The organism is Legionella fallonii LLAP-10, from assembly GCF_000953135.1.
Classification (GTDB): Bacteria; Pseudomonadota; Gammaproteobacteria; order Legionellales; family Legionellaceae; genus Legionella; species Legionella fallonii.
This window is the reverse complement of sequence record NZ_LN614827.1, coordinates 2,658,849-2,714,941: the sequence shown is the minus strand read 5'-3', so window position 1 is coordinate 2,714,941 and position 56,093 is coordinate 2,658,849. Positions and strand designations below refer to the sequence as shown.

Here is a 56,093-nt window from a genome sequence, read left to right as displayed (position 1 = left end):
GGAAGCCGAGTAGGTTCCCTTAAGCACAAAATAACTCTTATTTTTACATGATAAATAAAGTAAAGTGCCGTTTTTATTTTTCAATAGCATTTAAAATGCTTGATACATGTTCTTCGATAGCTCCATCATCCGAACTGAGCGAAAAACTGGCTACTTGTTCATATAAATCATCACGTTCCTGGCGAAGTTTATTTAGAAATGCTTTGTAATCGGCCATAGGTAGTAGTGGACGATTATGAGCAATTCTATCCAATTGCACATCGAGACTTACTTTCAAATTGACCACAAATTCAGAAGATAACAATTCACGGTTTTTTTTATGACAGATGATACTATCATCGGTCGTTACCACTATATTTTCTTTGGTTTTTTGATAAGACAAAATATCTGATAAGCATTGATGGAAGGCGTCTTCACCTTGTTTTCCAATGATTTCCGTTACAGGTCGACCTATTGAAGGAGCCAAGGCAAAATCAGCATCAATGAATTGCCACCCCATTTTTTTTGCAAGTGCTTGGGCTAGAACGCCTTTACCTGCTCCTGAATGACCAACGATAAAAATGCGCTTGTATTTATTCATTTTTAATCTTCTCCAGATGTTGTGTTGCTATTATGATACATAAAATTCTTTCCTCTATAAGCCAGTGTAACTTTTAGTTTAGACCTTAGTTTCTCTATCAGGGTTGATCATGATATAAAGCTATTAACTCTTTGCTCGAGGTGCATCCCAGTAGTTCCATTGTTTTAGCAAGATAATCCTCTACTGTTCTATACGAAATATTCATTGTACGTGCAATTTCTTTTGCGGCTTTTCCTTGAGCCAGTAATTTAAGACAGGCAGCTTGTTGATCGGTTAGCTGTACTGGAAAATGCTCGGTTTTATGAAAAATGGTCAAATCTTTTTTATTTAATTTTAATGGATTAATAGCCGACTCCCTGTCTTTAACGTCTAATACTGAGTTCAGAATACGGAGCACATGCTTGTCAAGGGCATTGTCGTCACTATTAATAGTTATACGGGCCACTTGGTCATACAAGCCATCGCGTTCCTGATGTAGTCTTTCTAGAAATGACAGGAGTTCAGTATTCAGTAACAGTGGGGCAGGTTGACGAGCATTACGCTCGATCTGGACTGGTGTACTCACTTTCAAATTCACAACACATTCTGTTGATAGTAATTGGCGATTCTTTTCGCTGCAAACAATGCTGGCATCAGTAGCCACAACAATGTGCTCTTGATTCATTAGAGTAGCTAATAGTTCAGATTGGCAAGCAGAGAAGCTATTTTCACCTTGTTTTCCTAAAATTTCAGTTAAGGTGCGCCCCATACGAAACTCTAGTCCTAAATCAGCATCGATAAACTGCCAACCCAGTTTTTCTGCCACAGTTTTTGCGACTAAGGCTTTTCCAGCACCTGGATGACCTATAATGAAAATACGTTTATATTGACTCATGATGTTTGCCTCTGGACTCGTTTAGGATTTTAGATGTCATTTAGAAAATGATATCACCATTAAGGTCATAAATAATACAGTATTTCTACGGTAATCCTTTATACAAGAGGGCCGGGTTTCTATTTTGCATCTTATAATGTATCCTATGAAAATGGAGTTAAAGCTCTAATCATAACAATATAGTCTGGGTCTTGGCTGAACGTTGATGTTACAAACCCTGCTTTTTCATAGCATCGAATTGCGTGAATATTATTACTATTTGGATCAACGAGAACAGCCCGGAACTGAGTTAAATATTCTGAGATAAAGCTGTTTATTATTGATTCCCCTATGCCCTTGCCACGATCTTTTGCGTGTGCAATAAAAAGATCTACTCCAGCAAGTTGATTTGGAGTGTATTCTTTAAACAAAGGGTTTTTATAACCTTCTATGCCCTCAGGTAAAGACCCTGTCAGGCAATAATATTGTATAAACCCTATAGCTTTATCATTTTTGATAATGATAAAGCTGGGTACATTTTCTTGGCCTAAAATTCTGGGTAGGTATTTCTTTTGAATATCTTTAAGAGACCAAGCTTGGTTTCTAGCATACAATTGGTTAATCGTTGGTTCTTTGAACCAAGTGTAGAGAAGCACCAGGTCATTTTCGCATAGGTTTTTGAATTGGAGAGAGTTCATTCTGTAGGCCAATTCACGTTTAGATTGGGTAGATTATCAAGATCATATTTTGCGTAGACAAGGGTATCGCTGATTTCACCTGTAATTGGTTTTTTTCTATTTGATTTTAGGGTTGCCTCTAAGGTGTAATTCAGTCGCTCGGGAATCATTCGACTTCTGCTATTATCAAGGTCACAGGTAATGGCCATTCGTTTTACGCCTAATTGTTTGAACGCATATTGTGTAATGGCATTAATCGCTTCGGTCATCAAACCTTCTTTTGCACGAGAGCTGCGTATCCAATATCCTGTCTCAACAGAGGGTACTTCCCAAATAATATGATGAAAGCCAGTTCCGCCAATAAATTCTCCGGTGGTTTTGTCATAAATAAATAGTTGAAGCCACGGTTCTTCATTTCTCTTTAGAATCCAGTTGGCAGCAGCGAGTCGAGCCTGTTCTTCTGAGTCTTCTACAGAGGGCTTTGTTTTAGCCCAATCCATAAATCGATGGAGTTCTTCATAGGATTCTAAAATAGCGGCATTCACTGCCTTACCGTCATTTACTTGGGTGGGTCTTATTAATAACCTGGGGGTTATTATCGGCATGGGTAGGTTTATCAAAATCGGTTTCATTAATTATCCTTGGACTCATCCTTAACAGGTCATAATTTAATAAATCTATTTAGACTTATAACCGACCCAACTAATTCACAGCTGGTATCGGGATCGACTCGAACACTTGCCCAATCTTCATTAAGCGCAATTAATTCAAATGCTGGAGATGTTTTAGAAGCAGAAAGCTGCTTATATTTGCGAATAATCACTTCATTTTCAGAATCAAGCTTAGCCACCACAAAATCTCCTGGATTTGGAGTAGTATCAGGATCAATGATGAGCACATCATTCACTCTGAATTCTGGAGTCATACTGTCATCCCTCACTTCCATCGCAAAGGCATTTGGACCGATACGCTCAGTCAGTCCTGAACTAACTGGGATTAATGCAACCTTTTCAGAGTAGTGCTCCTCTTTGATTTGTTGAATAAATAGCGCAGGATTTGCAGCCTGCTTGTAATCCAGCACTGGAATTAGAGCACCCAAGCCAGGAGTTTTATTTAATCTTCCTTGTTTGTCATCGGACAAACACATTAAAAAGGATGGTGAAACCTCTAGTGCTTTAGCTAGTTGTTTGATTTCTTCGGGGCCAGGGGTTCTTTCGCCGCGTTCGTAATTGTTGATGCGAGAGACTTTTAAATCCTCTGTTAGCTCTGCCAGAGCCTTTCTCGTTAGGCCTTTGGTGGTTCGTTCATGCCTAATTCGTTGTCCTATTTTCTCTTTGATGTTCATTCCATGTTACGTCCATAAAAATACTTAATAAATATGATACCAGATATTGACACATTCTCAATATGTGTTAAGTTCTAATTATAGTTGCTCGATTTGAGTAATTATGCTCATTAAGAGCATTAATATGGGTCGTTAATTTTCAAAATATAACATACAGCAAAATTGATGATTAATTAAGTCAACGGAAGAAGAGGGAGCAATGGAGTTCACTGTTAATGACAACGAGATGGTTGCATTGTGTGGCTTACCGCACATTCAGCAATTAGCTTATTTTAGAGGGATTAGGCCTTATATGAATGTGAAAACCGGGATAGTGGGAATTGATAGGGGGATAAGCTATCAATCAATTGCTGAACAACTGTATATCGAACCACATCAAGGCATCAAAAGTGTTAGCTTTTCTCGTGCACAAACACGCCGTGCAATCGCTGGTCTTGAAAGAGCGGGTCTTATTAAATTCCAATCCAGAGATCATCAATTAATTTTAAAATGCCTTTTAGCGACAAGGGATTATTATGTCCAGAAAAAAGCCGTCACAAAGCCGTCACAGCAAGGCATCAGTCCTGAATTTCAAGAAGTCCTTGATAATAATAGCCAATCGAACTTTAAACCAGTTAAAGCCGACATAGCTAAATGTGCAAAAGCCGACATACCTCATAAAGAGAATAATTATTTATATTTATTTACGCAATTTGAAAAATTTTGGTCGCATTACCCAAGCAAAAAATCCAAACAAAAAGCGTGGCAGGAGTTTAAACAAATCAATCCCGATGATTTTCTAGTGGACAAAATAATCAGCGCTTTGATTGCACAAGTGAAGAATTGGGATGAGCAAGCATTTGCAGGTGATTGGGTTCCTCCATGGAAGTACCCTGCCAACTGGTTAGCCCAACACTGCTGGGATGATGAAATTTCCTCTGTCAGAAAACAGGAGCGTAGCAATGCAAAACATACAACAACTCATGCAAAAAAATCTGCAATCGAAATTTTCTGGGACTCATGTGGAGACACGGACTTCGATTTCAACGAAGAAGAATCCGGGCAATCAAACACAAGCAACGTCGTCCAGTTCAGCAACCCCAGAAGTTCATGACAAGCGGATTGATACCCTGTTTAGCAGGCTTGGAGCGATTTATGGCCATATCTGGTGGAGTAATTTCCAAAACGAACGTGGGTTGGCTGGTGCTAAAAAAGAGTGGTTTGACGCTTTATTGCGTTTTGATAATCAAATTTTGAAAGAAGTTTTGCTCATGCTTCGTGAGGGGAGAGGGTATCCACCAACACTGCCTCAGTTTATTGAAGATTGTAAAGCAATCCAGGGTCGCAGAATTCCTCGCCCTATGAATCAAGATTCCAACAAACCAGCGAGCCGTGAAGTCGCTGAGATGCATATCAAAGCCATGTTAAAAAAATTAAACAGTTAATCAAAACAGGAGTGTTGCCATGCTAGTACTTACCCGCCGTGTTGGAGAGGAAATCCTCATAGACAAAGGCCAGATTCAAATCAAAATTTTATACGTTCGTAGAGGTCACATTGCGGTAGGGATTCATGCGCCGTCAAATGTGGATGTTGATCGCAAAGAAATCTATTTAAGGAAGAAGGCTAATCCTGAGATTGTCACACAGCAAGAAATTGTTTCAGAAACCAATTAATTATCAACTCAGGGCATGAAGCCCTGATGGAGTTTGTTATGTTCAAATTGTTACTTGCTACTTCACTAAGCATCTTAACTTTTACGACCCACGCGCTGGCAGATGTTACTCAGATTAATCGTTATGCAACAGTCGCTAATAAACCTTTAGCTGCTCAAGTTAATCCTTTATTGGCAGTGCAACAAATTCATTTCCCCCAAGAAGTTAAAACTGTTGGTCAGGCAATAAAATGGTGGTTGCAATACTCTGGTTATTCCTTAGCTGTAAAAGAAAAGCAACCCCAAAGTTTGCAGGCAGTAATGCTGCAGACCTTACCTCAAATCGATAGAAATTTAGGCCCTTTAAGCGTTAAAGATGGACTTGAAGTACTTGCGGGACAGCAAGTCTTTTTGCTGGTTGTTAATCCGTTGCTACGGGAAGTGAATTTCAAATTGAAACCTGGCTATCAATCTGTTGTTAAAAAAATAGTAAGGAGTAAATCATGATTTCATTTAATAAACCTGTGAATAAATGGGTATTTATTGCATTAGTTAATGTAGCGATTGTTAGTGGCATTGTCCTTGGAGCAATGCATTCGAATGACAGTACAACAGACAATGATGTCATTAGTTCTCGTTTAAACGACATTCAATCTCAACTCATTACTCTTCAAACAGAAATTAAAAAGCCAGTAGAAAAAATTGATTTAAGTTCCATCAATCAGGATTTTAATAAACTGGCCGGATTAATTGAACAATTGAAATCTACAGATGAAAGCAAATTAAATCAGTTGGTACTTGAAAGCAGATCAGAATTAACCCAGAAGCTCGATACTATCCATAAGGTCGTTAACACTCTGGATAAGAAAGAACACCCCATCAAATATCTACCCGTTACTGTTTTGCCCTTTAAAGTTCTGAGCATAGACAGCATTCAACAAGTCAGTGTAGCTAGTGTTATCTATGATTTTAAAACTGTCCCAATGGAAAGAGGAGATACCCTGGCTGGATGGTCTGTTTTAGAAATTGATTTTGGGAGGCAACACCTTGTATTTGAAAACAGTAATAAAGATCGTGTTCCAGTGAATATGGAACAAGGTGAGCAACATGTTTAAACAAACAGTACTCACTCTCACTTTGTTATCAACTCATACAGTACACGCTGAATTGAATATCCCTGGCATTAATACTCAACCATTGAATACTCAACCATTGAATACTCAAAGTGCACAAGATCAAACTTTAGCGAGAGCTGGGTTAACAGTAAATAATGACGATCTAACTTTGGAGCAAGACGTAAACAAATTAAAGCTCAATGAACAACAACTTCATGAAGCCAAAGTTTGGGAGTTAACCCTTGAGGAAGAAAAGCGTTATGTATTCCTCATGAAGAATCGCAGCAAGATCTATTATCAGGGATTAAGACAAACCCCACTGGATATACTGGGGCTTAATGCCAGAAATGAAGACGAACGCAATCATTTTGCAGAACTTGCAGCAGCTCAGGAAGCCCAGAAAGTCTCTAAAAATATTGCCTGGAATAATGCATTTTATAAAGCCTATAACAAGCTCTTTGCCAATGTACCTGTTGTTGGTGATTTTGATCCATCTCCTTACTCACCCTATGCCCATAAGTCTGTTCAACTAAATCAGGGAGACATCCTTTATCTGTTCATGAAACCAGATGAAGCAGTCAAAACTATTTTGATGATTTTAACTGAAGCAATTGAAAATACTCCTGATACTCGCTTACACCTCATGCTGTTAGATAGTGATGATTTATCAATTCAATTATGGGCTAACAAACATCAAATCCCACAACATCTGATAAACAGTGGTCGTCTTACGCTCAATCATGGCGACCTGAATTATCAATCTCTAAAGGCTAATAAAAAAACCACCCCATTGTTATTACTTTCTAAAAACGGCAGTTCTAGCGTTGTTGATCTGGGGAGGTTTTAAGATGAGAAAGATATCACTAATTGCAGGTTTATTGATGATTACTTCCTGCTATGCCTATCAAGTCATCGATATGGAACACTACATCAAAGAATCGCAAGAGCAACTCACAGAAGAATCACTGAAACTTCAGGCAAAACTGGATGCGCGATTACCTGCGACCAGCAAAGCAACAGTGGGCAAAGTATTAAAACGCAAATTAGAATTAATTAACTTTTCTTATTCTATTTTTATCATTGGCGATGATGCTGTATCTCGTCAATGGTTAAAGGATCATGCACAAGAGTTAGAAAAGATAAATGCTCTGGGTTTTATTACTAATATAGACAGCAGTTCCAGTCTGCTGGAACTTCAGGAATTAATCAAAGCACCATTATTGCCTGCTGATGTAGATGACCTCTTAGCCATCTTCAAAGAAAGCCATTACCCACTGATTTTTAATAAAGGTGAGATATGGCAATAAAAACTCAAACCCAAAAGAAATCCAAAAGAATCATCATGAGCTTGCTGTTACTTGTCTTTATCGGTTGGTTGATTTTATTGGGTTGGGCATTGAGTCTATGGGGAATGAATGGCTTTGATTCAGCCTGGCAAACCATCTATGAACTATCCAAACAACAAACGAGTGCAGTCGCAGAATTTAATGATGCTTCAGTGGCTGAGCACTTCAAGTCATGGGTTACCGCAATACCAACTGAAAAAATGACCGACAAAGTAGGAAAAGTTACTACCGTTATTAAAAGTGAATTGAATACCGTCTTACCAGAAAACAACTCTGAATTAGATCAGATAGTAGATGACTTATTTACCACTACAAAACAAGTTGGGTTACTTATCAGCCTGACTGCTCATGTGATGTTTATCAAGCTGATGATTCTTCTGGCAAGCATTCCATTATTTGCTTTAGCTATGACAGCAGGTTTGGTCGATGGTTTGAATCAACGAGCCATTCGCACCGCCTCGTTGGGACGTGAGTCCTCATATGTATTTCATCAATTAAATCGCTACTTCAAACGTGGTTTGCTGATGTTATTGGCCTTATGGCTAGCAGTTCCTTTGTGTATTACCCCAGCACTAATGTTCGTACCCGTCAGTATCTTATTAAGTGTGATGGTTTCCATTACAGCCAGTCGCTTTAAGAAATATTTGTAAGGAGAAAAAATGAAAAGATTGTTTTTGATTTTAATGCTGAGTATGACTTGCTTTGCGACACAGGCCAGTGAAGAAGCTCTTAATCAAACGTTGGTCAGAGTTATTAACCAAATCAACGCCATCATGCCCTTGCTGGATGAAGCCCAAACGGAAATTGAACCTAATACTCGAATCCAATTACATATTGAATCTTTTGAAGGATCTGATGGCAAGTCGCATCCTGGGTTGCGTAATGATTTATTGGTTATCCGCAATTCACTAATTGATTACATCAATAAGCCCGCCATCGAACCTAAAACTATCAAGCCTTTAGCGCTTGATTTCATTGGTAAGTAGCCATGGGCAAAGTGGATATCGCTAAAACATTTGCCGCCAGCTTCAAGCAAGCGGCAGGTAATACAGCTGCTGGGGTGTACTCAAGTTGCATTCGGTTCATCGCGATCATGATGGTCATTATCGCAGTGATCTGGTGCATCAATCACTTTATGGGCAATGAAGAAAGAGAACAGGATGGTTTTCTCATTCGTCTTGGCTCTCGTTCAATTCGCATTGTAATGGGACTTTGCCTATTCATTCTAATTTTAATCGTAAAGGGGAATTAACCATGAAAAATAAAAACGTCCAGTTGAATCAATGGTGGCAAAAAATCGGTACGGGTTTTATCACTTTAAACTACGCACCAGCCCTGTTTGCTGATAACTGGTTCCCCAAAATTTCTAATGCCGATGATATTAGTGACGGCAATAAAAGCATGATGACGGTGACAGGAAATTACGTTAGACAAGGATTGGGATTATTACTCTTTATTGCTGCGGTAATGAGTTTTATCAAGTTCATCACAACAGTTCAGCACGGTATAGAGGAATCCAAGAAAAATGACGGTTCGATGGTGGCCTTTGGTACTTTTGCGGTGATGGGTATTACTTATCTGGCAATCAGTATTGTTGCAGGTTATGTGGGTTACACCATGATTACCAAATTCAAGATTTAGGTGGCTGCCATGAACCGACCTTCATCACGCCATCTGTCTCATGATTACGAAGCCTACAAAGGGTTAAGTCTGCGTGAACTATTCTGGATTGTCATTGTAGCAACACTAGGTACTAGCTTGCTTTTTACCTTAAGCGGTATACCTGCAGGCTACCCATTGGCTTTTGGTTGCGTTGGTTTTTTGGTGGGTTTTGTTTTGTCCATTACGGTTTGTCCAAAGCGTGTTGCCCGATTAAAAGCGGGCAAACCTTATGGTTATCTAATGAAGAAAACCATTTTAGGGTTTGCACGTTGGGGCATAAGAACTTCGCCTTATCTTTCTCATAAAGGCATCTGGCAAAAATCCAAATTAGTAGGTGAACCTCATGTTTAATTACTGGAAGAAAATCGATAGCTTAAATCATCTCAACCGCCTGTTATTGGCCTTTATCTCAGTGCTTGTATTCATTGTATCTGGACTGATTATCACTCTGGCTAAATCCCCTAATCGTTATGAATTTTGGCTAACCCCTTCAATGGCAACAAATGGTGGATTAATTAAAGCAGAGCAAATTCCTGCTGAGTATGTGCAAGGGTTTGTTGCAACGTTAATGCCTGCTTTAAATACCTGGTCCAAATCAGGTAAAAGTGAGTTCACTAATAACCTCGCCAGTTTCCACTATTACTTCACCCCACGTCATAGACATTTAATGGAGCAAACACTGGCAGCGTATAAAGATGCTCAACTCTTCAATAGAGTTCAAGTGGCTAGTCTTTATCGCTTTATGGAAGACAGTGATGTGAAAGACATAGGCAATAACATGTGGGAAGTACATCTGGTTTTACGCATCACGCAAAGACTTAAAGACAATAGCCCTATGGTCATTGCTGACAAGGTAGTTGATTACCATCTTCGAGTAGTCAAAGTGACCTTATCTCGCCTGCAAAATCCCTTTCAATTAGCTCTCGATGGTTATACCCAACCAGAAGCCCTGGTCAAAGATTTGTTAGCTACACCTTTGGAGGAAAAACAACATGACAAAGTATAAATGGTTGTTCGTATTAATCAGTGTTTTGGTCAGTATGGAGGTTTTCGCACTCGATGCCGAGCATGTGTTATGGGATAAAACGCCTATTCATTTGAGTATTTCTTTAAATGAGGAACGATTAGTTCATTTCCCCCAAGCCATTAGCATTATCGACAACGAAGCTGGCGAAAAAATCGCAGTATTAAAAATTCAGGATGCTCTTTATCTTAAAGGAAAGGAATCTTTTGATAACAAACGCCTGCTCGTTCAGCTTATGCCCCAAGGCGAAGTGATTATTCTTAACTTATCTGCCAATGAGAAAATCACCGCCAATAAACCTGTAGAAATCTTGTTGGAAAATAAAGAAGAATCTAACAACAATCAACCGGAAACGGCTAACAGTTTTGATATCAACTCAATCACATTGACCCGTTTCGCTATCCAATCCCTATATGCCCCACAAAGACTATTAGTCATTCCTGAAGGGGTTGGTCGTATTCCCATGCAAACTAGAAAACAAATAAGTCTGATTTATGGTGCCAGTATGGAGTCTCGTCCTTTGATTTCATGGCATGGAGGTGCCTTTTATGTCACAGCGATCGAATTAAAAAATCTGTTGAATAAAGAGGTAGTTGTTGATCCTCGTCGCATGGTGGGAAATTGGCAAACCGCTACCTTCTATCCCACCAATACATTAGCACCACGAGGTAAAGAAGACACAACCACCGTATTTCTGGTTTCGGATAGACCATTTAATGAGGCCTTGGTTACTGGTAGGGAGTTTGTACGATGAAGAAAAATGCCGGATTAAAAGTATTAACTGGTGCTGTAGTAGGAGTCGCTGCTTTGATACTAATGAATAGTGGTCATCATTCATCTGTACTTGATAAACAACAAAGCGATCCTAATAACTTAAATGAAGCCATAGCCAGTCAATTCAATGACAATATTCGTGATGTTGCGGCCAGACAGCAAGAGACTGAAAAGAAACTGGCGAGTCTTGAGGCGCAGAATAAAATGCTTAAGGAGCAAAACACTCAAGGAAACATTAATGCACCACAAACCAACAATCCAGAGTTAACCAAAGAGCTTGATGCCCTAAAAGAACAAATCGCAGAACTTAAATCCTCACAGGTACAACAACCTCAGGATCAACCTTATTCAATTAATGGTGAGCCTGCAAAAAAACCAATTAAAAAAAGCACTATTAAAGACATAGATCAGTTACTGATGAAAAATGAAAACAATCAAACCGAACTTGCTTATTGGGACAGACTCAATGCCAAGCGTAAATCTTTAACCGAAAAAACTAAAATCAATCTGAAAAAAACAGAAGTAAAAAAATCTATTCCTTTCTACACCATTCCAGCTGGATCGGATCTTGGTCACACCACTTTATTATCCGCATTAATTGGTGAAGTTCCAGTGGAAGGAAAATTAATGCAACCACTTTTTCCCTTTTCAGCAGTTATTAATCGAGGGGATTTAATGGCTGCAAATGGCATCCCTTTACCGCCTAATATTTCAGGGATGAAGGTCAATGGCTATGCCATAGGAGTAGGCTCATTTCTCGATAACATCAGTTGTGCACGAGCTTATGTCACCTCTGCTTTATTTGTCTTTGATGACGGCCATTTTGTAACCGTCGGCAAGGAGCAAATGAATGGAACCGCTGAGATGATTAATAACGAAAGTCTGGGTTATCTGACTACTGCCTTCGGCAACCCATGCATCAAAGGCCAATATTTTACCAATGCTCCGCGTGTATTAACCGCCATGATTGCAGCAGATGGGGTTAAGGGTTTTGGTAATGCATTGTCTCAATGGCAAATGACCTACACGGCCAATGACAATGGCGGAACTGCTACACCAACAGGTTCTATGGGTAAGTACGCTTTAGGCGGTGCGTTATCCCAAGGATCAGTCAAAGCAGCTGATTGGCTGGAAAAAAGGATTCAGGGTAGTTTTGACATGGTATTTGTTCCTGCCAGTGTTGCTTATAAATCAGGGTATAGACCCAATCAATTTTCATTTCATTTAACACAAACCATCAAACTCGATAAAGAAGCGAACGGGAGAGTATTAGATTATGGCCATTCACAACAAACTACGCATGATTTTAGCCTTAGGTAGCACATTGACTTTGAGTGCGTGTGCTTCTTCGATAGTAGCCTCCAAAGCAATACCAGAAGGAGGTTTGACTGTCAGTCAGCTCTATCAGCAAAGCATTAGCGAACCAACACAAAGCTGGTCTGTAAAACGAACACTAAACAAGCCTGTCAATTATGAAGGGTATACACGTGATGCTTCTAATGAAATTCAGAATTTATTTAAGCCCTTAGATAACCCTCAAATTCCAATTTATGTGTTTCCCTATGTGGCTTTAATTGGTGATGAGCAATTGATTAAACCTGGCTACACCACAGGATTTTTTCTCTACAAACAAAACCAGTTTGCTTTGGCATCTGAACAATATTGAGGGGATGGTATGAAGCTATTATTGAATGAAGCCAGCGATTGGTTGTTAGGTTCTAAATCCAGGAGTGCTATTACAGAAAAGGAAGTTAAGAAAGGGTATAACAATCCCCATCCTTCATTACCTGATCAACTCGCTATAGTCGATTTTTGTGATAAACAAAATCTTTTTTTGTTAAATGATGGGATCAGTATCGGCTCAGGATTTGAATTAGCCAGCATACCTGCAGAAGCCGCATCTCCTGCTCATCTAGAGTCAGTTTTTAATAAAATTCGTGACACTTTTGCAGCAGTAGTTCCCTTACATAAAGACGATCCTTGGGTAATGCAAATGTATGTCAATGATGAGTACAGCTTAAAACCTGTTTTGAATCACATCACAAATAATCTTGATCCCAAAATCGCTCAAATGTCCTTTACTCAGGATTATCTGGCCAGACTCGATGATCTATTCGCCAAGATGGTAAGACCAGAGGGTTTATTCTTAGATCCTAAAACTGATATGCCTTATCGCGGTAGAAGAAGACGCGTTCGTGTTTTGTTTTATCGTTTATATAAACAAATTCAAACAACACGAGATAAGGCACTGCTGGAACATCAAGAAGTGATGGCGCAGATTGAAAGCAAACTGAAATCACCTGGCTTACAACTCAAAAGACTAACAGGTAAGGACTATTACCAATGGTGGGTACGCTGGTTTAATCCTGAACCTGCAATGACTAATGGCAATATTGAGGAACTACTTAGTCGCTTTCCTTACCCCAAAGAAAAACAACCCGCTGGATATAATTTAAGTCAGGCTATATTTTTTACCCCACCTGAAAGTAATGAAAAGGGTTTTGTATTTGATGATTATCAGCATCGAATATTATATGTAGATGGTTTAAGAGAAGCGCCTGAAACAGGTTTGTTGTCTCGTGAGAAACCTCAAGCAAATCCCAAACATCGTTATGCATTATTAGACAAATTACCAGAGGGAGCAATCTATACCATTCAGGTTACTTTTAGTAATGATGAAGCTCTTGATGCTCATTTAATGCGACTTGAAAAAGGTATCATTGGTACCAGTTTAAAACCGCAACAGGTCAGAGATGATATTAAAACTGCCCGAGATGAATTATCAATGGGCAACAGATTATTTTGGGTTAATCAGGCGATATTTTATCGTGCAAAAACTGAAGAACAGGCAATTCAAATTGAAAAAGACCTAAAGGACTTGTTCATTGATGCCAAAATGCCTTTAATACCTTCCAGTTATGATCTTCATCCAATCAACAGTTACCTTAATGCATTACCCTTTAATTTTGTGCCAACTTTTGCACGTCAGTATTTACGATTTGACCGTTTAATCTATGCCTCAGAATTAGCGGCGTTACTTCCAGTTTATGGTCGTAATCAAGGTGCGCGACATCTACCTTGTCTTACTTTCTTTAATCGTCTGGGTGAGCCTGTATTATTTGATCCACTACACACTGACTTCATTAGCCAAAATTCCCATATGGCGCTTTTCGCTAATTCAGGTGGTGGGAAATCCGTAGCTGCGGGATGGATAATTAATACATTAATGGCTACCAAAAACGCGCGTATTGTACTGTTTGAAATGGGTAATTCTTTTGACCGTTTTCTCACCCATTGTCGAGCCAAGGGAAAAAGTGTCAAACAATTATTATTAAGTAATCAAAAAAGCAAAGCTGTTCCTTTAAACCCATTTTGTGAAGCCTACAAAGCGCTTGATGAAATCAGCAGTAATTTAAGTGATGAAAAGGCCAAACACTTAGCTGAAAAAATAATGCAGATGAAAGAAGGTTTACATGAGGCTGCAAATTCTGTTGAGCAGGCGTGTAACGAAGAATCACGTAACTATTTGGCTGAGTTGTCACTTGCTTTGCGTACCATGATTACAGAGGCTAATGATTTAGAAGAAAAAAGCTTCACTCTAGCTGATGAAACCATACTAATTGAAGTCTTAAGTGATGCCATATTAACCTCCTTCAATGCCAATATTCCGCAGATGCTAACGGAACATGTATTGGCTGCCTTTGCCAGAAGAATGGAAAAAGAGACAGTTCCTCGCAAAAAAGATCGTATTTTAGATATGCATGACCGATTAAAAAGTTATGTAATTAATAGTAATAAATCACGCTTTTTTAATGTACCAACAGAACCTTTAGGTGATTTTGATATTTTCCATGTCGATGTATCAGCTATTAAAGATGATAAAGGGAAATTGGCTCTGGTTATGGTATCGCTCTTACCACGTATTCTTGCTATGGCTGAAGAAAACCAAAATAACAATCGCCCAACTTTTCTCTTTTTTGACGAAGCCCATATCCAGTTTCAAATTCCATCTGTGGTCACATGCGCACTGCTTGTAGCTAAAGTTGCACGTAAACTGGGCTTGTGGCTCGTTCCCAGTACCCAAAATGTCGCAGACATGAATTCTGAAATGGCCACCAAGATTTTATCACTGATTGAAACATGGATTTTATTAGGCATTGATGAAAAGGAACTGGTTGATGTCCAAAAATTCAAACAATTAACTCCTGAGCAAATAGCGCTTATTCGTGACATTGATTCGCAAAAAGGACTTTACGCTGAGGCAGTCTTACTCGGCTCACGTTATCAAGGATTATTTCGCGTCATTCCAACACGCTACATCTTGGCGTTATTACTCAATGAAAAAGCAGAAAAAGCCGAACGTCATGCACTAGAAGAACAATACGATGTTCTTAAAGCAGCTGAGATTGTGGCTAGCAGATTGGAGAACAAAGTACGCAATCAAAATGATGGAGGTTATTTTTATGAGGATTAACCATTCTATATTATTTGCATTGTTCTTTGGTTCCACAGTTCTGCATGCACAGGAAAGTATTAAACCACCCAATCCTATTAGTAGTTTTGGTATTGCAACCAAAGTTATTAGTAAAATATTTACCAATAGCCATTATAAAGTGATAGGCAGTTGCACTTGGGCGGTTGGCAAGTTGCCACCCAAACTGGTTCCTGTACCAGCAGTGGAGCAGTTTCTTCCTGATTTAATTGTCACCGTTGCCAATAGACCTGAAACCAATCCATGGATAGAGGCTAAAGCTTTGTTTGAAAATCCTGCCAGTCAGGCGTTGTATAAACAAACTTATAAGTTGGCGACAGGTTCAGATTTGGGTTTTGGTGAAGATGCAGGACAGATTAATTCAATGCACATTAATGATGAGCGAACCAGAATCGTTGATGTGATAGGTAGTCCTGCTGGATTATATCGTTTTCCTTACCTTTCACACCGTCCCGAAACACGATTCGGATTTCCCTATTACATTAGTGTAGCTGATGCTGTATCTGATAGAACTGAAATAGCTGAAATTGCTTATATGGCTACTCATCCTCAATTACTGTTTAACCACGATATTGGCAGTCAGACTGATATTTGGGGACATGAAATTCCACGATTAATGAGGGTAACGCAACCTTCACGGTTTCGAGCCTCAATAGTTGCTGCCATGCATGCTGCCGATATCGTTACCAACAAAAACAGTCTGCATGTCACCCAAAGTACCAGCAATTCTTGTGGCCCAAATTGTGTTGTTTCCAATGTGATTTTTGACCCAAAACGTAAGCAGGTAATTTGGCAGGAAGTTTATCCCAAGCATCGTAATATAGACCCAACTGACTCAAGTGATATGGGCATAGAAGATGATAAAGCAGGAAATGGAAATTATGTCTTTGTTGTTTGGCGTAAATATCGTGGCTGCGTTCAGCATGAAGGAAAATACATCCTTGCTCTGTCATTTCCCAAAGTAGGTCAACCTCAAAAACGATAGGAAGAAATTATGAATAAAACAACAATTGCACTAATTATTTGTTTCCTGCCATCAATCTTGTTTGCTAGTTCATTTATGCCCAATGAATCAGATTATTATTATAAATTGGGAGGTTCATCCAATTTATATATACCTCCTGTCAATAACGATCAAACTATAACAATAGGTGGAAATTTTGATGGTCGTCTGGGTTTTACCTGTAGTGGTTTTAATCCGGTCGTCTCGATCACCAATACTTTTCAGGATATGAAATCTTCGGCAATGAATATTCCTGGTGGAGTTATTGATAATTTAAAAGGCTCAGTTGTTGGATACCCCATGTATAAACTACAGCAATCCATGCCAGCACTTTATAACGTCCTGCAAAATACTGCTTCTGGTGCGTTAAATGAATTTGCCGTCAAAGTGAAGGATTGTCAGGACGTTAAAAAGACTTTGGAAGAAGGTCAATCGCCCATGGAAAGCATGTTATCAGTTTCAGACAGTCAAGGCTGGTTGGATGCTGCCAAACGTGCAAAAACAGAAAATGTGGATGTTACTGCAACTGCCAAAAATATTGCGAAGAAAAGAGACGAATATGGTTTGCCCTGGATAGGACATGAAGCAGGTAATGCAGGTGGTAAGTATCAAAGACCAATTAAAGTCATTAATGATGTGGTGATAGCTGGTTACAACATTCTACTAAACCGAAAACCTTTAAATAACGATAAAAAACCAGATGTAATCACACCAATGACTCAGAACTGGAAAACTCCAATGGAGGCGGCTGACTGGGCAGTAAAAATTTTAGGAGATATTCATGTCAGCGCCAGTGAAGATAAAAACGATAAAACCAAACATGATGCCAAAGCAGGTATAGGATTATCTGCTTTATTACAAAGCTGCGATAGTAGCAACACATGCACCTCTAATGTAGCCAAAGCACTGTGGAAATTGGTTGATAAACAATGGCCTTTGACTGAAGAAAAGCTCAGATTAGTGAGCGCATCTAATTTGATGATTACCGATGAAATCATCATCACTATTCAACGTCTGCCTCGTGAAGAACAAATTCTCACAGTGTCCAAACTAGCCGAACAAATTGCCGTACAAAACATGCTGGATAAGGCATTGATGATGCGCAAAATTCTCCAAGCTGGATTACAAGTACAAGAAGTACAAAACCTGAAACCTGCCTTGGATATGGTGCGGTTTGCATTAAAAAAGCTGGATGACGATATTCATTCACTGGCATTTGAAAGTGAAGTACGCAAAAAAATGATGACAGAAACTCTAACTATGTTAATGGACATGCGCTCCAATGAAATAGCCAAAGGTTTACCCGGTGATGATCATGAGCAATCAAGTGTGAAAAATGGAGCAGTGTATGTGAAACCCCAAACCAACTTCAAAGGAGATTGATATGGTAGTCTTTAGTCCATTATCCCTCTACACCACCTATTTAGGTTGGCAGCAATATGAGGTGTTGTTCAATGCCCTGTGGCAAACAGGGCTACTTTATCTTGGCTTTCTTATGGTGGGCTATCGGTTTTTGAAAAATGTCCTGGCTCCAGCGGGATCTACCCATCATGCAGCCGAACATGCCTTAAATAATTTTCTTTATGAATTGGCAATGACATTCTTAATTTGCGGGATATTCGTTTATCCCTGTGTCCCTCTGGAAGAAAAAGCTCTAAGTTTTAAACCCATGTGTGGAATTAAAAAGGGTTCTGATGCCAAGACTTCTACATTAAAAGATACCGGAACTACTTACGATGAAGCCTTCGCAGATGTTTTGACCCCCAGTGTCAAAATGCCTATAGGATTTGCTATTTTGCAAAACTATATGTCTGGGATCACTTATGGCCTAATGAAAGTAACAGGGTGTACTGATAGCTTACAAGCCATCGAAGGCGATTTAATTTCCACATATCTACCAACAGAAGTTCGGGAACAAGCCCTAAAATTTCATAGGCAATGTTTTTTGGAGGCCAGAAATAGTTATCACAATGAACCATATGACAAGGCCAAGGTAAAAGAAATCCTGAAAAAATATGGTGGTGAAGAAGATCTGAAATGGATAGGTTCAAAAGTCTATCAAACTCTGTATTACGGCAAAATTCATGCACGACAACCTGTACCAGGATTTAGTTTTAAAGAAGCTCCCAATAGCAATTTGGAAAAGGCTGCTCAACGAGGTGATATTGATTCAAAACACTTGCCAGAGGAAGGTTATCCAACATGTAATCAATGGTGGGGTAAACTAAAAACAGATTTGGTGAAAGTCGCCAATGAAGCTAGTGTTTTTGATAGCCATCTGAATTATTTCGCTGTATTAGACAGAGTTCGTACTTTTAAAACTAACCATCCCAAAGCGTGGGGTTCGCAATTAAGTTCAGAAGATTACATCGCCAAAATGCTGCTTAACGATAGTCGTGATATGCAAGCTAACAGTGTTAAAAATCTTATGGATAATACTAATGGTGCATTCGGTGGTGCCATATCCCATGGACTGGTTAACATGGGGCAATGGACAAAATCATGGACTTCAACACCATTGAAACGGGAAGCTATTATGCAAACACTACCTGTAATGCAAGCCTTCCTATATTTTTTCTTGATTATTATGACTCCAGTTATTTTGGCTTTAAGCGGCTATAACCCTAAAGCATTAGGCAGCATCTGTGGATTATTCATCATGGCTATTTTTCTGCAATACCTCTGGCATTTGGTTGGTTTTGTTGAACGGAGTGTACTTGATCCTTTGGGCCAAAATGATGCCGTTTCAGCCATGCGTAATATGGCTGTGATGTTTTATTTCATTGCACCTATGTTGTTGTTGAAACTGTCCAGTCATTTTGGTGGAGAGGCAGGGGCAGGGTTATCTAGTTTGATAAATGAAGCGGGCCAACAAAGTGATAAAGTTGCTAACTCAGCATCAGACACTATAAGACAAGGAGCAAAAATAGCCAGTGCGGGGAAAATGCTATGAGTCAAATAACTTCATTCACCATGAATGCTTTTGGCATATTCAGATCCACTGATTGCATCTTCCTCATAAAGCTGTTGTGCTTTTCCGGCAGTATAGCGTGTTTTAGATCGATCATCCGAGGCAAAGGACGCTATTGCTTGCAAAGTTAAAAATGCAAATTTCCAAAGGATTTTCAATGCCATAAAGGCCATGGATTTACGACTTTTGATATTCCTAATCATAAGGAGATTTTCCATGTTAAATAAATATATTCGTTCAACTATTATAGTCATGATTCAGGTTATTCTGCCAGTAGTGCTTCTTTTACTGTTGGCACCACAACTGTTGCAATTTAATCATGAGTTTAATCAAGCCAGTCACTTTTTTCTAACTCATAAAATCGGTTTTCTAGTTACTCATATAACGTTTTATCTGGCATTGCTTGGGTTATGGCCAAGAGTCATCTCTTGCTATGTTCAGCGAAGTAATACCGAAATTCCTACTGAACACATTCAATCTGCTTTAAAAGCTAAATGGTACTTATTGGTTGCAATGGCCTTTTTTGAATTACTAGTTTGGTGGAGATAATAATGGCTGATCATCCCGTTGAAAACTTATTACGTGAACCAACAGAAATCTATACCAGTATTACTTGTACTGCATTAGCTTTACTTGCTGTGACTAAACCTCATTTATTTTTATTAACTCAAGGCATGGGATATTACGCTGGAGTAAGTCTAGGTTGTTTAAGTTTAGTTAGAGGATGGCAAGCACTGAAAATCAAACGCTATCATCGCCGATTAATTACTATGCCGTACTATGCAGTATCAACTACTCAAGTACCTTTATCCCAAAAATGGCTATTCGTTGGAAAGGGCTTTCGTTGGCTACCTCATCATACCCAACGTTTGCATCAGATTAAGCAAATAAAAAATGAATCGTTTATGCAAAGAGGAAAATGCTACAGAACAGTAAGAGAATTTTGCCAAAACCATGAAAAAACAGTATTGGCAAAATTGTTAAGTAGTTCATCTAAACTAAATCCTTTCAGACCAGATCCGCCTGTAGGTGGTAGTCCTTATCTGCATGGATTAGGTGAAAAGGATAGTTCAGTTTATATACCTCAAGACGTGCGTGTAGGTCATACCTTTGTTGTAGGTACAACACGAGTCGGAAAAACAAGGTTGGCCAGTATTCTAATCAATCAGGATATCCGAAATGGTGATGCAGTGATTGTGGTAGATCCCAAGGGGGATCTAGATTTAGTACGTGACATGTATTCAGCCTGTGAGGCATCAGGACGTTTAGATGATTTTCGTATAGTGCATTTAGGCTTTCCCGAATTATCCGCCCATTACAATCCATTAAAAAATTATGATCAGGTTAGTGAGGTTGCAACCCGAATAACTGATGCAATTGCTGCAGAAGGAGAAGGCAAACAATTTGCTGCTTTTGCATGGAAATACGTTAACATAGTCGCAATTTGCTTGGAGGAAATGCAACAGTCTATAACCTATAAATCAATAGCATTCTACATCAGTCGACTAGATCAACTGCTTATGGCCTATTCAGACACAATTATGCCAAATCTTTATCCTGATTATAATGAGCACATAGAAGCTATACTAACTCATCATGAAGAACGTAACAGTCGTAAAAATAAAAATACGGCTCCTATGGATAGACCCAAAGCAGTCGCAGAGTACTTAAAAAATTATATAAATAAAACTATCGCTGCAGGAAATGTTGAAAGCCTTCATGATCAAATCCTAATTGATCTTTATGATGCTGCGATAATGGATAAACATTATTATGACAAAATTACCGCAAGCGTAGGACCAGTCTTATCTGAGATCAATAAAAGTAACGCTTCTGCTATTTTCTCCTTTAATAAAAGTCCTAATGAAATTGAATTAATGACTGCAATTAAGGAAAAAAAAGTCATTTATATAGGCCTAGATAGTCTGACTAATCCGAATATAGCCCAAGCAGTGGGTAAAGCATTCTTATCTGATTTAGTCTCTACTGCAGGAAAGATCTATAAAGAAAGTAATGCTAATTATCGTTTAAATCTACATTGTGATGAGTTATCAGAAATCATACAGGATTCGTTCGTAAAAATTCTTAATAAAGCTGGTGGTGCTGGCTTTCAAGTAACCGCCTATGCGCAAACTATACAAGATATGGAAGTCTCTCTTGGCTCAAAAGCTAAAGCAGCAGTAACCGAGGGTAATTTTAATACACTGATTATGCTTAGAGTTAAAAATGAGGAAACCGCTAATTTATTGGTTAAAGCCTTACCTCAGGTTGGTGTCGTTGATCATACTCAAGTATCTATGGTTAATGATACTCCCAATGGAGAGGATGGGATTTATTTTAATACTACTAATGAAGATCGTGTACAAACTACCTCAGTACCTATGGTTGATGTAAATGACCTTATTTCTTTACCTAAGGGACAAGCTTTTGTTTTGGTGAATGGAGGTGAACTTTATAAAGTCCGAATTCCTTTGCCTTCGAATAATCAAAGATTAATTAAAAACTTCACCAATATTACTAATCTAGTCAATGGTGTTAGGTTTTAAATCCGGTGGCTAAACCACAATACCAACTCAACAGATTCATTTGTGCCGAAACCTGTAAAAACGATTGATGGACAATATGTCGTTACAACTAATATCCTTCAAATCGATTTTGCATTGTTTTTGAATGGCCAAACTCTAAGTTTCACTATACCATAGGACTAGCTATGAACAGATAATGTTCATAAAATTCGTCAATTACTCTTTCTAATTCTGTTAATCAGGCCAATGCCAGGAGGGTGTTTCTAAAATCGATTGACCAAATATTTTTGTTTGCCCCAATTTTTTTTCAAGCTCAATAACATTGCATGACCATTCTTTTCTTAGAATATCAATAAGGGGTAATGCATGAGAGACAACCCAAATTTGTGTTTTTTCAGATGCATGTAAAATCAGTTTCGCTAAAGCGGGTATTAAGTCAGGATGCAAACTTGTCTCAGGTTCATTTAAAATCATGAGCTTTGGTGGTCGTGGAGTTAATAAGGCAGCAGCTAATAATAAATAGCGTAAAGTGCCATCGGAGAATTCTGTGCAAGTTAATGGCCGCAATAAACCTTGTTGAGAAAGTCCTACTGAAAGATAGCCACCATCATGAGAGGTTATTACTAATTTTGTCCCTGGAAACGCATCGCTGATTGTTTGATCAAGTGCCTCATGATCGCCTATTTCTCTAATGGTCTGTAGTGCTGCAGCTAAATCATCACCTTCATTGCTTAAAATAGGTGTTTGTGTACCAATTTGAGTTTTCCGTGCTGGTGCTTCTCTGTCAGTGCGGAAATGATCATAAAACCTCCAATTACGAATAGTCTCTCGTATGTAGCTAATTTCAGGTGTTTCTTTAATATTACCAATTTGAGAAAAAAGGCTATCAAAAATATTTAATTGATTATCTACTACTTGCCAAGCTCGAGAAGGGCGCACCTTTACTATGGGGCCGACTCTATCAACAATCAGACTTGATGGTCTAAAGCATGGACCAGCCCAAATACACTCTCGTTTTATTTCTGGATCTAAGGAAAAAGTAGATCTGGATGGTTTAGGTAAACCCAGCGAAATAGAGTAGCTTAACTCAGGTGTTGAAAAACCAAGCTGCATTCGTACTACTTTTTTGCGAGTACCACCTACAATTTCCGCATCACCTTGTAACATGCTTTTAGACAATGTTTCAGGTCCTGCCCAATAGGTCGAGCTTAATCCCCCTTCCTGCGCTAATGCTTTAATAACACCACCGCTTGCGGTTTGTGAAAGGAGGCGGAGAGCTCGGTAAATATTAGATTTACCACTCCCATTAGGACCTGTAATTACATTAAGTCGACTTAATGGTACTTTCAAATCTAAGATGGAGCGATAATTGTTTATCGATAATGTGGAGATCATTTCAGATACTTAATTAATGAGTTAAAGAACTTTCTTCAAATAAAAACGTTTATGCCCCTCTGGACAATTATCAATAACACCAAATACTTCATAACCAAACTTCAAATAAAAATCTTTAGCCTGCCAATCAAATGTATCGGTCTGAGCAATTAAGCTACCCCGTTTTTTGGCTTCTTGTTCTACTTGTTCTAATAAAAGTGTTCCTAAACCTTTTCTTCTGTACTGCTCTGCAACATAAAACTCACTGAGATAAAGCATTTGCCAGCAAGAAAAAGAATTGATTCCCGCAATAACAGTTCCTTCTTTATCTTTAATATGAAAATTTAGCGGGAGATAATCCATTTTAGAATTATAGTTAACTTGTGTTTTATTGAAATCGCCCAATGTATTATCAATGTATTCTATAACTTCATTGGAGCTTTTAATTATTTCCCATTGCATATTGATAACCCCATTACCCTGTTAAAATATCTTTTTAGACATGCAATTTATTAAGTCGCTCCCAAGATTGGTGAAAAATGCTTAAGAGCTTCTCAGTATCAAACATAATCTTTTTACTATTGGCTGTTTGCATTGAGTGTTTTCGCATAAACGCTATAGAATAAAATAACTTATAAAAATCAAGCCTATCTTGTGCTGATTTATCAAGATTTAAAGCTGCTGCCCAGTAATCAGTATATATAGTATCAAGACCTTCAAGCTCAAGACATGTACTTGTAAGTGCAATCACTAATAACGGGTCACCAAAACAAATTTCATCAACGTCTACAATACCAGCGATCTTACTATCGTATATCAATACGTTGCGCTCACTGGCATCCCATAAAAAAGGCGTTGGTCGAATAATGCTAAAGTTCTCTTTCATTTGTTGAGCCACATTAAGAACTTGGATAACCATATCTGGATTAAAAACAGCATTTTTGGTTATATGCTCTTTGTATAGCCCCAATCTTTTTGTCAAAAATTCATACCATGTTTTTTCTGAGGGGATTACATCGTAACTGTCAAAAATACCATAGCCAGGCCCCTCAGGAAGGCTGGCACATAAAGACTGGATGCGAACCATTTCATTAGCTAAATTGTTTTTTTCTGCATTTGTTAGTTCTTGATAAACATTAATCAGATCATCACCAGGCAAACGAATCATCAGTAATGCAGGAAAAGGGGAATACTTGCCTTCTAAATCTGAATTAATAAATTCAGCTAGAGGGACTCCAAGAGGGATTAGCATTTTCTGCCATGCAATAGCAGCCTGAAATTTATATTTGTGGGTGATATCAGTCAACCGGAGTACATATTCTGCAGCAGTAGTCTTTACCGCATATACAAAATTTTGATCACCAGTTGCTAGTCTTGTCGCAGATAGCACCGGTTCTCCTGTCATTGAATGTACAACAGAAGATGTAATTTGTTCATTGGGTATTGGAGTATCAGTATCCATTAGAATAAGTGCAACTTAATTGAAATTGATTTTCTATACCGTAAGTATACCTTGATCTGCATTTAATAAAACCTCTTTACCAAGAGGTAGCACGCAGCGTCTAGGGATATGCCCATAAGGAAAATTTTTAATACAAGGAACATTTATTCGCGATGACCATTCATCAATTACGTCTTCTACAGTACCATCTCGTTCAGGAAAATAATTTGCTTTACAACGTGCGAATTGCCCAAAAATAACACCGGATACTTGTTTGAAAATTCCCGCTAAATCAAGTTGCGATAACCTGCAGTCCACTTGAAAGGGTTCAGCTCCAACATCTTCGAGTAGTAAAATAGAATCGTTTACAGCTGATTGGTAGGGAGTTCCCAATAGGGCAACCCAGCTTTCTAAATTGCCACCAATTAATGTCCCTTTTGCAGTACCTGGGTACACTGATTGACCTTCATCAATATGAAAAGATTCTCCTTGAAGACATGCAAACAGGGTTCTTTCAATTAAAGGATCTAGCAAGCCATCGTCTAAGTCACCAAATACAAAACCAGTGCAAGAAATAATGCCGGCTTTTTTTTAATAAACCTGATTGCAGGGCTGTGGTATCACTAAAACCCGTTAAGATTTTAGGATTAGCGCGAATCACATCATAATCAAGAAAAGGAAGTATTCTTTGCGAACCATATCCTCCTCCTGTAGCCATGATGGCTTTCACTTCTTGATCGAGAAAAAAATCCATAATGTCTTGGGCTCGGTTTTCGTCATCTCCTGCCATAAAACGTTGTGAATCATGTACATGCTTACCTACTTTTACTTTAAATCCTTTTTGCTGCAAATAGGAAATACCAGATTCAAGTCGTCCTGGCATCATAGGGCTTGAAGGAGTAATCAGACCAATGGTATCGCCTATTCTAAGTGGAGTAATCATGGTTTTTACCTTTTATTTATTCTTTCATCGCTAAAATGACTTGATTTCCAGGTTGATCGATTTTATCTCCAATTATTTTAAAACCAACAGATTTAACTATTTGGCTATTAATGGGAGCAGGGTTCCCGCTATGGTAAAAGCGTTCGCCAAACATTTCAGATTCAATAGTATGCTCATCGATTACGGTCAAGTCGGTGCCCTCAGGTTCTATACCAGTATCTGCAAAGGTGATTAATAGTATGCCTTTAGGTTTTAATAAAGAATGAAGTTTTTTTAAAACTTCTGGATGTTGATTTGCATGGATATGGAATATAGTAAACCAGCAAATAATGGCATCAAAGGTAAGTGTTGTTGAGAATGAAAAGATATCTGTAACAAAAAGTTTTTCTTTCGGAATAATGTGTTTTGCATGCTCAACCTGTTTTGCTGAAATATCTATTCCATGTACATCAAAACCTTTAGAAAGAAGGTATGCTGCAATAGGTTTACCAGAACCACATCCAACATCTAAAATACAGGAGCCTGTTTCCAGATGTGAGATAGCCTCATCAATAGATTCTTGTTCTATATACCATTCTCGTTTTTGATTCCAAACATCGGCTATATTGTCATAACTTTTTTTTATCTTATCGCCAAATTCATTGGTCATTTAAAGAAATCCTTATATAATTCTCTATCTATTGTAGTACAGGGAGAGAGACATGCTGGGCATTATAAGATGTTTTGTTCCTAAATCTAGCAAGACAGGCTGGAACTAAGGCCATTATTCTAAATCGATTAAAACAATTGAGATCTTAATTTGAGCCAATCTAATGATTAAAATCACCAACATTATTTTCCTTTTAATGATCTCTTATGCAACATACTCCTCTCAGAATTCTATTCCTGTATTCGATGCCAAGATTAATGTGGGGAACCATAAGTTACATATAGTGTGCCAGGGTAGAGGGAGTCCTACAGTGATTCTTGAAGCAGGCAGTGGAACAGATTTATCTACATGGTCAAAAGTACAACCTGAGATTGCCAAGTTTACTCGCGTTTGCAGTTATAGTAGAGCAGGGTTGGGGAAAAGCAGCATTCCTAATAATATAATACAGTTCGATGCGCTTAAAACAACGCAAGATTTACATACTTTATTGAACAATCCATTAATCAGAACAAACAGTCCTCCACCCTACATTTTAGTTGGTCATTCTTATGGGGGATTGTACGTACGTAATTTCTTGGAGCAATACCCACAAGAAGTTGCAGGCATGGTTTTAGTTGAAGCAACTTCAGGTACTATGAAAATGAAAGATTATGGCTTTTCTGATGAGCTTGTTAACGCCTTGATCGTTGTTAATGAAAAAAAAGATGCTTATTTAAAGAGTCATGTAGAGGTTAGTGAGAATCAACTGCAAGCTGCCAAACAAAACCCAGAAATCATAGCTAAAATTAAAGTCCAATCAATAGGTAACGATTTCCTACAAAAAATCGATATTTTTCGCAAGATTGAAAGTAAAGACATGGATAATTTGGATAAAATGAATAAAAAAAATCCTCATCTGTTAGGAAATAAGCCTCTAGTTGTTATTATTGCTGAGCAAAATGAGATGATTCATTTTGTTACTCGTTATCGAGAATTAAAATATTTTGTTAGTGCGGTAATTAGTAAACATCAGCGTGGCGCATTTAATGCTATGCTTAATCTTGATCTCAAGAAACCTATAGCATTAGCAAAAGCTGAAAAAATTAAAATGCTTGCGTTATCCACAAATAGCATTCTTAAAATAGTTAAAAAAAGCGGGCATAATATTCACATTGATCAACCAGAAATTTTTATTAAAAGCGTAAAACAGGTTGTTTTCAATATAAGAGGTATTAATAATGAGCAATAAAACGGTCAATCTTGGGTTGCCAATTGAATACCAACAATTACCCCAGTTTTTTGATGCGCATAACATTAATGATAATACCGAAAATAAAAATGCGCTGATCGAAAAGCTTTTAAAAGAGCAAGGAGCTAAAACAATTCTGGACATGACTTGTGGTACTGGTTCGCAAGTGCTCTATTTGGCTCAACATGGATATAAAATTACAGGCAGTGACCTAAGTCCCGCTTTAATTGATTCAGCACGAAATAAAGCCAAGAAAATGAATCTGAATGCTCCGTTCATTGCAGGAGATATGCGCACTATTAATGTAGGAAAATTCGATGCAGTTATAACAATATTTAGTGCTATAGGACATATTAACAAATCAGATTTTGAAATAACTCTTCAAAATATACGCCATAACTTAAATGATGGCGGCATATATATCTTTGATATATTTAACTTACAAGCTCTTACGGACGAGATCATTAAAGATTTTGTTATGGATATCAATAGCGTTGTTGATGGTGTTACATTTCGCAATCAGCAACATTCAGAAATAGACAGAGAAAGTGGCCTGCTTATTTCTCATGATAAATATACGATTACAAAAGAAGGTAGCAAACCGGAATACCATACAAACACTTTTAGTCTACAAATATACACAGCACAAGAATTGCAGAATTTACTGGAAAAAAATGGATTTGAGGTGCTCAACCAGTATGATATGGATGGCCATCAATTTATACCTGATAAAAGTCTTAATATTTTAACCCTAGCCAAAATGAAATAAAAAATGAAACCTTTGATATTTCCTTACCAACTTATTGAATTAACCCATACTCTAGATGAAAACAGTCCCGCCTGGGAGGAAACCTGTGGTTTTTCGTCATCAATAGTATTGGATTACGCTGACTCTACCAGCGAAACCCCATTTCGAGTGCAAAGCCTCACTATGCCCGCAGGGATGGGAACACATATGGATGCCCCCGCGCATTGCTGTCCTGATGGCCTATCTATAGACCAAATTCCGCTGGATCAATTGGTCTCTCCTTGTGTGGTTATTGATGTATCCACAAAAGCGCATGCACTATACAATGTGACACCCCAAGATATTGCTGATTTTGAAAAAACGCATGATCTTATTCAACCTGATTCATTCGTTATCATGAAAACAGGCTGGTCACGTTTCTGGGGTAACCCCCTCCAATATCGTAACAACCATAATTTTCCCTCTGTCTCGGCAGAAACAGCTACCTTGCTGGTGTCACGGGACATTGTGGGTTTAGGCATAGATACCTTATCACCTGACAGGCTAGATGATGGTTATCCTGTGCATCGCATCTTGTTAAATTCAGGACGATACATCGTGGAAAACATTGCAAATAGTGAACAATTACCCTCTATAGGTAGTTTTGTCATGGCCTTCCCATTGAAAATCAAACAAGCAACCGAAGCGCCCATGCGTTTAATTGGATTATTGCCATGAATTCTTCTAATGAACAACTAGAAAACAATCCTGATGCGCAACAAATCAATGCATGTCTTGATGTAGTCACTAAAATTTTAGGTGACAATATTTTGGGCGTTTATCTCTATGGTTCAGCCCTTGTTGGTGGTTTACAAAAATACAGTGACATTGACTTATTCGTTGTAATTAATCATGCCACAACCTTGAGTGAAAAGAATGAATTGACGAAACACCTGCTTCACATATCAGGCCTTTACATGAAAAGCGCAAAACGGCCTCTAGAAATGACGATTGTTGAAAAAGGAGCAGTCAACCCCTGGCATTATCCCCCTCGTTTTGATTTTCAATATGGAGAATGGCTAAGAGCTTCTTTTGAAATGGGTGAGATTGAACCCCCGAATCTTGAAATGCCTGATCTTGCCTTGATTATCACTCAGGTTTTATTGATAAGTCAGACCTTGTTTGGGGAGCAGCCAGAAAAAATTTTAGCGCCAGTTCCCTACGCTGATTTTATTAAAGCGATGCTTCAAGATCTGGATAGACTTGCAGCCGATATCAAAGATGATACTCGAAATGTGCTACTCACCCTGGCACGAATTTGGTGTACTTTAGAAACCAATACAATTTGCTCCAAACCAGATGCAGCGGATTGGGTAATAGAACGGTTGCCAAAAACTTACCAAGCCGTGATGAATAGAGCTAAATCTATCTGCATCGGCGTTGAAAATGAATATTGGGAAGATATCAAAGCATCGTTAGAACCTTGTGCAGATTGGATACTACAGAAAATTAACACAATCAAATTATTCATAAATCCAAACAAAATAGCCTACAAGGTGAGCGAATGAAAGAACTTACTTTTTTAAGGGTTATTAACACGATGAGCAAAAGCGCGCTGCGGCAGTTAAAACCTTTAATTTATCGTTTGAAGAATGGTACCAATCCGGCTATTGGCGAGATAAATACATCCCCTATACCTTGTTCGATGAAAACCAGTTGATGTTTCCACTGTTATCACACGCATAGAGCATGGGCTTTTGAATTGGAAGAATAGAATGAAGAAAACCATTTTTGATGACATTGAGCATTTAGAGAAAGAAGCCGTTATTTTTGGTCTACAATGGGAAACCAAATCCCAAATAATGGCGCAAATTCGCAGTGAGTGCCTAGAAATTGAAGAGCATCTGGAGGAAAAAGACAAAAGAGAATCCTTGCAGGATGAAATAGGCGATTTACTGCATGCAGTATTTTCTTTATGCACTTATTGTAACTTTGATACCGAGCTTACCCTGCGCAAAAGCCTGGATAAATTTGAACATCGTTTAAATGCAATGAAGACCATTGCTAAAGAGCAGGGCTTGGAAAATCTACAAGGCAAATCTTTTGATGAGTTAATGCGTTACTGGGATTTGGCAAAACAAAGAACCCTGATTCCAGAAATTGCAGGTGTTTGTGGCACCAAAAAGGCGCTCCACCTATGGGAAAAAGTAAAGCAGAAAGAGTTAATTTTAAATAATGTCTGGTGCAGTCAATGCAGTGGAGTATGCAGAATGATATCACCTGTTGCTATAGAAAATGGTAGGACAATTACGCTTGAAGGCGAATGTGCAACGTGTGGTGCCAAGGTTGCAAGATATCTGGAAGAAGCATGAAAAATAATGATGCTGCGACCCAATGGGCATTGGATTATCTGGAATCTCATGATTGCAAACTGGTTGCCATTCAAAAAATAGTTGAACCAGCCCATTCGATTGTGAAAAAAATAAGTACTTCTCAAGGCGTTTTCTATCTGAAACAAACGCCACCCGCGCTATTTCTTGAACCCGACACAATTTCCTTGCTCCAAGATCAAGGATGTCAACATATCCCAACCGTCATTGCAAAAAATGACCGCTATCATTGCTTTTTGACAGCCGCTTGTGGCGATGTCTCTTTACGCGTTCAGTTTTCAAAGGACAGTATTGATATGGATTTATTGGCGCGTGGCATTAGCCATTATGTGTCTATTCAGAGAACCTTAGAAAATGATACACCTAAGCTGATTGCCTTCGGCCTCCACGATTGGCGGCTTGATAAATTTCCTTTGTTGTACCGCGAGCTTATACAAGAAACAGATCTCTTGATTGCTGATGGCTTATCTCAAAAAGAAATCACTACGCTTAATCAGGCTTATGATCTCTGTGTAGAACAATGTGAACGGCTGTCACAGTATAAGATCCCTGAAACCATCAATCATTGCGATTTCCATGATAACAATATTCTACTTGACTCAAAAACAGGAGAGCTAAGCATTATTGATTGGGGAGAAACAGTGATTGGCCATCCATTTTTCTCGCTAAATACTTGCTTATGGAACCTGACTTATTTCCACAACGTAAAGCCGGATGACTTTCGGTATCAAACATTACAACGGTTCTGTGTTTCCTCCTGGTTAGATAGCCATGAAGAAAGCGATTTAATAACGGCTTTCACGATCACTAACGATCTTTTGGGTGTTTTCGCAGCCTTGAGTTACAAGCGCATGTATGATGCAACTTCAAACCAGTCAAAGACAGTCCAAGAAGAACATCCTGGCTCGATAGCTGGCTGTTTAAGAAGCTTCTTAAACAGATAGCTACTGGTAATCTGGGTTTTATGTACTCTGCGTCACTGCAATTTATTAGCAGTGACGCAGAACAACAGCCTTGATTTCACCCAGTAAAATCAACACATTCAGCCATTTTATCCTATCGGACCAAATCCGATAGGATAAAATTTCCTTTCAAAACCCCTTGCCCAGCAAGCACCATTTTGATAGTTTTAAATCAAGCATAACTGATGAGCCTGGGTAGTTCAGGCGAAACCTTATTGAGGTCTTATGCTAAGCCATCCTGTTCCCTAACCTAGTGGCTGGACGTTTGAGTCGGGAAACCCTTCATGGATATCTGCCGTTCGGCAGCGTAGATTTCTTTAGAAATTTACTGTCATCACAACATTTTGTAATGACTCAGTCTAAGCGCAGAGTACTTCTTTGCGTATTCATTTACCTATTTAAATAAAAAAGGAGAACAATACTAAAAAACCGCAGTAAATCGGCAATATCGTTTGCCTTATAACGATTGATTTGCCCCCCAGTTGGAGCCTTGTGGCGTAAGCCTGGTATCGCTTTTGAGTGAGCCGCTCGATCAACACTAAACCAAAGTCAGGGCAAGTATTTTTAGAGAACAATATCATGCGAAAAGAGTCTTTGAGGCGATCTGCCAATCGCTACTTAAAATCGGATACACGAGGCAGCTTCAAGGATAAACAAAATCGAGCTTTCGTCATTCACAAAATGATTGATGATTTATTCACGAATGGTGAGATCCCCAGTTCTTGGTCTGTTTTAAAAATTCAGCATATCCAGAACCTGATTCAGCTTTGGCAAGACAATAAAGTTAAGCCTGCTACTATTATGGATTACATGACCACGATACGAAGTTTCTTAAACAACATCGATTGTCCATTACAAGGAATCGATAATAAATCCTTGGGATTGGGTCGAATTTATTCTTCCAAAAGAAAAAAAATAGTTCCAACAGATATTTGGACCAATATAAATGAGCCGGTCGCGCAAATTATTATGGCCTTTCAAATCCAATTCGGTTTGACCTTCAATGAATCTATTAATCTAAGACCAGACATACATATCAAAGAACACAAACTTTTGCTCACCCGTGAAGTTGCCTTTAATTCAGAGGATAGAAAAATCCCCATTCGTCATGAGAGCCAACTCGTGAGCATTCAGGCATTGATTCAATACAGCAAAGGCCGCCAAAGTTTGGTTGATATGCATCGCTATAATACCATTCGCACTCTTTGGGGTATGGCACTAAGTGCTTATAAATTACCAACCAATAAAACCTACCGATACCTTTATGCTCAACAATTAAAAAAAGAACTACAGCCAATTCTTGGTAATTACCAAACGAATTGGCTCATTCGCGATGAAATGGGGATTAAATCCCCTAATACACTATGGCTCTACTTAAATGAGTAAATCAAAATTAAAAAGTGCCCAGTTCTCCATTAATGAATGCGTTAAAAGTATCAAGGTATACTCCTTTGCCAGCAAAGCCGATATGCGCCATATGCTAAATCGCTGCATTAAGGACTTACATGAATTAGGATACCAGGTAGGGCACATTAATGGCCTCAAACCCAAGCATATTCATATCTTGGTCGAGCATTGGAAAACCCAGGACAAAAATCCTGCAACAATAAAAAACTACATGGCAAAATTACGTAAACTAAGCATTTTGCTGGATAAGCCTCATTTGGTTAAACCCGATAATGACGCTTATCAAATTCCAAAGCGTAGCTACATCCCTACTCACAGCAAAGCCATACATCAGATAGATTTTTCAAAATGTACTGATCCTATGATTCAATTATCCCTTGAAGCCCAATCGCTTTTTGGATTACGTCGGGAAGAATCAATGAAATTGATTATCAGCGAGGCCTGGCAAGGTGATTGTCTTAAAATAAAACCTAGCTGGACAAAGGGAGGTATTGGGCGAATCGTTGAAATCACCAATGAGGAGCAACGTAAGTGGATTGCTAAAGTCATACAGTTAGCCCCAGTAGGTTACTCTTTGATTCCTAAAGATAGAACCTACAAGCAGCACCTTAGTCAGTATCAAGTTCAAACACAAAGAATGGGCCTTAGCAAATGTCATGGCCTACGCCATGCCTATGCTCAGAGGCTATATGTGGAATTGACCAAAAGGTTTGACGTAACCGGGAAGGGATTAACTTGTCCAATTAATGGGGGTACTTCTTCAAGAAATCTCAGGGGCCAAGAGCGTGAATGGGATAGAGGAGCAAGGGAGATAATCAGCCGCCAATTAGGCCATTCTCGTTTGGCTATTACTAAAGTCTATTGTGGAAAGTAAGTGATTATGTAAAGTAGTTCAATAAAATCTAATAATTTCATGGCTCATCCACCAAATTACATTACATAATATCTAAAAAATTACAGGTGGTTCTCGATTAAAATAGCGCATGTATGTGTCCTCTATAAAGATTGCAGCCACTGCAATAATGATTTATTTTCTTTCCATGAAGGTATTTTTGGTATTGGTGCCGTACTGACTTTTTCAATTGCTGCTCGTTTCATTTCAAGATTAGCTCTGGCATAAATCTCTGTGGTTTTTATGTCTACGTGGCCTAAGAAGTCGCGAATAATATCTAAAGAGACGCCACCTTGTAGCAAATGCATACCTTTTGTATGTCGAAGCGTATGCGGACTGATTCTTTGTTTATACTGGGGAGAAGCTTCACGTACTAACCGTTCATATTTTTGTAGAATATAATTAACCCCTACACGTGTTAATTTGTTACCTTGATTGTTCCGGAACAATGGATAATCAAACGTCTCAGGAAGCAATAAATTATTTTCATGCAAATAGCTCTGCAAAAGGTTAGCTGTATTATCCATAAGAGGAACTACACGTATTTTTCTTCCTTTGCCTAAAATACGAACTTGGGCTGGCGTCTTTAATCGTACATCGCCCACGGTAAGGTCAATTAATTCCTGAACTCGCGCACCAGTATCGTAAAGAGTACTTAATAGCACAACATCTCTCCTACCCTCAGGTTTTCCAAGATTTGGTTGTGCTAAAAGAGCAGCAAGATGATCTTTAGAGAGATAGCTCACTTCAGGACGGACAAACCGGCGCAACGGAATGGCCAGTATCCGCTGGCATTGCAGCAAATATAGTGGATCTTCTACTTGAATATACCGAAAAAATGCATGCAGTGTGGTTAGACGATGATTTAATGTGCGTGGCGTACAGTGTCGATCTTTTTCAATATGATCGAGAAATGCCTCTATTAAAACCACATCAACCTGTTCAAGTTGTAGTTTTTCAATCGGAATATTTTTTACATCACGACAAAATCGCAATAGTAGAATAAAGACATCACGGTATGCTTTTATAGTATTCGGGCTTAAGTTCCTTTGGCCAGCCAGATAGTTGCTCAAGAAGCGGCTTAAATAAATTGAAAAATCTGTTGGTTTCATGATTGTCTCCCTTTTGGTATTACACCGCCAAACTGTTCATTCATGCGTTCAGTCAGGTTAGGAAATAACTCAGCAGTCAGATGAAGATATTTCTGTGTACCTGTAAAATTTTTATGGCCAAGATAGGCTACAAGAAAAGGTAGCTTCGCATTCAGATCACAACCTTCCTCATACCACTGAACCAGTCTGTGTACCGCAAAAGTGTGGCGAAGATCATGGACTCTTGGTCCTTTCCCTCTGCCTCCATGAGGAATACCACATTGGAGTAACATCTTTCGGAATAAGGTATAAATGGTTCCTTTGCCCCAACAACTTCCTGACGGTGAGGGGAAAAAGAAAGTGTCTTCAGTTCGTTTTTCCAGAGAGTTAGTATCTATGCTTTCAGCATATACTCGCAAGCGTTCTACCATGTCCAACGCAGGTGGAACCAGCCGGTCTTTACCATGCTTACCTTCTCGAATAGTGATAACACCTTGTTTCAAATCAACATCACGAACACGTAAATTCAATACCTCACTTAATCGAAATCCACATCCATACAATAAGCGAAATATCTCTGGAATAATAAGATGTCGCAGGGGCGAACTTGCTGCTGGCTTAAGTTGATCTACAGCATGAAGAATTTTTTGAATCTCAATTTGTGTAAAAATATAGGGTGAGAAAGCATATGACCGTTGAGCGCCAAAGCGATAAGGAGGTACATAGGCTGGGTAACCCAATCGTATCATTAATCGCGCAAGTTGCCGAACGAGAATAATTCGACGTTGTTGTGTTGAAGCTTGCTCATCAGGTTGTTTCTCCAGCCATTGCAATACAAGTTCTTTAGGTAACTCATTTTGCTTTATTGTCGTATGGCACAGGAAGTGATCAAAGCACTTTAAAATACGGTCTAGTTTTTCATATTTATATCCACTGGCTCGTTTTTCCAGAATCAGTTGATTCATCATTGGTGCAAGTGGGCTTTCAAACTGAATAGCTTTGCTGTTAGTTGACATGATTCACCTCATTGATACTCAATGCCACTTGACGTAATGTTTCAACGCTCGCTTTAGCGTAGATCATCGTTGTATTCATGGAGGCATGACCTAAAATATCAGCAATCAGCGAAAATGGAATATTATCCTCTAGCAAATAAGTGGCTAAACTATGTCGAAGTGAATGCAGACCTTGGTGTTGTTGGCTTCTAAATTTAATACCAGATAAATCGCGCCAGTATCTAACTATGTTATAAAAATGAGTATTTTTGCTATAGGGAGTGAAAGGCTGTGTTAACTTCAGAAATACTTGCCTATAATTTGTTTCGGGACGAGCGAATTTAATATAATCGATCAGAGCATTACCCACTTCATTGGTTAAAGGGAGACATAAAGGAGCTTTAGTTTTGCCTTGAGTGATTGAGATCATTTCTGCTTCCCAGTCAATATTATCTAATGTAAGCTCACGAATATCCCCTAACCTTAACCCTAATCGGCAGGCCAGTAGCAACATAGCGTAATCACGTTTTCCTCTGGGTGAGCTTCTATCGACTGTATCAAGTAATTTAGTTATCAATTCGCGGTCCCAAACGGATGGTATTTTTGCCTGATAAGGAACAGAAACACTAGGTACTGACTGGCTCAAATCATTTTTCAAGTCACCTCGATAAATCAGGAATTTGAAGTACATACGTAGATAGGAAGCAATTCCTGAAATAGTTTTTTTACTGTAACGCGATAATGAACAGATAAAATCGGATATGTCTTTGGGTTGTATCTGGCGAAATGTTTTAATATCTCGTTTTCCCATGAAATCAAGAAATAAACTTATTTGGCTAATAGATACACTTGCAGTGTTGGGACTCAAGTAACGTTTCTCTATGCAATATTTTTTATATTCATATAGACTTTTCTGCATTGCAAATGGGATTTCGAGTTTGTCTAATACAATTTTGCAACGCTCGAAATAGCCAAAACGGGCATAATTCCACAGTATTTTAAGGCTAAATTCTGCATGTCTTCGCCAATCATTGTATGCAGCAGTTGGCAAATCAGAGCGAATATCATAAAGTGCTAAAAATTCAAGAATAAGCTTTTCACAAAGCTGATTTTTGAAGCCATACTTTTTGGCAAACGTTATTAGCCTTGTCCAAGTGGACTGATAACGACGAATTGAGCGAGCGTTATATTTAAGTACTTGTAATTGACTTAAAGCACCAAAAACTAATTCATCTAGTGATAACTTTTTTGATTTAACCTTATTCATAGATAATCCTCCTTTAAGTGCGGCGGTCTTTTATGGCCGCATAGAAGGATTATCGGAGATATTATGCAAAGTATTTAGGCATCTATATATTGATAGTACTGTTCTTTTTCGAGTTACTTTACATAATCACTTACTTTCCACAATAAGTTTTATGGAAAGCTTTGCATAAAAGTTATTGCGGTTAATAGGTTTTTATGAACGGTAGCTATATAACCATTCCGATTTTAATGGGCTTAGCTAGAAATTACTGTATATAATATTTTAAAATTCAAAGTGGGCTTCAAAGAGCTAATTGCTCTATACTTCTCATAACAAAAATACTGATAACCAAATAGACCAAAACAGGATTTATATAATTGTAATTATCACATGAGACCTTAATGACAAAAATGCAAATAGATAAACCACCAAAGTTTAGTAGCTTTTTTTTCGAAATAGCGTCTCCTTATCGTAAGTGGTTTTTTGCTATGCTGCTTGTGGGTATTTATTCATCAATCCATAATGTGTTAAATCCCTATGTTTTAAAACTTCTCTTGGATGCAGCAGCCCACACCGATAATAAAAATTTTCTAGATGTTTGTCTGAAACCAGCACTATTGCTCATCATTCTGGGATTTATAATTACTTTTATATGGCGTTTTTATAATTATATCGTTTTACAGTCCATACCAAAATTGAAAGCAGATATCATTGAGGTTACCACCTCATATTTGCGAGGCCAATCATACGTTTTTTTTCAAGATAATTTAAGTGGTTCCATTAGTACAAAAATTTCTGATTTAACAAGTAACATCCAGAACATTGTTAATGCCTGGTTTAATATATTAAGACAAGGTTTAACCATTATCCTTTCTATTTTCATGGTAGGTTTGGTGAGTCCTTATTTCAGCTTAATTTTTTTCGTTATCTCAATAGCATTTATTGTTACAGCATATTATTGTTCTAACAGCATTAAACCTTATGCCCGTGCCTATGCTGAAGCACGAGCTAAAAATGTTGGGAACATAGTTGATTGTTTTTCCAATGCGTTGAATATGCTTTTATTTGCTCGAGAGAACTATGAAGCGCAATACTTAGAAAAAACAACAGTTAGTACTGTTGAAAAAGATAAATCCATGCAATTCAAAAATATGCTAAATGCTTCGGTACTTGGTGGGTTTGCCTGGATTTTACAGGGATCATCTATACTGTTACTGCTTTTTCTTGGTAACAAAGGGGCGATTTCTGTTGGGGATTTTGCTTTTATCTTTATATTAGCAATTACAGTTATTGATCAAATATGGGTTCTTACCGAAAGCTTATTGGTTGTAGGTGAACAAGCAGGATTATGTCAACAAGCCATAGATACGATTTTTACAAAGCATTACCAAAGAGCCAATCCATCAGCGCCCAGACTTAATATTAGTAATGCTGAAATTATCATTGAGAATGTTAATTTTGGATATAAATCTGATGATATTGTTATTAAAGATTTAAACATCCATATATCGGGTGGCTCTAAAGTCGGTTTAGTTGGGTACAGCGGAGCTGGAAAGAGTACATTGGTTCAATTAATCATGCGTCTTTATGATGTACATAAGGGAAAAATATTTATTGACCAGCAAGATATAAGCACGATAAATAAACAAAGCTTGCGAGAAAATATAGCATTTATCCCTCAACACCCTGGCTTGTTTCATCGAACTGTTTATGAAAACATATTGTATGGCAGAGTTGATGCTTCTTATGAGGAGGTTATGAATGCTGCTAAAAAGGCTCATGCACATGAGTTTATTCTTAACTTGCCACAAGGATATGATACCCCAGTTGGAGAAAGAGGTATAAAATTGTCCGGCGGCCAATGTCAAAGAATTGCGATTGCAAGAGCCGTCTTAAAAGATGCACCTATTTTGATATTAGATGAAGCCACAAGTTCTCTGGATTCTTTAACAGAAAAACTGATACAAGAGTCTTTACAAATTGCAATGAGTAATAGAACTGTTATTGTGATTGCCCATAGACTATCAACAATTTTAGCTATGGATAATATTTTAGTTATGGACAAAGGCAAAATTATCGAAATTGGCAGTCATAAACAATTAATCGATGCGGGAGGTTTTTATAAAGCATTATGGGACGCACAAAGCGGACATAGTTTTATTTAACTTGCTATAATTTGCTCCTTCGCAAGGGCTATTGAACTAAACCTTATATGCTACTGCGCAAAATTGGTACCTTGGATGTTAAAATAGAACTTTTTTTAGTTAAAAGTAAATTTAAATATCATTTAATGTCAAACAGATTCATTTGATAACAGCCTCTGAAAATGTATTGATTTTCCAATAATGTTAGATAGAATTGAAAACAACACAACTGATGATCCAGCGCAATTCTGGTGAAACCTACAGGTCTTGTGATAACACCATCTTCTTCCCTAATTTACTGGTGGAACGTTTAGTCGGGAAATTATTGAGTCTTGCTATTTTTGGATTCAATTTCATGGATATGATTCACGGCTTTATGCCTAGGAATGCTTCGAGCATAACTTCTTTAACAATCAGGCAAATCAACCACTGTGTCGGTGATATTTGCTTTTGCAAACCCAATGGGGATTTTTATCCCGATTGGGGTAGGTAATCCTTTTAAACCAGGAGAAATACCATGCAAAAACTCGATACTGTATCTTTGAAAATTGAACATCTACTTGTTGAACTGGCTTGGTGCATCAATGATCTGCAAGGTTTTCGCCAGCAGTTATCTATAGATGATGCTAAGCAGGCTGATCTTAGTTTAAGTAAGTTGGAATCGCTGATTTCGTTTGTTAGAAATCATAAGAATCCAATTAGACTTGCAGCTGTTTAATTCATAACCCAATGCGGGAGCATGCTCCCGCTGGGGCTTGCTCTCTTTGTAACTTTAAGGAGAACAACCCCATGGATAAACCTCAAATTTATGTAGCCTGCTTGGCATCTTATAACAGCGGGAACTTACATGGTGAGTGGATAGACGCCAGTCAAAGTGAAAATGATATTATGGCAGACATCAGAGCTATGCTAGAAAATAGTCCTGTTGAGGGTGCGGAAGAGTTTGCGATACATGATTATGATGGCTTTGGTAGTCTTCGTCTTAGTGAGTATGAATCCATAGGAACCATCGTAGCTTATTCCGAGTTTATTGTTGAACACGGGGGGCTGGGACGGGCGCTTTTGGGTGAGTATGTACTTGAAGATGCAGAAACTATGATAAGTGATTATTATCATGGCGTCTATGATTCAGAAGTTGATTTTGCCTGGTATATTTTTGAAGAGTGCTATAGTAATGCGATACCGGATAGTTTGATGTGTTATTTTGATTGTGAGGCTTTTGCTCGTGATCTTTTTATTAGTGATTATTATTCGGTAGAAGTAAATGGAATGAGTCATATTTTTTCATGCTATTAAGCCCCTATTTTGGGGCTTTTCTATCGCTTTCAATTAAAATCGAAAGGAGTTGAAGTGCGGATGAGCCCAAAGGTAAGTAAGTCTAGTAAAGTGATTCATGGACTGATACTATGCCGCCGATCTGGATTTAATATGGATTTTGCGGAATGGATTTTTTTAAAAGTAGCAATTTAAGCTCATCATATTTGACCTCAACAAAAAAGTATTTAACCATTGTTTTTAGCTTATTTTTCACAACATCTGCACTAGCAGCCAGTGACATTGACCTTATTCAACCAACTGGCAAGTGGTACCAAGAAGCTACTTATGACACCGGAAGTGTAGATGGTTGTGGTTCAAATGCTTCTTCAACCAAATTTAAATATGAAAACCTAAGCACTTCATTTGAGGAAATAAAAAACAAGCTTTACAAACAAAATTATAATGGTGGAAAGTGTATTGAAACTATTGTCGATGCTATATGGAAAATTTCAGATGATTGGCCTATTCAATACTCTTTTGATACTTGGGAGATGTACATGGATAGATATCCTAATTCACCAAGACCAAAAGATGTAGAATATACTTGTACCTTTGCTGACGACTCGTATAATGATTACTATTTTAGTTTTACTCTTCAGCCACAATATCAATGTATAGATGGTACATGTAATAGTTATAGAAAGGCGTGTCCCGGAGATGTTTATGCCGGTGATTTGCTTCGGATGCCTCCTGGATTGTTTGGGCACGTAGGAATTATATGGACACGAGAATTTGAAGATTTGCCTGAAATCAGCAACATGGTTATTGAGGTTACGAATATTGAGCCAATAATTCATTTTGACAAAAGTCTTAGTCAGATAAAAGAGGAAAGAGATGTTTGGGGCGTTCGGTATGGATATGGTAAACTTAACCACGGTGAAATGGATGTATTGGATTCTGGGCAGATGGCTTATATTGCCGTCATTCAAAGTCAATATTGTCCTCAATATACCCTAAAGCCAATTTATCATGTTGGTGGGCCAGAAGAAGTAATTATTACAAACCCACTAACCAATGACACACGCGAAATTCTAACTAGCAATTGCGCGGTTTTTCGATGCGACACCTTTGTTAAATATTTATACAAGGATGTCTTGAATACAGATATTCCCCCCTATAATGAGACGCAAGCTCCTAAAGATTTGTTCAACGCTTTCCCTAATCAGCGTGGTGAGATACCTCCTGTTTTAGCAGAAACATATCTGACAGCCCACATACCGTTTAAATCGAACAGAGATAACGGTCGACGCTTGTGGGACTTATACAAGAAATACCCAAATCAATTGTCACAACAATTAAATTATTTGGATGAAATTGAGGACTTAAGTGATATTACTTATAGTGAGTTAATAGATGATATAAATAGTGAATCAAATAATGAGGTTAAAACAAAATTATTATTTTTAATAACCCAAAAAATAAAAACCAAAGAGGAGTTTGAGAAAAGTGACTGGGTGAATTTAAACAGTACACTCACTGTTCTTCTTACTGAAAATCATGATTCCAGAGTTATAGTGAATTCGCTGATGCTCAATAGGCTTATGTTAACTGATGATGACTTAATCGCTACAATCGATAAGCTGCTTTTAAGGCTCTCTAGTGAGTTTTCAAATCAAAATTTAATCATGATAAATAATACGATAAATCGTTTATTGTTTGAATTGCTATTAGATAATGAAGGTGAAAATTCCCGCAAAAGAATCATGATACTTTTGAAGAAAATGGATTTAAATAGTACTTTGCAGAGCTTCTCCATCTTGATTAATGATTATCCTGAAAAAGTAATTATTCCTGTAAAAAAATATTTATATAATTATATTTCCAAGGCAGGGATGGCGTTCTTTAAAGATAATAACTATGTGCAAAGTAGGATTAAGATCAAGTCATGGTCACATGCTCTAATACGGGTTAGTAATGGTAAAATATCTCCCATAGATGAGCTTTATAATGCTTTGGAGAAGATAAATAATTGCATGGTAGCTTCATTGATAATTCTTGAAAATAAGGAATACATATCAATGCAGCAAAAAAATAGATTTTTAGAGCTTTTGAAAAAAAATACTACGGACAAATCAGTGGTAAGCCCTAATCCCCAAGAGTTGCTCATAATTAAAGAAGCATTCGATTTTTTAGGGGATAAGTAGAACAATTATTCAAGATACCAAAGGTCCTTTTTAGGGCCTTTTCTGAAGGACCTTAAATTCAATTTGCTCTTTTTAATTTGTCTAATATTGTTTTAACAACAGGAGAATGAGAATTTTCAACACTCTCTGAAAAAGAGGATCATCGATTATCGATTTTACAGCTTTATACGATGATTTATTTAACTCCATTATTCCATGAATGGGGTCACAGATTATGTGAGGTTCCATTTTGTTTCCATACATTAGAACTTAATTACATTGTAGGTCACTATATTTATAAAGGGATTCTTTTATCATCTTTCTCTAAGACAAGATGATAACCACAAGCATGGGAAATTGTTAAAAAATTACTGAGTTTCATATCATCTTGCAAGCCTGATCGTATATTTTGGATGGCTGTGGGTGAAAGGCCGGACTCTTGAGCTAATTTTCTAACGCTTTTGTGGGCGCTTTCCATTAATTCCCTGATAGTTTCGGCTAATAAGAATTCAGTATATTCTTTATCGAATTGCTCTTTGAAATCGGGATCGAGCATTTCTCTTTCAAACGTTGATAATGATTTCTTACTCATAATAGTCACCTGTTTTAATTCTGTTTATGTAATCATCGCGTTTATCCACAGCGTTTTCTTTTTCTTTAAGGGGCAACTTTTGTTGTTTTTTCCTATAACCATTCGTAATGATAATTTTTTTTCCTTCATAAAAGAAACAAAGGAATCGATCAGGCTGTGGTTTAAAAGCATAAATTTTATCGCCTTCATTTCGAAACTTTGTTATGTCCTTGATAACTCCCGCATCTCCCATGCGCTTTAATAACTTTAACAGTTGGATTCTTTCGTCTTTATTTAATGAGTTATAGTAATCAAGTGCTTCACTTTGTTGCTTTGCATCGAAGTACCACTCAATTGTATATTCATTGCCTTCATAGGCAATATAATTAATTTCATTAGTCATTATAAGTGTATCACTATAGTTGTACGGTGTCAAAAAAAGTACAGTAATTTTTAGTTGGTTTATTTTATCTCAATATGCCTGAAGCTCAGGTATAAATTTTTCCAGGGATAAGTTATTGATGCCATGATCAGACTCGAAAATAAGTTCTTTAATGAAATCGCTCCATCTTTCTAATGCCTCTTTTCGCGGTGGAAGCATCTCATTTTTATTGTAAGTTGCCATTATTTTTGGCATTTTATGTCCTAGACATTTTTCAATTACTACTGGATCAATATTCAAGGCTTCTCCCATTTGTGTAGCAAAGGTTCGACGTAAATCATGGGGTGTCCATTGTGGGATATTAACCCTATCTTGGATGCGGATTACTGCTTTGGGTAATGCTTTGTCAGAAAGAACATTGATACCATCTGCGCCACTAATGACATATTCTCCCTCGCTGCAGTTATATAACTCTTTAAGTAGGGATATTACTAATTCAGTCAAGTGAACATGCATCACAATGCCAGTTTTCGTATTTTTTGCAGGTATGGTCCACATTGAATTTTGAAAATCAAATTCAGACCATTTAGCTATTCTTAATTCACCGAAACGTACACCAGTAAGCAATAATAGCTTTAAGGCGATTTTTATTTGTAGTGATATCGCATTTAAATCACTGTCCAGAAATTTCCATAAAATCTTAATTTCATCCAGAGTTAGAAAGCGATCTCTTGGTTTTTCTTGGCCACCTATATCTCTTGCGCGAATATTAGCTGCAGGATTGATCGCCAGTTCTCCACGACTTACCGCATAGTTGAACGCTTGTTTTATTGTGCTAAGTACTTTATTGGCATGGACGGGGGAGCCCCGTTTAACTATTTTGTCTAATTCTTTAGTGATATGTCTTGTTTGGATATTTTGCAGTTCTATATCACCTAAGGAAGGGATAATGTCTGAATTAATATGCTGTTTGATTTGCTGGGGTTGCTTTCGATGGCGTTCAATATAGTTAGTATACCAATTCAATACGAATTCTTTGACTGTGTATTTAGCTTGATCTTCTTCTTGCTTGGCCACCAGTTTTGGGTTTGTTCCAGTTCGACGGATGACACGTAGATCAATGAATTTCTTTTTTGCCTCTGCCAAACTCATTTCAGGATAATGCCCAATGATCATATAATCTTTTTTATCGTCAATTTTATAACGATAGATCCATGTTTTAGATCCCGTTGGATAAATGAATATACCAAAGCCACCGCCTTCATATTTTTCATCACGTTTTTCTTTAGGTTTGAGATTTTTAATGTAAGTGTCCGTGAACTTTGCCATATTTTCTCCCATGCATATAAGTGGCACTAATGGGTACTTTGGTGGGTACTTGATTTTGTTTTTGAATATTATCGAAAGTTACTAAATTATATCCATAATAGGCGTTAACCCTTTACCGATCAAGGGTTTTTTGTTATATTTGATAGTGAAAGTTATTACTTTAAATATTGATGGCAAGAGGATGGGGTGCTAGTGGTCGAAGGTTCAAATCCTTCCGTCCCGACCAATTAAACCCCTTTAAAATCAGTAAGTTGCACAATAAAATCAAAACGTTTTTATTCCTCCGGTAAATTTTAGGTACACTTCTAGGTACACTTTTTAAAATTCTCGTAGAACCGCAAAATAAAAAGTATAATTTCTTTCAATGGTTCATTGGTAACAAACCTGACCGATCTTAAGATTAAAGGCATTAGCCACATTACTTTTATTTGAAAAACAATGGGGGCTGACTCGATTGATTTGCTGTATTAAGAGCAGGGTATTTTTTAGAGGAATTAATGAATCAACTGTATATATTAACGGGGCCGCCAGGTAGTGGTAAAACCTCGATATTAACTGAATTATCAAAACGTGGATTCCCGATTATAGAGGAGCCTGCCAGAAGGGTTCTGGAACAACAAAGACTCATTGATGGAGAGGGGGTTTATGATAAAAATCCATTTTTGTTTAAGGAGCTGATGTTATCGAGGATGCTTTATGATTATGAAAACGCTCCTAAATATGATTTGGTGTTTTTTGACAGAGGACTACCTGATCTGATTGCCTATAGTAAATGTTTTAATTTGGGAATCGGGTCTGAGCTGCGAGCCAGCCGTACCCATCGATATAATCCAATAGTGTTCTTTGCTTCGGCTTGGGAACAAATTTATACCAATGATGCTGAGCGGCGACTTACGTTTGAGGCGACACAGGTATTTGAAAGTGATCTGAGGCAGGCGTATGCGGAATTGGAGTATCAATTAATAGATATACCTTCTTCAAATGTTGCTGTCAGGGTGAATTTTATCTTGAATTTTATTAAGGGGGCTTAGCCCAGAGGCAATTCGTTTGGTATGTGTGAAGATAGATCTTAAGTGATTCAACGGATAAAATCTATCTTCGGTGAGAAACCTTTCTGTACAGAATCCCAAACAAAGAACTATTAACTTATTTCCTGCACTCATAAACAAAAGCAGCATCATTTTCGTCAGATTGCGAAGATCTATCATGAGCCTTCACGATCTTAATATCTCTAAATCCAATGTCTTGAAGTATTTTTAATAAAATAGTGCGATCATCATAAAGCCGAACATTAAATTTTTCTATTTCAGTTTGAACAACTTTATCGTTTTCGAGCAGTTCGTATTTATCAATTGAATAGCAAACATTATCCTGTATGTTTGACAATCGGCTTATCAAAATTGAATTACCATCTGGCTTATTACAAACCATACCGCGCCAAATACCCAATTGGCTCATAGGTGCTGAAAGAGATGATTCTGCTTCAAATAACAAAATCCCATTTTCATGTAGGTTTTCATAGAAATTCTCAAGAGATTTTTTAATCTCTTCAAATTCTATGATATGGCCAAAAGAACCGCTGGGAATAAAGATGAGGTTATATTTATTTTTTCCGTCTAAGTGACCTACATAATCGTGCCATATCGTTGGCTTAAGATCTCTCGCTGCGGCTTTATCACGCAACGCTTTTAGCATATATTCGCTTGCATCAAAGCCATTAACGTCAAAACCCTCTTGTATCAATGGGAGCAAAAAGCGTCCAGAACCACACATTGGCTCTAAAATGTGCCTATCCGCTTCACAAACATAAGATCGATAAAATAAATAAGCATCCTTGGGAGGCTCTGGCCTAATTAAGTCATAGAACTGTGTGGACAAACTGAGATAACTTTCAAGTTTTTGTGAATTCACTATGACTTCCTTTTTAGATGCTCTACTTTGATGAGATTAAGTTTAACAAAATAAAGAGCTTAATGGATCCAAGAGATACACATTTACATAATGGCTGAGTAAGTATTATCAATTATCATTCGAGTAATTGTTGGCTCTTTCCCATTTAAGGGGGCAGCTTCAATCAACCGCAGAGCACCTTAACACGCACTCTATAATTTTCAAAATTCCTAAAGCCATAAGCAAGCGTAGCCTGTATTAGACGAAGTCGTAATACAGGATCTACTCCATCAAGCGATTCTCATTTCATATAAATTTGATATAATCATCATTGTCCAACTTAAGGAAATTTTTACATGGTACGATACCGTAGGGATTATTCACCCGGCGCCAGCTATTTTTTCACATTAATTCTATTAGACAGACAATCTAACTATCTCACAAAGTATATCAATCATTTAAGTAATGCTTTTCGAACGGTCAGAGCAAAAGCTAATTTTACAACTCATGCTATTGTTGTTTTGCCTGATCATATTCATTGTATATGGCAATTACCTTTCGATGACTCAGAGTATTCAAAACGAATACGATTGATTAAAACCTATTTTACTCAATCGTTATTAAAGTTAAATATTCCATTAAAGAAAAATAACAGGGGGAATGTCAATCTTTGGCAAAATCGATTTTGGGAACATCGAATTAGAGATGATGGAGATTTACAAACTCATGTAGATTATATCCATTATAATCCCGTCAAACATGGATATGTAAAAAGTCCGATTGAATGGCCTTATTCGACTATTCATCGTTTTATTAAAAACGGGGTGATTGATGATACATGGGGGGCATCAAACTGAAGAAAACCTGAGCACAAGATGATTTCACTCCAATAAGCGATGAATATGCTGTTTGAATTGATAAATAGCAGCAATTGCAGGTTGATGTTGTGAATAGCTCTCTCGTTTATTTAAACACTTTATAGCTAGATTGGCTTCATTAGTTCTTAATGCGGCGAATACGCCTTATAAAACTGTCTTTTTTACGGAGCTTTTTATTACCGCAATGAATACAACGGACGACACAACGATAACTCACCTCGATGTAAACCGGGTTCTTTTTTAATAGAGTATCCCGGTAAATTTAGGATACAATCTTTCTTGGGCATTTTAATCTTCCTTTCGACCGTCAAATCAAAGAGTTAGTCTAGACTAGCTTGATTAAAATGCCCCCTTTGTTGGGGTAGAATCGGATTGTGAATTTAAAAGGCAAATTATTTCTTTTATTTCCAAGTAGTCTTGTTTTATACCCGTCAAATCCAAACGATCCACGAAGTTTATAAAATGGGGCTTTTCATCTAGTTTGTTCTGATATTTTATTTTGGTTTCAGCAAACTCACGTAGAATAATCTCCATGGCTTCCTCACCATGATTCGTGATGAATTGTTGGAATTGTTTCGTGTGTATTAATATACTTTTTAAGTCTTTTAGAGACTGTTTTTCATCTTCCACTAACTGAGTTTTGGTAATGTCGTTATCAAGATATAATTCAGTCATGGCTCTGTAGTGTTCGCCGGTAGTCAAAATATATTTTAATAAGCTAACATTTTTATGATAGATAAAGACAGGGTGATGAGGAAGAAGTTGGTATACTACGTTGTCTTCTGGACTAAAAACTTTTGTTTTTGAACCAAATTTCTCTAATAAAAACATCTCGGCGTATTCAAATAGTGCTTGATGTTGATGATAGAAGTCATCCCATTTATTACTTAACTTTGTGAATAGAGCGCGATTTTGCTCCCTTTTCAAGACATCTGTCAGGGACTCTCCTGCCAGAACGCCTTTTAGAACAAGAAACCCTATGTAACACCTGTCAATTAATGTGTTGATAAAATTAGGAGTCGATTGTATATCTTGGGGAGAAAATAGCTCTGTAATAAATCCCGAGATGAATTGAACAATGTCGTGGTCGTGATTATCTCTGCACTTTATCAAGAGTGAAGTCACTAATCCAAAAAGGACTCTGTTAAAATAAAGTCTCTTAGTGGGATGGTAATGCACATAAGGCTCATTATCTCCCATATCGGGAAAATGGCTAATAAGATCAGGACTCCATTTGCGACGATCAAACCCTAAAAATTTAAACGCTTCTTGATAGCTTTCGGAGTCTAATACCTGTTCTATGCCTGATTCATTTATAGTGAGTTTCTTATCCTTCACAATTTTATCAAATAACTTTTGGTAGGGATGCCAAAATGGACCAGACATTAAAACATTCATTTTGCTGTATTCAAAATCAATCATTTGTCCTCTTTTGGAAAAATTACTGTTATTGTTATCCCAGTCGTTAAAAACAGAACGCATAATGAGTGTTCTACCCAACCCTTTGATAAGTCTATATTGATTCAACAACTCGGAAGATATTGAATAGTCTTTGCCCTTAAAGGAAAAGTTGAGAGTTTTATCTAGTACCGGCGTCGGATATTGGATATCCAGTTGCTCAAAAATGGGAATAGACAGTTCGGTATTGTCTCCTGTTGTATTCTGCTCAATCCAACTAGTTAGTAATGGTTTTAATTTTTTAGGACATAGGGGATTATTAAGCCAGTTTTGCATCATTTGAGTATCTGCCCTGTCCAAAGAGGTCAATATATTTTTATAGAATTCTACTTGATAATGTGCAGTCGTCTGGGAAAAGAAATTTTTTATTCGTTGGCTAAAATGTAGGTTTTTTAAAAATTCCTCAAGCTTATCAATTTTTTGGGTCAGCAATTTATTGATTCTCGCCATCATAAACCCATTAAAAAAAGGTTGGCACTTCATTACTAAATCTTCTTCTCTTAGCGGATCCTCAAAATTTGATTTAAAATCAATAGCTTTTGAAGCCACACCATGCATCTGTTCGTCAGGCGGAGGTAGTGGCAAGGAACAATGTTCAATTAAATGACTGAAAAGCTGTAGCGGATCCGTGGGCATATCATCCAGCATAGAAATTATGCTTTCAAACCATTCATCAAAAGGGTCCATGCTCCCTTCATAAGCTTTATAACTAGGTACGTATTTTTCGGTTACAATGAATCGATGTATGGCGGCACAATAGGATTCAAATTGAGCCCGCTCAATTGTTTTCACTTTAAAATAATATCTTTTTTCCTTATCGTGATTTTTTACAAAAACTCCTTTGAAAAAGGTTAAATCACTTCGTGGTTTAGTCAAAGGAGCCGAAGTCTTTGAAACCAAGTTTTTTGAACGTTTAAATTTCTTGGAGTTATCCAAATTGTCATGCTTCCTTTTCATTATTCTTCTTCCTTGTATACTTTAAAGACAAGCCCCCAATAGAACAGAGTAGGGTGATCAGAATCGTAAGCGTTCATGACCCACGCCCAAGATCAAAAATACAGGCCCAATTCGGTATGTAACACGCAATAAGTATGCTGAACTTTATAATCAAATGAAAGATGAAATGGAACAACAATATTTTCAATATCTTAAAGAAAAATTGTAGGAACAAATGTGGAAATTAGAGGGAGGAACACACCATCTAATAAGTGGAAATATTGAAGTTTCAGTAACTAATTTGGCTCACAATCGAGTCTGCCCCCATTGATCGCTGCTGCGGCTTAATCCTTAAAAGTACCTAAAATCCCATTGTAAAAAAATTTGTTCTTAACCGAAATCTCCCCTGAGAATGGGAAGTCAAAGCTTAAGGCAATGGCTAAATTAAATCCAAGTACCATTGCAAAAATGATAATGGGTATGAGATCGCTAATCTTCGAATTGCCGCGCATTAAACCTAATGTTAGTGTCAACATAATCGATCCAATAATTAGAGCGGCGCTTATTTGTCCTGGGATGACGGCATCTAATTGATTAATTCGATCTCGTCGAAATTTTCGAATGGCATTAAGATTGATTAGTGCTTGTGAATAATACAATTGTTCCATTTTAGTGACCGGCGTAAAGGATTGCATGGCGTCATATAATTCTTTTATAGCTTGGACAGTATATGGACTTTCTTTGCCATGTTGCATGCTCTCCCACTCATTAGTCCTTACAGTCACTGTATAATTACGGATGGCCTGTGTGAGTTTCATTTGAGGGCTCTCAGGAAACACTTTAATATTGCTCATCATGATTGCTAGCGAATTAGCTTCTTGCGCGGCATTATCTTGCGCTTTTAGCAAGTAATTCCAGGTAGTGATAATAATAAAAGCCAATAAGACAGAGAATCCTCCACTTAGGATTGCAATCACTGAATTGGAGCGAGCAATATACTCTTTCTCGTTAGGCACCGAAAAAAAACGAGAAGAAATAAAGGCTGCACCGCAGGTGGTCAATATGAGTACACTAATACAGGTAAACTCCATCCACCAAAATGGAATATGATCAATGAATTCTCGAAGCATCCTACACCTAAGTCCGATAAATGTTATAAAGTAAGTAATTAAAACTTTATTATCCAATTATCATACTATATCAATTTTTAATGAGATCATATTCTTTAAATCTGAACTTATTGAACATTTACCTGATGGTGATTTGATAAAGGAATGTGATGGACGTGCGACCCAACAATAGCACACTCACCCTATGGGAATGTTCAGGGAGTATCACTATTCTCTCTATTTCAAAAAGATATTAATTGAGATAAATACATTTTTAGACATAATCCTATAACTCATGTTAAGACGCCACCAGTAGTTGGCTCTTGTAGCAAAACCAAATCACAGTTCTCATATACGAAATCAAATGTATCGACCTGCATATATCTGCGCGTTACATGAGTTCATCCATGTAAAAGAAACACCTTCATGATTTGCACCATCGGCAGATACTCCTGCTATTCCTATACTCCTTAACATGTGCAGTTATTTTAAAATTGGGTTAAATTACAGAAACGGGCAAATGCGAACTAGCTATAAAATCACACCATAGTTGTTAAAATTAGGCTGCGTGGTACTTGTCTGTAATTTAAGCGAGGGGATCTTTCAAACATTGAATGAAACATAGCAAAGAATCATGTGGTTTATGATATTTAAAAATAACCCAATTAATTGTTATGGTTCATGTATAAAATGAATAGCCTCGCTATCAAGTGGTATGGAAAGAACAAGAGAGAAAATAGAGTCAACGCCCATTCATAGAAGCGGGAGGCTCATAGTGATTGTCAAGAATGAGTTAGGAGTCTAGAAAGTGAGGGAAACGCATTTACGCAGTTTGATGAAGGCCTTTAGTTGGCGTTTGAGCGGTAGCTTGGTGACTATGTTTATTGTTTATATCATCACCGGTAAAATTAACTTTGCTTTATACATAGGATTTTTCGAGTTTATTTTCAAAATAGTGTTCTTTTATTTGCATGAAAGGATTTGGGGATTAATTCATTTCGGTACACAAGACTATAAATCTAAAAATCTTAATTGAAATTGAAGCGAACTTTCGTTTAATGAATGTCAAAAATGTAGGACTCATTAGCGTTTATTGTTACTGCATATTATTGCTCTAACAGCATCAAACCTTATACATAGTGCCTATACCGAAGCACGAGCAAAAAATGTTGGAAGCATTGTTGATTGTTTTTCCAACGTGCTAAACATGTTGTTATTCGCCAGAGAAAACTATGAAGCCAGTTATCTAGAAAAAACAACCAATAGGGCTCTTGAGAATGATAAATCCATGCCATTTAAAAATATGCTTAATGCGGCACTACTTGGTGGGTTTGCGTGGGTTTTACAAGGTTCATCGATACTTTTACTGCTTTTTCTCGGCAACAAAGAGGCGATTTCTGTTGGATATTTTGCATTTATCTTTATATTAGCAATTACCGTGATTGATCAGATATGATTTCTTACTGAGAGCTTATTAGTTGTGGGTGAACAGGCGGAGTTATGTCAACAAGCTATAGATACAATTTTTACCGAGCATTACCAAACAGCAACTCCATCAGCCCCCTCCCTTAATATTACTAATGGAGGAATTATCATTGACCAAGTTAGTTTTGGATTTAAATCAGATAATATTGTTATTAAAGACTTAAACGTCCATATATCAGGGGGCTCTAAGGTCGATTTGGTAGGATATAGTGGAGCCGGAAAGAGTACTGTTATTGTGATTGCCCATAGACTATCAACGATTTTATCTATGGATAATATTCTAGTTATGGATAACGGCAAAATTATTGAAACGGGAAATCATAAACAATTAATCGATGAGGGGGGCTTTTATAAAACATTATGGGACGCTCAAAGCGGACATAGTTTTATTTAACTGCCTACTTGCAAAAAAGGATGAGTCCATATACGTAGGTGGTGGGGAGCAATGGTCAACACGCCCTAGAGCCATACAAATAAAAATCTAAATCATTTAGAAAACTCTGGTAAATCAATTTTAATTCGAGAACCTAAAGCCAGTCTTAAGGCATTAGCAATCGCAAGAATGTCAATTAACTCTTGAATTATTGCACCAGTAACTGGATTGATAAATCCTCCTGCTGCAAACCCCATCCCAATGATACTAAGCAACATACCTCCAATGGCGCTTTGTGAGGCAATTTTTCGAGTATTTAAGCTAAGATGGATTAATTCATCAACCTTGCTTAATGTGTTTTCCATAATAACGGCCCCCGCCGCTTCAGCTGTTACATTACTGTATTGACCAAAGGCAATGCCAACTGTTGCTGCTGTCAATGCAGGGGCATCATTAATACCGTCACCCATAAAAACAGTTGGCGCCTTTTTTGTTTCCTCTCGAACTATAGCCAGTTTTTGTTCTGGACTTTGCGATGCACGAATTTCTTTTATATTTAACAAATTAGCTAAATAGGCAACTTCTGACTCACGGTCTCCCGAAACCAGCATTATTTTTTTAAATTGATGTGAGGGGGCTAAATGGCCTAAAAATGATTTACTTTCAATGCGTGGAGCATCATGAAAATGTAACGAAGCAGCATATTGATTATCAAACAAGACAATGCATTCTAGCCCTGGTGCTATGGGTGGTAATAAAGCAATACTTTTAGGAGCTACTTCTAAAAATTTTTTTCGGCTTGTAATTAGAATTTTATGTTTACCAATAATTCCATGCAACCCTTGTCCGGGTTTTTCAGATATATTTGATGATTCAAGAAGCGTTATATTTTCTTTTTGAGCAGCATTTAAAACAGCACTTGAAAGAGGATGTTTTGAATATCGTTCTAGGCTTGCCACATATTGTAAAACCATTTCTCTCGTATAATTTGGGGCCACGTTAATTTCTGTTAAAGCAGGCTTACCGTAGGTAAGTGTGCCTGTCTTGTCAAAAATGGCGGTTTTGCAGGTCGGTAATTGTTCAAGAACCGTCGGATCTTTGATAACGATAGCTTGTCTTGCAGCTCTTGAAATAGCACTAATAATAGTAATAGGAATGGCTATTAATAAAGGGCATGGTGTTGCTATTACTAGAACAGAAAGAAAACGTATTGTATCTCCTGTGAAATACCAAGCCGCGATTGCAAAAACAAGAGCTATAGGCGCAAAAACTGCTCCAATTTGATCCCCTAGTCTTCTGATCGAGGGACGTTTTTGTTCTGCTTCCTCTAATACTTTTACAATTGCAGAATAGCGTGAATCTGATGTAAGTTTGGTTGTTTTTATAATTAATAAAGATTCTCCATTAATAGCGCCTGATAAGACGAATGTCCCTGGTGTTTTGGAGATCTGATAGGGCTCTCCTGTCAAATAGGATTCATCCATAGATCCATGTCCTTCAATAACAATACCATCAGCAGGACAAGCTTCATGTGGATAAATAACAATTAAATCATCTATCTTAATGTCTAATAATGGAATATCTTCAATGTGACCGTTTATTTTTCGGTGAGCCATTGACGGTATTCGCGCTGCAAGAGAGCGCAAAACAAAAGATGCTTTCCGCATAGCGTAATATTCTAAGGTTTGCCCACTGGCAATCATAAGAATGATTAATGTTGCGGCTAGATATTGCTGTAAAATAACACCTGTTACTAATGCGATCGCCGCCAATGAATCAGCCCCTAAATTTCCTTTAAATAATTTAAATAATATTTGTAGAAATACAGGGATGCCGCCGATTACTATAACAAACAGTAAGGGAATATTCGGCGTTGGAATAGAGAAAGCAAGCATTACAAGATATATGCCAATTGCAATTAATGCTAATAGTGCAATATATAATTGCCACTTTGACTTTAATGAGATTAAAGATATGATCATAGAATATCACTAATTTAATGTTATTAGTTTCATCGTAGATGCTTGGGGTTTTTTGTCAAACTTATTGAGTTACATTCAATGCAATAGATTATGAACTATTCAACTGTATTTTGTTAAATATAAAGCTCTTTGATAAAAATTAACTTGGACCTTTTAATTTTTGTTCACTTATTTGCCTACCTATTATTTCTTACATTCAAGCCGTGCATTACACCTTATTAAGGGATTATATCCCTAAAACAAGATGTACGAGGAATCAAGGGAAGATCATTATTGTAAATCATTACTATAATTAACTAGTATTGAAATGTTTTGAGGACAATTATGAAAAAGAAAGACAGGGAAAATGAATATAGGGGAATTGTTTCAATTATTGTCATTGTCATTTTAGCGATTATTCTAGTATATTATTATTCTCATCGCCCTTCTGTATCTAATGAAAGTAACAATTCTAATATACCTGTAGAAGCTCCCAATCCGCCAACTGATAAAACTAACGAAACTCAATAAAATAGCTCAAGGACGGTCCCTAAGATTTATCGCCCGTTACAATTTTAGTAGCAGGTGATTCTTCATGGCATGTGCGGGGTAATGTTCTATTGGTTGTGGGATCAATGGATGCTTCAATTGGAATTGCTTCTGTTTTTTGAAACGTTATAGGGTTTGTTGACAATTGGTTACGGACTGTTTTTTTCACTTCAGTATATTTTGATTCTTGTCCTGGTTTTTCCATAAGTACGGCACGCATGTGTGCTATCCTTCTATTGTATAGG

The 56,093-nt window shown here is 37.5% G+C and carries 64 protein-coding genes and 1 pseudogene; 41 read left to right on the top strand and 24 right to left on the bottom strand.

What is annotated here, in order from left to right; translation table 11 throughout:
* Positions 1-73: 73 nt before the first annotated feature.
* The 5 genes from LFA_RS11160 to LFA_RS11140 form a co-directional block, all read right to left on the bottom strand.
* A complete protein-coding gene (locus LFA_RS11160; RefSeq protein ID WP_045096256.1) occupies positions 74-580 on the bottom strand; it encodes a shikimate kinase in 507 nt (168 codons plus the stop codon).
* A 97-nt stretch (positions 581-677) separates the two neighbouring features.
* Positions 678-1,454, bottom strand: a complete 777-nt coding sequence (locus tag LFA_RS11155; RefSeq protein WP_045096255.1) for a shikimate kinase — start codon at positions 1,452-1,454, stop codon at positions 678-680.
* Positions 1,455-1,597: 143 nt separating this feature from the next.
* On the bottom strand, positions 1,598-2,131 hold the full coding sequence (locus LFA_RS11150; RefSeq protein ID WP_045096254.1) for a GNAT family N-acetyltransferase: 534 nt from the start codon (positions 2,129-2,131) through the stop codon (positions 1,598-1,600).
* Positions 2,128-2,742 carry a GNAT family N-acetyltransferase gene (locus LFA_RS11145; RefSeq protein WP_045096253.1) on the bottom strand — a complete coding sequence of 205 codons (615 nt, stop codon included), beginning with the start codon at positions 2,740-2,742 and terminating at the stop codon, positions 2,128-2,130. Before LFA_RS11145 ends, LFA_RS11150 begins: the two co-directional genes overlap by 4 nt.
* A gap of 29 nt (positions 2,743-2,771) precedes the next feature.
* On the bottom strand, positions 2,772-3,455 hold the full coding sequence (locus tag LFA_RS11140) for a LexA family protein (RefSeq protein ID WP_045096252.1): 684 nt from the start codon (positions 3,453-3,455) through the stop codon (positions 2,772-2,774).
* A gap of 199 nt (positions 3,456-3,654) precedes the next feature.
* Here LFA_RS11140 and LFA_RS11135 point away from each other — a divergent pair, with 199 nt between their 5' ends.
* The 20 genes from LFA_RS11135 to LFA_RS11040 all read left to right on the top strand — a co-directional run bounded on the left by LFA_RS11135 (position 3,655) and on the right by LFA_RS11040 (position 19,455).
* Positions 3,655-4,548: a hypothetical protein gene (locus LFA_RS11135; protein WP_045096251.1), complete on the top strand. Its 894-nt coding sequence runs from the start codon at positions 3,655-3,657 to the stop codon at positions 4,546-4,548.
* Between the two features lie 82 nt (positions 4,549-4,630).
* Positions 4,631-4,879 (top strand): Vir protein, encoded by a 249-nt coding sequence (locus LFA_RS11130; protein WP_231865837.1) that lies wholly within the window; start codon positions 4,631-4,633, stop codon positions 4,877-4,879.
* Between the two features lie 19 nt (positions 4,880-4,898).
* On the top strand, positions 4,899-5,108 hold the full coding sequence (locus LFA_RS11125) for a carbon storage regulator (RefSeq protein ID WP_045096250.1): 210 nt from the start codon (positions 4,899-4,901) through the stop codon (positions 5,106-5,108).
* Positions 5,109-5,146: 38 nt separating this feature from the next.
* Positions 5,147-5,593: a PFGI-1 class ICE element type IV pilus protein PilL2 gene (gene pilL2 / locus LFA_RS11120; protein WP_045096249.1), complete on the top strand. Its 447-nt coding sequence runs from the start codon at positions 5,147-5,149 to the stop codon at positions 5,591-5,593.
* Positions 5,590-6,201 (top strand): hypothetical protein, encoded by a 612-nt coding sequence (locus LFA_RS11115; RefSeq protein WP_045096248.1) that lies wholly within the window; start codon positions 5,590-5,592, stop codon positions 6,199-6,201. Before pilL2 ends, LFA_RS11115 begins: the two co-directional genes overlap by 4 nt.
* Positions 6,194-7,048, top strand: coding sequence for a TIGR03759 family integrating conjugative element protein (locus LFA_RS11110; protein WP_045096247.1), 855 nt, complete (start codon positions 6,194-6,196; stop codon positions 7,046-7,048). Before LFA_RS11115 ends, LFA_RS11110 begins: the two co-directional genes overlap by 8 nt.
* A 1-nt stretch (position 7,049) precedes the next feature.
* The gene (locus LFA_RS11105) at positions 7,050-7,508 is read left to right on the top strand and encodes a PFL_4695 family integrating conjugative element protein (RefSeq protein ID WP_045096246.1); all 459 of its coding nucleotides are present in this window, start codon (positions 7,050-7,052) and stop codon (positions 7,506-7,508) included.
* Positions 7,499-8,197, top strand: a complete 699-nt coding sequence (locus LFA_RS11100; protein WP_045096245.1) for a TIGR03747 family integrating conjugative element membrane protein — start codon at positions 7,499-7,501, stop codon at positions 8,195-8,197. The genes LFA_RS11105 and LFA_RS11100 overlap by 10 nt, the downstream gene beginning before the upstream one ends.
* A gap of 9 nt (positions 8,198-8,206) precedes the next feature.
* Positions 8,207-8,533, top strand: coding sequence for a hypothetical protein (locus tag LFA_RS11095; RefSeq protein WP_045096244.1), 327 nt, complete (start codon positions 8,207-8,209; stop codon positions 8,531-8,533).
* Positions 8,534-8,535: 2 nt separating this feature from the next.
* A complete protein-coding gene (locus LFA_RS11090) occupies positions 8,536-8,799 on the top strand; it encodes a hypothetical protein (RefSeq protein ID WP_040534879.1) in 264 nt (87 codons plus the stop codon).
* Positions 8,800-8,801: 2 nt separating this feature from the next.
* Entirely contained in the window at positions 8,802-9,188 is a 387-nt protein-coding gene (locus LFA_RS11085; protein ID WP_045096243.1) for a hypothetical protein, read from the top strand.
* Between the two features lie 9 nt (positions 9,189-9,197).
* Positions 9,198-9,560 carry a TIGR03750 family conjugal transfer protein gene (locus LFA_RS11080; RefSeq protein ID WP_045096242.1) on the top strand — a complete coding sequence of 121 codons (363 nt, stop codon included), beginning with the start codon at positions 9,198-9,200 and terminating at the stop codon, positions 9,558-9,560.
* On the top strand, positions 9,553-10,215 hold the full coding sequence (locus LFA_RS11075) for a DUF2895 family protein (RefSeq protein WP_045096241.1): 663 nt from the start codon (positions 9,553-9,555) through the stop codon (positions 10,213-10,215). The genes LFA_RS11080 and LFA_RS11075 overlap by 8 nt, the downstream gene beginning before the upstream one ends.
* Complete coding sequence (locus tag LFA_RS11070) at positions 10,202-10,987, top strand: TIGR03749 family integrating conjugative element protein (RefSeq protein ID WP_045096240.1); 786 nt, start codon at positions 10,202-10,204, stop codon at positions 10,985-10,987. Before LFA_RS11075 ends, LFA_RS11070 begins: the two co-directional genes overlap by 14 nt.
* Positions 10,984-12,327: a TIGR03752 family integrating conjugative element protein gene (locus LFA_RS11065; RefSeq protein WP_045096239.1), complete on the top strand. Its 1,344-nt coding sequence runs from the start codon at positions 10,984-10,986 to the stop codon at positions 12,325-12,327. The genes LFA_RS11070 and LFA_RS11065 overlap by 4 nt, the downstream gene beginning before the upstream one ends.
* Positions 12,284-12,673 carry a TIGR03751 family conjugal transfer lipoprotein gene (locus LFA_RS11060; RefSeq protein ID WP_045096238.1) on the top strand — a complete coding sequence of 130 codons (390 nt, stop codon included), beginning with the start codon at positions 12,284-12,286 and terminating at the stop codon, positions 12,671-12,673. The genes LFA_RS11065 and LFA_RS11060 overlap by 44 nt, the downstream gene beginning before the upstream one ends.
* A 9-nt stretch (positions 12,674-12,682) precedes the next feature.
* Positions 12,683-15,481, top strand: coding sequence for a conjugative transfer ATPase (locus LFA_RS11055; RefSeq protein WP_045096237.1), 2,799 nt, complete (start codon positions 12,683-12,685; stop codon positions 15,479-15,481).
* On the top strand, positions 15,471-16,484 hold the full coding sequence (locus LFA_RS11050) for a TIGR03756 family integrating conjugative element protein (protein WP_045096236.1): 1,014 nt from the start codon (positions 15,471-15,473) through the stop codon (positions 16,482-16,484). The genes LFA_RS11055 and LFA_RS11050 overlap by 11 nt, the downstream gene beginning before the upstream one ends.
* Positions 16,485-16,493: 9 nt before the next feature.
* Positions 16,494-17,885 carry an integrating conjugative element protein gene (locus tag LFA_RS11045; protein ID WP_045096235.1) on the top strand — a complete coding sequence of 464 codons (1,392 nt, stop codon included), beginning with the start codon at positions 16,494-16,496 and terminating at the stop codon, positions 17,883-17,885.
* A gap of 1 nt (position 17,886) precedes the next feature.
* Entirely contained in the window at positions 17,887-19,455 is a 1,569-nt protein-coding gene (locus LFA_RS11040) for a conjugal transfer protein TraG N-terminal domain-containing protein (protein ID WP_045096234.1), read from the top strand.
* Positions 19,456-19,466: 11 nt separating this feature from the next.
* On the opposite strand, the gene LFA_RS11035 is transcribed toward LFA_RS11040, so the two are convergent.
* Positions 19,467-19,676, bottom strand: coding sequence for a hypothetical protein (locus LFA_RS11035; protein ID WP_045096233.1), 210 nt, complete (start codon positions 19,674-19,676; stop codon positions 19,467-19,469).
* Positions 19,677-19,689: 13 nt separating this feature from the next.
* Between LFA_RS11035 and LFA_RS11030 the strand changes: the two genes are divergently transcribed.
* Complete coding sequence (locus LFA_RS11030) at positions 19,690-20,022, top strand: hypothetical protein (RefSeq protein ID WP_045096232.1); 333 nt, start codon at positions 19,690-19,692, stop codon at positions 20,020-20,022.
* 2 nt (positions 20,023-20,024) lie between these two features.
* Complete coding sequence (gene traD / locus LFA_RS11025) at positions 20,025-22,019, top strand: type IV conjugative transfer system coupling protein TraD (protein ID WP_045096231.1); 1,995 nt, start codon at positions 20,025-20,027, stop codon at positions 22,017-22,019.
* A 213-nt stretch (positions 22,020-22,232) separates the two neighbouring features.
* Here traD and LFA_RS11020 read toward each other — a convergent pair whose 3' ends face one another.
* The 6 genes from LFA_RS11020 to LFA_RS18905 are packed head-to-tail and all read right to left on the bottom strand — an operon-like array spanning position 22,233 to position 26,405.
* A complete protein-coding gene (locus LFA_RS11020) occupies positions 22,233-23,393 on the bottom strand; it encodes an AAA family ATPase (protein WP_045096230.1) in 1,161 nt (386 codons plus the stop codon).
* 21 nt (positions 23,394-23,414) lie between these two features.
* Complete coding sequence (locus tag LFA_RS11015) at positions 23,415-23,834, bottom strand: GNAT family N-acetyltransferase (protein WP_045096229.1); 420 nt, start codon at positions 23,832-23,834, stop codon at positions 23,415-23,417.
* Positions 23,835-23,868: 34 nt separating this feature from the next.
* Positions 23,869-24,834 (bottom strand): phosphotransferase family protein, encoded by a 966-nt coding sequence (locus tag LFA_RS11010; RefSeq protein WP_045096228.1) that lies wholly within the window; start codon positions 24,832-24,834, stop codon positions 23,869-23,871.
* Between the two features lie 33 nt (positions 24,835-24,867).
* Positions 24,868-25,347 (bottom strand): S66 peptidase family protein, encoded by a 480-nt coding sequence (locus tag LFA_RS20555; RefSeq protein ID WP_045096227.1) that lies wholly within the window; start codon positions 25,345-25,347, stop codon positions 24,868-24,870.
* A gap of 13 nt (positions 25,348-25,360) precedes the next feature.
* Complete coding sequence (locus LFA_RS20550) at positions 25,361-25,756, bottom strand: LD-carboxypeptidase (protein ID WP_331709334.1); 396 nt, start codon at positions 25,754-25,756, stop codon at positions 25,361-25,363.
* A 16-nt stretch (positions 25,757-25,772) separates the two neighbouring features.
* Complete coding sequence (locus LFA_RS18905; protein ID WP_052673944.1) at positions 25,773-26,405, bottom strand: class I SAM-dependent methyltransferase; 633 nt, start codon at positions 26,403-26,405, stop codon at positions 25,773-25,775.
* Positions 26,406-26,568: 163 nt separating this feature from the next.
* On the opposite strand from LFA_RS18905, the gene LFA_RS18900 reads away from it, so the two are divergent.
* From LFA_RS18900 to LFA_RS10955, 9 genes are all read left to right on the top strand, one after another.
* Positions 26,569-27,633, top strand: a complete 1,065-nt coding sequence (locus tag LFA_RS18900; protein WP_052673943.1) for an alpha/beta fold hydrolase — start codon at positions 26,569-26,571, stop codon at positions 27,631-27,633.
* Complete coding sequence (locus LFA_RS18895; RefSeq protein ID WP_052673942.1) at positions 27,623-28,402, top strand: class I SAM-dependent methyltransferase; 780 nt, start codon at positions 27,623-27,625, stop codon at positions 28,400-28,402. The genes LFA_RS18900 and LFA_RS18895 overlap by 11 nt, the downstream gene beginning before the upstream one ends.
* A gap of 12 nt (positions 28,403-28,414) precedes the next feature.
* Positions 28,415-29,098, top strand: a complete 684-nt coding sequence (locus tag LFA_RS10980; protein ID WP_045097560.1) for a cyclase family protein — start codon at positions 28,415-28,417, stop codon at positions 29,096-29,098.
* A complete protein-coding gene (locus tag LFA_RS10975; RefSeq protein ID WP_045096226.1) occupies positions 29,095-29,928 on the top strand; it encodes an aminoglycoside adenylyltransferase family protein in 834 nt (277 codons plus the stop codon). Before LFA_RS10980 ends, LFA_RS10975 begins: the two co-directional genes overlap by 4 nt.
* On the top strand, positions 29,925-30,080 hold the full coding sequence (locus tag LFA_RS20180; RefSeq protein WP_197541186.1) for a hypothetical protein: 156 nt from the start codon (positions 29,925-29,927) through the stop codon (positions 30,078-30,080). The genes LFA_RS10975 and LFA_RS20180 overlap by 4 nt, the downstream gene beginning before the upstream one ends.
* 55 nt (positions 30,081-30,135) lie before the next feature.
* The gene (locus tag LFA_RS10970; RefSeq protein ID WP_045096225.1) at positions 30,136-30,732 is read left to right on the top strand and encodes a MazG nucleotide pyrophosphohydrolase domain-containing protein; all 597 of its coding nucleotides are present in this window, start codon (positions 30,136-30,138) and stop codon (positions 30,730-30,732) included.
* Entirely contained in the window at positions 30,729-31,694 is a 966-nt protein-coding gene (locus tag LFA_RS10965; RefSeq protein ID WP_045096224.1) for an aminoglycoside phosphotransferase family protein, read from the top strand. The genes LFA_RS10970 and LFA_RS10965 overlap by 4 nt, the downstream gene beginning before the upstream one ends.
* Positions 31,695-32,291: 597 nt before the next feature.
* The gene (locus LFA_RS10960) at positions 32,292-33,098 is read left to right on the top strand and encodes a phage integrase N-terminal domain-containing protein (RefSeq protein WP_045096223.1); all 807 of its coding nucleotides are present in this window, start codon (positions 32,292-32,294) and stop codon (positions 33,096-33,098) included.
* A complete protein-coding gene (locus tag LFA_RS10955) occupies positions 33,091-33,993 on the top strand; it encodes a phage integrase N-terminal domain-containing protein (protein WP_045096222.1) in 903 nt (300 codons plus the stop codon). The genes LFA_RS10960 and LFA_RS10955 overlap by 8 nt, the downstream gene beginning before the upstream one ends.
* Positions 33,994-34,115: 122 nt before the next feature.
* Here the strand turns inward: LFA_RS10955 and LFA_RS10950 are convergent, their stop codons facing one another.
* From LFA_RS10950 to LFA_RS18890, 3 genes are read right to left on the bottom strand one after another with little or no spacing between them, the layout of a single operon-like run.
* Positions 34,116-35,123: a site-specific integrase gene (locus LFA_RS10950; RefSeq protein WP_006871350.1), complete on the bottom strand. Its 1,008-nt coding sequence runs from the start codon at positions 35,121-35,123 to the stop codon at positions 34,116-34,118.
* A complete protein-coding gene (locus tag LFA_RS10945; RefSeq protein ID WP_006871349.1) occupies positions 35,120-36,118 on the bottom strand; it encodes a tyrosine-type recombinase/integrase in 999 nt (332 codons plus the stop codon). The genes LFA_RS10950 and LFA_RS10945 overlap by 4 nt, the downstream gene beginning before the upstream one ends.
* Positions 36,108-37,364 carry a site-specific integrase gene (locus LFA_RS18890; protein WP_006871348.1) on the bottom strand — a complete coding sequence of 419 codons (1,257 nt, stop codon included), beginning with the start codon at positions 37,362-37,364 and terminating at the stop codon, positions 36,108-36,110. The genes LFA_RS10945 and LFA_RS18890 overlap by 11 nt, the downstream gene beginning before the upstream one ends.
* A gap of 380 nt (positions 37,365-37,744) precedes the next feature.
* On the opposite strand from LFA_RS18890, the gene LFA_RS10935 reads away from it, so the two are divergent.
* The 4 genes from LFA_RS10935 (at position 37,745) to LFA_RS10920 (ending at position 42,948) form a co-directional block, all read left to right on the top strand.
* Positions 37,745-39,508, top strand: coding sequence for an ABC transporter ATP-binding protein (locus LFA_RS10935; protein WP_084602166.1), 1,764 nt, complete (start codon positions 37,745-37,747; stop codon positions 39,506-39,508).
* A 496-nt stretch (positions 39,509-40,004) separates the two neighbouring features.
* On the top strand, positions 40,005-40,205 hold the full coding sequence (locus LFA_RS10930; protein WP_045096221.1) for a hypothetical protein: 201 nt from the start codon (positions 40,005-40,007) through the stop codon (positions 40,203-40,205).
* Positions 40,206-40,276: 71 nt separating this feature from the next.
* Positions 40,277-40,783: an antirestriction protein ArdA gene (locus LFA_RS10925; RefSeq protein ID WP_045096220.1), complete on the top strand. Its 507-nt coding sequence runs from the start codon at positions 40,277-40,279 to the stop codon at positions 40,781-40,783.
* Positions 40,784-40,929: 146 nt separating this feature from the next.
* Positions 40,930-42,948, top strand: a complete 2,019-nt coding sequence (locus LFA_RS10920; protein WP_045096219.1) for a hypothetical protein — start codon at positions 40,930-40,932, stop codon at positions 42,946-42,948.
* Positions 42,949-43,222: 274 nt separating this feature from the next.
* Here LFA_RS10920 and LFA_RS10915 read toward each other — a convergent pair whose 3' ends face one another.
* The 3 genes from LFA_RS10915 to LFA_RS10905 all read right to left on the bottom strand — a co-directional run bounded on the left by LFA_RS10915 (position 43,223) and on the right by LFA_RS10905 (position 45,209).
* Positions 43,223-43,519, bottom strand: a complete 297-nt coding sequence (locus LFA_RS10915) for a helix-turn-helix domain-containing protein (RefSeq protein ID WP_045096218.1) — start codon at positions 43,517-43,519, stop codon at positions 43,223-43,225.
* Positions 43,512-43,901, bottom strand: a complete 390-nt coding sequence (locus tag LFA_RS10910; RefSeq protein WP_045096217.1) for a type II toxin-antitoxin system RelE/ParE family toxin — start codon at positions 43,899-43,901, stop codon at positions 43,512-43,514. The genes LFA_RS10915 and LFA_RS10910 overlap by 8 nt, the downstream gene beginning before the upstream one ends.
* Positions 43,902-43,970: 69 nt before the next feature.
* On the bottom strand, positions 43,971-45,209 hold the full coding sequence (locus LFA_RS10905) for a tyrosine-type recombinase/integrase (protein ID WP_045096216.1): 1,239 nt from the start codon (positions 45,207-45,209) through the stop codon (positions 43,971-43,973).
* A gap of 497 nt (positions 45,210-45,706) precedes the next feature.
* On the opposite strand from LFA_RS10905, the gene LFA_RS10900 reads away from it, so the two are divergent.
* Positions 45,707-46,240: an AAA family ATPase gene (locus tag LFA_RS10900; RefSeq protein ID WP_045096215.1), complete on the top strand. Its 534-nt coding sequence runs from the start codon at positions 45,707-45,709 to the stop codon at positions 46,238-46,240.
* 115 nt (positions 46,241-46,355) lie between these two features.
* Here LFA_RS10900 and LFA_RS10895 read toward each other — a convergent pair whose 3' ends face one another.
* Positions 46,356-47,120 carry a class I SAM-dependent methyltransferase gene (locus tag LFA_RS10895; RefSeq protein ID WP_045096214.1) on the bottom strand — a complete coding sequence of 255 codons (765 nt, stop codon included), beginning with the start codon at positions 47,118-47,120 and terminating at the stop codon, positions 46,356-46,358.
* 335 nt (positions 47,121-47,455) lie between these two features.
* Here LFA_RS10895 and LFA_RS10890 point away from each other — a divergent pair, with 335 nt between their 5' ends.
* Positions 47,456-47,956: an REP-associated tyrosine transposase gene (locus tag LFA_RS10890; protein WP_045096213.1), complete on the top strand. Its 501-nt coding sequence runs from the start codon at positions 47,456-47,458 to the stop codon at positions 47,954-47,956.
* A 154-nt stretch (positions 47,957-48,110) separates the two neighbouring features.
* Here the strand turns inward: LFA_RS10890 and LFA_RS19865 are convergent.
* The 3 genes and pseudogenes from LFA_RS19865 to LFA_RS10880 all read right to left on the bottom strand — a co-directional run.
* Positions 48,111-48,264: pseudogene (locus tag LFA_RS19865) on the bottom strand (ISL3 family transposase); the annotation flags it as partial.
* Between the two features lie 52 nt (positions 48,265-48,316).
* Entirely contained in the window at positions 48,317-50,392 is a 2,076-nt protein-coding gene (locus LFA_RS10885; protein WP_045096212.1) for a hypothetical protein, read from the bottom strand.
* Between the two features lie 323 nt (positions 50,393-50,715).
* Positions 50,716-51,501: a bestrophin-like domain gene (locus tag LFA_RS10880; RefSeq protein ID WP_045096211.1), complete on the bottom strand. Its 786-nt coding sequence runs from the start codon at positions 51,499-51,501 to the stop codon at positions 50,716-50,718.
* A 787-nt stretch (positions 51,502-52,288) separates the two neighbouring features.
* Here LFA_RS10880 and LFA_RS10875 point away from each other — a divergent pair.
* The 3 genes from LFA_RS10875 to LFA_RS20345 all read left to right on the top strand — a co-directional run bounded on the left by LFA_RS10875 (position 52,289) and on the right by LFA_RS20345 (position 53,359).
* Positions 52,289-52,516, top strand: coding sequence for a DUF2061 domain-containing protein (locus tag LFA_RS10875; protein WP_197541185.1), 228 nt, complete (start codon positions 52,289-52,291; stop codon positions 52,514-52,516).
* Positions 52,517-52,687: 171 nt separating this feature from the next.
* The gene (locus LFA_RS20350) at positions 52,688-52,936 is read left to right on the top strand and encodes a hypothetical protein (protein WP_231865836.1); all 249 of its coding nucleotides are present in this window, start codon (positions 52,688-52,690) and stop codon (positions 52,934-52,936) included.
* 24 nt (positions 52,937-52,960) lie between these two features.
* A complete protein-coding gene (locus LFA_RS20345) occupies positions 52,961-53,359 on the top strand; it encodes an ATP-binding cassette domain-containing protein (protein WP_045096209.1) in 399 nt (132 codons plus the stop codon).
* Between the two features lie 92 nt (positions 53,360-53,451).
* Here the strand turns inward: LFA_RS20345 and LFA_RS10860 are convergent, their stop codons facing one another.
* Positions 53,452-55,320, bottom strand: a complete 1,869-nt coding sequence (locus tag LFA_RS10860) for a heavy metal translocating P-type ATPase (RefSeq protein ID WP_045096208.1) — start codon at positions 55,318-55,320, stop codon at positions 53,452-53,454.
* A gap of 324 nt (positions 55,321-55,644) precedes the next feature.
* On the opposite strand from LFA_RS10860, the gene LFA_RS10855 reads away from it, so the two are divergent.
* Positions 55,645-55,830 carry a hypothetical protein gene (locus tag LFA_RS10855; RefSeq protein ID WP_045096207.1) on the top strand — a complete coding sequence of 62 codons (186 nt, stop codon included), beginning with the start codon at positions 55,645-55,647 and terminating at the stop codon, positions 55,828-55,830.
* 19 nt (positions 55,831-55,849) lie between these two features.
* Here the strand turns inward: LFA_RS10855 and LFA_RS10850 are convergent, their stop codons facing one another.
* Complete coding sequence (locus LFA_RS10850) at positions 55,850-56,068, bottom strand: hypothetical protein (RefSeq protein WP_045096206.1); 219 nt, start codon at positions 56,066-56,068, stop codon at positions 55,850-55,852.
* Between the last annotated feature and the right edge of the window lie 25 nt (positions 56,069-56,093).

What these genes read in the sequence shown, in the direction of transcription:
- LFA_RS11160 (WP_045096256.1), bottom strand. Translation starts at nt 580, where the DNA reads ATGAATAAATACAAGCGCATTTTTATCGTTGGTCATTCAGGAGCAGGT.
- LFA_RS11155 (WP_045096255.1), bottom strand. Translation starts at nt 1,454, where the DNA reads ATGAGTCAATATAAACGTATTTTCATTATAGGTCATCCAGGTGCTGGA.
- LFA_RS11150 (WP_045096254.1), bottom strand. Translation starts at nt 2,131, where the DNA reads ATGAACTCTCTCCAATTCAAAAACCTATGCGAAAATGACCTGGTGCTT.
- LFA_RS11145 (WP_045096253.1), bottom strand. Translation starts at nt 2,742, where the DNA reads ATGAAACCGATTTTGATAAACCTACCCATGCCGATAATAACCCCCAGG.
- LFA_RS11140 (WP_045096252.1), bottom strand. Translation starts at nt 3,455, where the DNA reads ATGAACATCAAAGAGAAAATAGGACAACGAATTAGGCATGAACGAACC.
- LFA_RS11135 (WP_045096251.1), top strand. Translation starts at nt 3,655, where the DNA reads ATGGAGTTCACTGTTAATGACAACGAGATGGTTGCATTGTGTGGCTTA.
- LFA_RS11125 (WP_045096250.1), top strand. Translation starts at nt 4,899, where the DNA reads ATGCTAGTACTTACCCGCCGTGTTGGAGAGGAAATCCTCATAGACAAA.
- pilL2 (WP_045096249.1), top strand. Translation starts at nt 5,147, where the DNA reads ATGTTCAAATTGTTACTTGCTACTTCACTAAGCATCTTAACTTTTACG.
- LFA_RS11115 (WP_045096248.1), top strand. Translation starts at nt 5,590, where the DNA reads ATGATTTCATTTAATAAACCTGTGAATAAATGGGTATTTATTGCATTA.
- LFA_RS11110 (WP_045096247.1), top strand. Translation starts at nt 6,194, where the DNA reads ATGTTTAAACAAACAGTACTCACTCTCACTTTGTTATCAACTCATACA.
- LFA_RS11105 (WP_045096246.1), top strand. Translation starts at nt 7,050, where the DNA reads ATGAGAAAGATATCACTAATTGCAGGTTTATTGATGATTACTTCCTGC.
- LFA_RS11100 (WP_045096245.1), top strand. Translation starts at nt 7,499, where the DNA reads ATGGCAATAAAAACTCAAACCCAAAAGAAATCCAAAAGAATCATCATG.
- LFA_RS11095 (WP_045096244.1), top strand. Translation starts at nt 8,207, where the DNA reads ATGAAAAGATTGTTTTTGATTTTAATGCTGAGTATGACTTGCTTTGCG.
- LFA_RS11090 (WP_040534879.1), top strand. Translation starts at nt 8,536, where the DNA reads ATGGGCAAAGTGGATATCGCTAAAACATTTGCCGCCAGCTTCAAGCAA.
- LFA_RS11085 (WP_045096243.1), top strand. Translation starts at nt 8,802, where the DNA reads ATGAAAAATAAAAACGTCCAGTTGAATCAATGGTGGCAAAAAATCGGT.
- LFA_RS11080 (WP_045096242.1), top strand. Translation starts at nt 9,198, where the DNA reads ATGAACCGACCTTCATCACGCCATCTGTCTCATGATTACGAAGCCTAC.
- LFA_RS11075 (WP_045096241.1), top strand. Translation starts at nt 9,553, where the DNA reads ATGTTTAATTACTGGAAGAAAATCGATAGCTTAAATCATCTCAACCGC.
- LFA_RS11070 (WP_045096240.1), top strand. Translation starts at nt 10,202, where the DNA reads ATGACAAAGTATAAATGGTTGTTCGTATTAATCAGTGTTTTGGTCAGT.
- LFA_RS11065 (WP_045096239.1), top strand. Translation starts at nt 10,984, where the DNA reads ATGAAGAAAAATGCCGGATTAAAAGTATTAACTGGTGCTGTAGTAGGA.
- LFA_RS11060 (WP_045096238.1), top strand. Translation starts at nt 12,284, where the DNA reads ATGGCCATTCACAACAAACTACGCATGATTTTAGCCTTAGGTAGCACA.
- LFA_RS11055 (WP_045096237.1), top strand. Translation starts at nt 12,683, where the DNA reads ATGAAGCTATTATTGAATGAAGCCAGCGATTGGTTGTTAGGTTCTAAA.
- LFA_RS11050 (WP_045096236.1), top strand. Translation starts at nt 15,471, where the DNA reads ATGAGGATTAACCATTCTATATTATTTGCATTGTTCTTTGGTTCCACA.
- LFA_RS11045 (WP_045096235.1), top strand. Translation starts at nt 16,494, where the DNA reads ATGAATAAAACAACAATTGCACTAATTATTTGTTTCCTGCCATCAATC.
- LFA_RS11040 (WP_045096234.1), top strand. Translation starts at nt 17,887, where the DNA reads ATGGTAGTCTTTAGTCCATTATCCCTCTACACCACCTATTTAGGTTGG.
- LFA_RS11035 (WP_045096233.1), bottom strand. Translation starts at nt 19,676, where the DNA reads ATGATTAGGAATATCAAAAGTCGTAAATCCATGGCCTTTATGGCATTG.
- LFA_RS11030 (WP_045096232.1), top strand. Translation starts at nt 19,690, where the DNA reads ATGTTAAATAAATATATTCGTTCAACTATTATAGTCATGATTCAGGTT.
- traD (WP_045096231.1), top strand. Translation starts at nt 20,025, where the DNA reads ATGGCTGATCATCCCGTTGAAAACTTATTACGTGAACCAACAGAAATC.
- LFA_RS11020 (WP_045096230.1), bottom strand. Translation starts at nt 23,393, where the DNA reads ATGATCTCCACATTATCGATAAACAATTATCGCTCCATCTTAGATTTG.
- LFA_RS11015 (WP_045096229.1), bottom strand. Translation starts at nt 23,834, where the DNA reads ATGCAATGGGAAATAATTAAAAGCTCCAATGAAGTTATAGAATACATT.
- LFA_RS11010 (WP_045096228.1), bottom strand. Translation starts at nt 24,834, where the DNA reads ATGGATACTGATACTCCAATACCCAATGAACAAATTACATCTTCTGTT.
- LFA_RS20550 (WP_331709334.1), bottom strand. Translation starts at nt 25,756, where the DNA reads ATGATTACTCCACTTAGAATAGGCGATACCATTGGTCTGATTACTCCT.
- LFA_RS18905 (WP_052673944.1), bottom strand. Translation starts at nt 26,405, where the DNA reads ATGACCAATGAATTTGGCGATAAGATAAAAAAAAGTTATGACAATATA.
- LFA_RS18900 (WP_052673943.1), top strand. Translation starts at nt 26,569, where the DNA reads ATGATTAAAATCACCAACATTATTTTCCTTTTAATGATCTCTTATGCA.
- LFA_RS18895 (WP_052673942.1), top strand. Translation starts at nt 27,623, where the DNA reads ATGAGCAATAAAACGGTCAATCTTGGGTTGCCAATTGAATACCAACAA.
- LFA_RS10975 (WP_045096226.1), top strand. Translation starts at nt 29,095, where the DNA reads ATGAATTCTTCTAATGAACAACTAGAAAACAATCCTGATGCGCAACAA.
- LFA_RS20180 (WP_197541186.1), top strand. Translation starts at nt 29,925, where the DNA reads ATGAAAGAACTTACTTTTTTAAGGGTTATTAACACGATGAGCAAAAGC.
- LFA_RS10970 (WP_045096225.1), top strand. Translation starts at nt 30,136, where the DNA reads ATGAAGAAAACCATTTTTGATGACATTGAGCATTTAGAGAAAGAAGCC.
- LFA_RS10965 (WP_045096224.1), top strand. Translation starts at nt 30,729, where the DNA reads ATGAAAAATAATGATGCTGCGACCCAATGGGCATTGGATTATCTGGAA.
- LFA_RS10960 (WP_045096223.1), top strand. Translation starts at nt 32,292, where the DNA reads ATGCGAAAAGAGTCTTTGAGGCGATCTGCCAATCGCTACTTAAAATCG.
- LFA_RS10955 (WP_045096222.1), top strand. Translation starts at nt 33,091, where the DNA reads ATGAGTAAATCAAAATTAAAAAGTGCCCAGTTCTCCATTAATGAATGC.
- LFA_RS10950 (WP_006871350.1), bottom strand. Translation starts at nt 35,123, where the DNA reads ATGAAACCAACAGATTTTTCAATTTATTTAAGCCGCTTCTTGAGCAAC.
- LFA_RS10945 (WP_006871349.1), bottom strand. Translation starts at nt 36,118, where the DNA reads ATGTCAACTAACAGCAAAGCTATTCAGTTTGAAAGCCCACTTGCACCA.
- LFA_RS18890 (WP_006871348.1), bottom strand. Translation starts at nt 37,364, where the DNA reads ATGAATAAGGTTAAATCAAAAAAGTTATCACTAGATGAATTAGTTTTT.
- LFA_RS10935 (WP_084602166.1), top strand. Translation starts at nt 37,745, where the DNA reads ATGACAAAAATGCAAATAGATAAACCACCAAAGTTTAGTAGCTTTTTT.
- LFA_RS10930 (WP_045096221.1), top strand. Translation starts at nt 40,005, where the DNA reads ATGCAAAAACTCGATACTGTATCTTTGAAAATTGAACATCTACTTGTT.
- LFA_RS10925 (WP_045096220.1), top strand. Translation starts at nt 40,277, where the DNA reads ATGGATAAACCTCAAATTTATGTAGCCTGCTTGGCATCTTATAACAGC.
- LFA_RS10920 (WP_045096219.1), top strand. Translation starts at nt 40,930, where the DNA reads ATGGATTTTTTTAAAAGTAGCAATTTAAGCTCATCATATTTGACCTCA.
- LFA_RS10915 (WP_045096218.1), bottom strand. Translation starts at nt 43,519, where the DNA reads ATGAGTAAGAAATCATTATCAACGTTTGAAAGAGAAATGCTCGATCCC.
- LFA_RS10910 (WP_045096217.1), bottom strand. Translation starts at nt 43,901, where the DNA reads ATGACTAATGAAATTAATTATATTGCCTATGAAGGCAATGAATATACA.
- LFA_RS10905 (WP_045096216.1), bottom strand. Translation starts at nt 45,209, where the DNA reads ATGGCAAAGTTCACGGACACTTACATTAAAAATCTCAAACCTAAAGAA.
- LFA_RS10900 (WP_045096215.1), top strand. Translation starts at nt 45,707, where the DNA reads ATGAATCAACTGTATATATTAACGGGGCCGCCAGGTAGTGGTAAAACC.
- LFA_RS10890 (WP_045096213.1), top strand. Translation starts at nt 47,456, where the DNA reads ATGGTACGATACCGTAGGGATTATTCACCCGGCGCCAGCTATTTTTTC.
- LFA_RS10885 (WP_045096212.1), bottom strand. Translation starts at nt 50,392, where the DNA reads ATGAAAAGGAAGCATGACAATTTGGATAACTCCAAGAAATTTAAACGT.
- LFA_RS10880 (WP_045096211.1), bottom strand. Translation starts at nt 51,501, where the DNA reads ATGCTTCGAGAATTCATTGATCATATTCCATTTTGGTGGATGGAGTTT.
- LFA_RS20350 (WP_231865836.1), top strand. Translation starts at nt 52,688, where the DNA reads ATGTTGTTATTCGCCAGAGAAAACTATGAAGCCAGTTATCTAGAAAAA.
- LFA_RS10860 (WP_045096208.1), bottom strand. Translation starts at nt 55,320, where the DNA reads ATGATCATATCTTTAATCTCATTAAAGTCAAAGTGGCAATTATATATT.
- LFA_RS10855 (WP_045096207.1), top strand. Translation starts at nt 55,645, where the DNA reads ATGAAAAAGAAAGACAGGGAAAATGAATATAGGGGAATTGTTTCAATT.
- LFA_RS10850 (WP_045096206.1), bottom strand. Translation starts at nt 56,068, where the DNA reads ATGCGTGCCGTACTTATGGAAAAACCAGGACAAGAATCAAAATATACT.